The 57,671-nt window shown below is 39.7% G+C and carries 51 protein-coding genes, 1 tRNA gene, 1 riboswitch and 2 other annotated features (1 of these 55 running past the window's edge); of the genes, 46 read left to right on the plus strand and 6 right to left on the minus strand.

All coding sequences use genetic code 11. The annotated features are described in order from the left end of the window. Positions 1 to 1,008 precede the first annotated feature (1,008 nt). The 4 genes from MLE14_RS05740 (at position 1,009) to MLE14_RS05755 (ending at position 3,697) form a co-directional block, all read left to right on the plus strand. Positions 1,009 to 1,287 (plus strand): DUF1294 domain-containing protein, encoded by a 279-nt coding sequence (locus tag MLE14_RS05740; protein WP_243297396.1) that lies wholly within the window; start codon positions 1,009 to 1,011, stop codon positions 1,285 to 1,287. 47 nt (positions 1,288 to 1,334) lie between these two features. Beyond that, a complete protein-coding gene (locus tag MLE14_RS05745; RefSeq protein WP_313897586.1) occupies positions 1,335 to 1,958 on the plus strand; it encodes a TVP38/TMEM64 family protein in 624 nt (207 codons plus the stop codon). Positions 1,959 to 2,040: 82 nt separating this feature from the next. Further along, positions 2,041 to 2,541, plus strand: a complete 501-nt coding sequence (locus tag MLE14_RS05750) for a dUTP diphosphatase (RefSeq protein WP_243297397.1) — start codon at positions 2,041 to 2,043, stop codon at positions 2,539 to 2,541. A 70-nt stretch (positions 2,542 to 2,611) separates the two neighbouring features. Then, the gene (locus tag MLE14_RS05755; protein WP_243297398.1) at positions 2,612 to 3,697 is read left to right on the plus strand and encodes a M42 family metallopeptidase; all 1,086 of its coding nucleotides are present in this window, start codon (positions 2,612 to 2,614) and stop codon (positions 3,695 to 3,697) included. Between the two features lie 226 nt (positions 3,698 to 3,923). Here the strand turns inward: MLE14_RS05755 and sspI are convergent, their stop codons facing one another. After that, a complete protein-coding gene (sspI, locus tag MLE14_RS05760; RefSeq protein WP_243297399.1) occupies positions 3,924 to 4,133 on the minus strand; it encodes a small acid-soluble spore protein SspI in 210 nt (69 codons plus the stop codon). 114 nt (positions 4,134 to 4,247) lie between these two features. Between sspI and MLE14_RS05765 the strand changes: the two genes are divergently transcribed. The 7 genes from MLE14_RS05765 (at position 4,248) to MLE14_RS05795 (ending at position 14,637) form a co-directional block, all read left to right on the plus strand. Next, the gene (locus MLE14_RS05765) at positions 4,248 to 5,012 is read left to right on the plus strand and encodes a TrmH family RNA methyltransferase (protein WP_390628301.1); all 765 of its coding nucleotides are present in this window, start codon (positions 4,248 to 4,250) and stop codon (positions 5,010 to 5,012) included. Positions 5,013 to 5,137: 125 nt separating this feature from the next. Further along, positions 5,138 to 5,375, plus strand: a binding site (T-box leader). Between the two features lie 167 nt (positions 5,376 to 5,542). Then, positions 5,543 to 6,583, plus strand: a complete 1,041-nt coding sequence (gene pheS, locus MLE14_RS05770; RefSeq protein WP_243297400.1) for a phenylalanine--tRNA ligase subunit alpha — start codon at positions 5,543 to 5,545, stop codon at positions 6,581 to 6,583. 15 nt (positions 6,584 to 6,598) lie between these two features. Further along, entirely contained in the window at positions 6,599 to 9,010 is a 2,412-nt protein-coding gene (pheT, locus tag MLE14_RS05775; protein WP_243297401.1) for a phenylalanine--tRNA ligase subunit beta, read from the plus strand. A 310-nt stretch (positions 9,011 to 9,320) separates the two neighbouring features. Then, entirely contained in the window at positions 9,321 to 9,863 is a 543-nt protein-coding gene (locus tag MLE14_RS05780; protein ID WP_243297402.1) for a CvpA family protein, read from the plus strand. Between the two features lie 183 nt (positions 9,864 to 10,046). Next, complete coding sequence (polX, locus tag MLE14_RS05785) at positions 10,047 to 11,819, plus strand: DNA polymerase/3'-5' exonuclease PolX (RefSeq protein ID WP_243297403.1); 1,773 nt, start codon at positions 10,047 to 10,049, stop codon at positions 11,817 to 11,819. 29 nt (positions 11,820 to 11,848) lie between these two features. Continuing rightward, positions 11,849 to 14,206 (plus strand): endonuclease MutS2, encoded by a 2,358-nt coding sequence (locus tag MLE14_RS05790; protein ID WP_243297404.1) that lies wholly within the window; start codon positions 11,849 to 11,851, stop codon positions 14,204 to 14,206. Between the two features lie 26 nt (positions 14,207 to 14,232). Further along, positions 14,233 to 14,637, plus strand: a complete 405-nt coding sequence (locus MLE14_RS05795) for a DUF350 domain-containing protein (protein WP_243297405.1) — start codon at positions 14,233 to 14,235, stop codon at positions 14,635 to 14,637. A gap of 141 nt (positions 14,638 to 14,778) precedes the next feature. On the opposite strand, the gene MLE14_RS05800 is transcribed toward MLE14_RS05795, so the two are convergent. Further along, positions 14,779 to 16,347, minus strand: a complete 1,569-nt coding sequence (locus MLE14_RS05800) for a SpoIID/LytB domain-containing protein (RefSeq protein ID WP_243297406.1) — start codon at positions 16,345 to 16,347, stop codon at positions 14,779 to 14,781. Positions 16,348 to 16,657: 310 nt separating this feature from the next. Between MLE14_RS05800 and MLE14_RS05805 the strand changes: the two genes are divergently transcribed. The 6 genes from MLE14_RS05805 (at position 16,658) to trxA (ending at position 22,360) form a co-directional block, all read left to right on the plus strand. Further along, a complete protein-coding gene (locus MLE14_RS05805) occupies positions 16,658 to 18,355 on the plus strand; it encodes a long-chain-fatty-acid--CoA ligase (RefSeq protein WP_243297407.1) in 1,698 nt (565 codons plus the stop codon). Between the two features lie 182 nt (positions 18,356 to 18,537). Beyond that, the gene (locus MLE14_RS05810) at positions 18,538 to 19,125 is read left to right on the plus strand and encodes a TetR/AcrR family transcriptional regulator (RefSeq protein ID WP_243297408.1); all 588 of its coding nucleotides are present in this window, start codon (positions 18,538 to 18,540) and stop codon (positions 19,123 to 19,125) included. 43 nt (positions 19,126 to 19,168) lie between these two features. Continuing rightward, on the plus strand, positions 19,169 to 19,942 hold the full coding sequence (locus MLE14_RS05815; protein WP_243297409.1) for an enoyl-CoA hydratase: 774 nt from the start codon (positions 19,169 to 19,171) through the stop codon (positions 19,940 to 19,942). Between the two features lie 76 nt (positions 19,943 to 20,018). Beyond that, positions 20,019 to 20,792 (plus strand): electron transfer flavoprotein subunit beta/FixA family protein, encoded by a 774-nt coding sequence (locus tag MLE14_RS05820; protein WP_243297410.1) that lies wholly within the window; start codon positions 20,019 to 20,021, stop codon positions 20,790 to 20,792. 29 nt (positions 20,793 to 20,821) lie between these two features. Then, positions 20,822 to 21,799 (plus strand): electron transfer flavoprotein subunit alpha/FixB family protein, encoded by a 978-nt coding sequence (locus MLE14_RS05825; protein WP_243297411.1) that lies wholly within the window; start codon positions 20,822 to 20,824, stop codon positions 21,797 to 21,799. Positions 21,800 to 22,045: 246 nt separating this feature from the next. Continuing rightward, entirely contained in the window at positions 22,046 to 22,360 is a 315-nt protein-coding gene (gene trxA, locus MLE14_RS05830; RefSeq protein WP_243297412.1) for a thioredoxin, read from the plus strand. 244 nt (positions 22,361 to 22,604) lie between these two features. On the opposite strand, the gene MLE14_RS05835 is transcribed toward trxA, so the two are convergent. Continuing rightward, entirely contained in the window at positions 22,605 to 23,540 is a 936-nt protein-coding gene (locus MLE14_RS05835; RefSeq protein ID WP_243297413.1) for a M15 family metallopeptidase, read from the minus strand. A 161-nt stretch (positions 23,541 to 23,701) separates the two neighbouring features. Between MLE14_RS05835 and uvrC the strand changes: the two genes are divergently transcribed. Together uvrC and MLE14_RS05845 are read left to right on the plus strand one after the other, a co-directional pair. Continuing rightward, a complete protein-coding gene (uvrC, locus tag MLE14_RS05840; protein ID WP_243297414.1) occupies positions 23,702 to 25,477 on the plus strand; it encodes an excinuclease ABC subunit UvrC in 1,776 nt (591 codons plus the stop codon). Positions 25,478 to 25,539: 62 nt separating this feature from the next. Next, positions 25,540 to 25,717: riboswitch (Lysine riboswitch) on the plus strand. A 210-nt stretch (positions 25,718 to 25,927) separates the two neighbouring features. After that, positions 25,928 to 27,163, plus strand: coding sequence for an aspartate kinase (locus tag MLE14_RS05845; RefSeq protein ID WP_243297415.1), 1,236 nt, complete (start codon positions 25,928 to 25,930; stop codon positions 27,161 to 27,163). A 66-nt stretch (positions 27,164 to 27,229) separates the two neighbouring features. Here MLE14_RS05845 and MLE14_RS05850 read toward each other — a convergent pair whose 3' ends face one another. Beyond that, positions 27,230 to 27,673: a YslB family protein gene (locus MLE14_RS05850; RefSeq protein ID WP_243297416.1), complete on the minus strand. Its 444-nt coding sequence runs from the start codon at positions 27,671 to 27,673 to the stop codon at positions 27,230 to 27,232. Positions 27,674 to 27,993: 320 nt separating this feature from the next. Here MLE14_RS05850 and MLE14_RS05855 point away from each other — a divergent pair, with 320 nt between their 5' ends. The 18 genes from MLE14_RS05855 to yihA all read left to right on the plus strand — a co-directional run bounded on the left by MLE14_RS05855 (position 27,994) and on the right by yihA (position 47,049). Further along, positions 27,994 to 28,605, plus strand: coding sequence for a succinate dehydrogenase cytochrome b558 subunit (locus MLE14_RS05855; RefSeq protein ID WP_243297417.1), 612 nt, complete (start codon positions 27,994 to 27,996; stop codon positions 28,603 to 28,605). Positions 28,606 to 28,629: 24 nt separating this feature from the next. Next, entirely contained in the window at positions 28,630 to 30,387 is a 1,758-nt protein-coding gene (sdhA, locus tag MLE14_RS05860; RefSeq protein WP_243297418.1) for a succinate dehydrogenase flavoprotein subunit, read from the plus strand. Positions 30,388 to 30,393: 6 nt separating this feature from the next. After that, positions 30,394 to 31,164 carry a succinate dehydrogenase iron-sulfur subunit gene (gene sdhB, locus MLE14_RS05865; protein ID WP_243297419.1) on the plus strand — a complete coding sequence of 257 codons (771 nt, stop codon included), beginning with the start codon at positions 30,394 to 30,396 and terminating at the stop codon, positions 31,162 to 31,164. Between the two features lie 314 nt (positions 31,165 to 31,478). Further along, positions 31,479 to 31,940 carry an acyl-CoA thioesterase gene (locus MLE14_RS05870; RefSeq protein WP_243297420.1) on the plus strand — a complete coding sequence of 154 codons (462 nt, stop codon included), beginning with the start codon at positions 31,479 to 31,481 and terminating at the stop codon, positions 31,938 to 31,940. 143 nt (positions 31,941 to 32,083) lie between these two features. Beyond that, positions 32,084 to 32,308: a spore germination transcription factor GerE gene (gene gerE, locus MLE14_RS05875; protein WP_097159052.1), complete on the plus strand. Its 225-nt coding sequence runs from the start codon at positions 32,084 to 32,086 to the stop codon at positions 32,306 to 32,308. Between the two features lie 320 nt (positions 32,309 to 32,628). Next, a complete protein-coding gene (locus tag MLE14_RS05880; RefSeq protein ID WP_243297421.1) occupies positions 32,629 to 33,081 on the plus strand; it encodes a MarR family winged helix-turn-helix transcriptional regulator in 453 nt (150 codons plus the stop codon). 10 nt (positions 33,082 to 33,091) lie between these two features. After that, positions 33,092 to 33,895 carry a glutamate racemase gene (gene racE / locus MLE14_RS05885; RefSeq protein WP_279326171.1) on the plus strand — a complete coding sequence of 268 codons (804 nt, stop codon included), beginning with the start codon at positions 33,092 to 33,094 and terminating at the stop codon, positions 33,893 to 33,895. Positions 33,896 to 34,055: 160 nt separating this feature from the next. Continuing rightward, positions 34,056 to 35,111: a GerMN domain-containing protein gene (locus MLE14_RS05890; protein WP_243297422.1), complete on the plus strand. Its 1,056-nt coding sequence runs from the start codon at positions 34,056 to 34,058 to the stop codon at positions 35,109 to 35,111. Between the two features lie 126 nt (positions 35,112 to 35,237). Beyond that, positions 35,238 to 35,984, plus strand: a complete 747-nt coding sequence (gene rph / locus MLE14_RS05895; RefSeq protein WP_243297423.1) for a ribonuclease PH — start codon at positions 35,238 to 35,240, stop codon at positions 35,982 to 35,984. A gap of 3 nt (positions 35,985 to 35,987) precedes the next feature. Then, positions 35,988 to 36,602 (plus strand): XTP/dITP diphosphatase, encoded by a 615-nt coding sequence (locus MLE14_RS05900; RefSeq protein WP_243297424.1) that lies wholly within the window; start codon positions 35,988 to 35,990, stop codon positions 36,600 to 36,602. Next, complete coding sequence (locus MLE14_RS05905; protein WP_243297425.1) at positions 36,599 to 37,120, plus strand: metallophosphoesterase family protein; 522 nt, start codon at positions 36,599 to 36,601, stop codon at positions 37,118 to 37,120. Before MLE14_RS05900 ends, MLE14_RS05905 begins: the two co-directional genes overlap by 4 nt. A 361-nt stretch (positions 37,121 to 37,481) precedes the next feature. Continuing rightward, positions 37,482 to 37,555 (plus strand) — tRNA-Arg (locus MLE14_RS05910). 178 nt (positions 37,556 to 37,733) lie between these two features. Beyond that, positions 37,734 to 38,726: a tetratricopeptide repeat protein gene (locus MLE14_RS05915; RefSeq protein ID WP_243297426.1), complete on the plus strand. Its 993-nt coding sequence runs from the start codon at positions 37,734 to 37,736 to the stop codon at positions 38,724 to 38,726. A gap of 218 nt (positions 38,727 to 38,944) precedes the next feature. Continuing rightward, positions 38,945 to 40,231, plus strand: a complete 1,287-nt coding sequence (gene tig / locus MLE14_RS05920) for a trigger factor (RefSeq protein WP_243297427.1) — start codon at positions 38,945 to 38,947, stop codon at positions 40,229 to 40,231. A 349-nt stretch (positions 40,232 to 40,580) separates the two neighbouring features. Further along, on the plus strand, positions 40,581 to 41,846 hold the full coding sequence (gene clpX, locus MLE14_RS05925) for an ATP-dependent protease ATP-binding subunit ClpX (RefSeq protein WP_243297428.1): 1,266 nt from the start codon (positions 40,581 to 40,583) through the stop codon (positions 41,844 to 41,846). 288 nt (positions 41,847 to 42,134) lie between these two features. Next, positions 42,135 to 43,802: an ATP-dependent protease LonB gene (lonB, locus tag MLE14_RS05930; RefSeq protein WP_243297429.1), complete on the plus strand. Its 1,668-nt coding sequence runs from the start codon at positions 42,135 to 42,137 to the stop codon at positions 43,800 to 43,802. Positions 43,803 to 44,146: 344 nt separating this feature from the next. After that, positions 44,147 to 46,471, plus strand: a complete 2,325-nt coding sequence (lon, locus tag MLE14_RS05935) for an endopeptidase La (protein WP_243297430.1) — start codon at positions 44,147 to 44,149, stop codon at positions 46,469 to 46,471. Next, positions 46,468 to 47,049 carry a ribosome biogenesis GTP-binding protein YihA/YsxC gene (yihA, locus tag MLE14_RS05940; protein WP_243297431.1) on the plus strand — a complete coding sequence of 194 codons (582 nt, stop codon included), beginning with the start codon at positions 46,468 to 46,470 and terminating at the stop codon, positions 47,047 to 47,049. The genes lon and yihA overlap by 4 nt, the downstream gene beginning before the upstream one ends. A gap of 39 nt (positions 47,050 to 47,088) precedes the next feature. Here the strand turns inward: yihA and MLE14_RS05945 are convergent, their stop codons facing one another. Continuing rightward, the gene (locus MLE14_RS05945; RefSeq protein WP_243297432.1) at positions 47,089 to 47,568 is read right to left on the minus strand and encodes a LiaI-LiaF-like domain-containing protein; all 480 of its coding nucleotides are present in this window, start codon (positions 47,566 to 47,568) and stop codon (positions 47,089 to 47,091) included. 227 nt (positions 47,569 to 47,795) lie between these two features. Here MLE14_RS05945 and hemA point away from each other — a divergent pair, with 227 nt between their 5' ends. The 8 genes from hemA (at position 47,796) to ysxE (ending at position 56,452) form a co-directional block, all read left to right on the plus strand. Further along, positions 47,796 to 49,142, plus strand: coding sequence for a glutamyl-tRNA reductase (hemA, locus tag MLE14_RS05950; protein WP_243297433.1), 1,347 nt, complete (start codon positions 47,796 to 47,798; stop codon positions 49,140 to 49,142). An 18-nt stretch (positions 49,143 to 49,160) separates the two neighbouring features. After that, positions 49,161 to 49,994, plus strand: coding sequence for a cytochrome C assembly family protein (locus MLE14_RS05955; RefSeq protein WP_243297434.1), 834 nt, complete (start codon positions 49,161 to 49,163; stop codon positions 49,992 to 49,994). A 15-nt stretch (positions 49,995 to 50,009) separates the two neighbouring features. Beyond that, on the plus strand, positions 50,010 to 50,945 hold the full coding sequence (hemC, locus tag MLE14_RS05960) for a hydroxymethylbilane synthase (protein ID WP_243297435.1): 936 nt from the start codon (positions 50,010 to 50,012) through the stop codon (positions 50,943 to 50,945). Then, positions 50,945 to 51,691: a uroporphyrinogen-III synthase gene (locus MLE14_RS05965; RefSeq protein WP_243297436.1), complete on the plus strand. Its 747-nt coding sequence runs from the start codon at positions 50,945 to 50,947 to the stop codon at positions 51,689 to 51,691. The genes hemC and MLE14_RS05965 overlap by 1 nt, the downstream gene beginning before the upstream one ends. Positions 51,692 to 51,703: 12 nt before the next feature. Next, positions 51,704 to 52,687: a porphobilinogen synthase gene (hemB, locus tag MLE14_RS05970; protein ID WP_243297437.1), complete on the plus strand. Its 984-nt coding sequence runs from the start codon at positions 51,704 to 51,706 to the stop codon at positions 52,685 to 52,687. Positions 52,688 to 52,709: 22 nt separating this feature from the next. Continuing rightward, the gene (gene hemL / locus MLE14_RS05975) at positions 52,710 to 53,996 is read left to right on the plus strand and encodes a glutamate-1-semialdehyde 2,1-aminomutase (protein WP_243297438.1); all 1,287 of its coding nucleotides are present in this window, start codon (positions 52,710 to 52,712) and stop codon (positions 53,994 to 53,996) included. 165 nt (positions 53,997 to 54,161) lie between these two features. Beyond that, positions 54,162 to 55,328, plus strand: coding sequence for a stage VI sporulation protein D (gene spoVID, locus MLE14_RS05980; RefSeq protein ID WP_243297439.1), 1,167 nt, complete (start codon positions 54,162 to 54,164; stop codon positions 55,326 to 55,328). A gap of 86 nt (positions 55,329 to 55,414) precedes the next feature. Continuing rightward, positions 55,415 to 56,452, plus strand: a complete 1,038-nt coding sequence (gene ysxE, locus MLE14_RS05985) for a spore coat protein YsxE (RefSeq protein WP_243297440.1) — start codon at positions 55,415 to 55,417, stop codon at positions 56,450 to 56,452. A gap of 25 nt (positions 56,453 to 56,477) precedes the next feature. Here the strand turns inward: ysxE and MLE14_RS05990 are convergent, their stop codons facing one another. Then, complete coding sequence (locus MLE14_RS05990; RefSeq protein WP_243297441.1) at positions 56,478 to 56,669, minus strand: hypothetical protein; 192 nt, start codon at positions 56,667 to 56,669, stop codon at positions 56,478 to 56,480. A gap of 166 nt (positions 56,670 to 56,835) precedes the next feature. After that, positions 56,836 to 57,068 (plus strand) — a binding site (T-box leader). Between the two features lie 70 nt (positions 57,069 to 57,138). On the opposite strand from MLE14_RS05990, the gene MLE14_RS05995 reads away from it, so the two are divergent. Next, on the plus strand, positions 57,139 to 57,671 hold the beginning of the coding sequence (locus tag MLE14_RS05995) for a valine--tRNA ligase (RefSeq protein ID WP_243297442.1). 2,113 nt of this gene lie beyond the right edge of the window; only the first 533 of its 2,646 coding nucleotides appear in the window; the start codon lies at positions 57,139 to 57,141; its stop codon lies off the right edge, out of view.

Below are 57,671 nucleotides of genomic sequence, written 5' to 3' on the forward strand. Positions count from 1 at the left end.
AAATTTGATTGATTTTGTACGAATAGCGGAATCAGAATCCGCTTGAGCCCCTGAAGTGAAGGTTTTCGTTGTAATAACGGAATGAGGATCCGCCACACTTATTTAATGGATCATCATTCCGTTATTTATTCAAAAATCCTTGTTTAGAGCATGGTTTCGGTTCCTCGTTCCGTTATTTGCTTTTTTATCGACAAATTTGACTGATTTTGTATGAATAGCGGAATCAGAATCCGCTTCAGCTCCTAAAATGAAGGTTTTGTTTCTAATAACGGAATGAGGATCCGCCAAACTTGATTAATGGATCCTCATTCCGCTATTTATTCAAAAATCTTCGTTAGGAGCATGGATCCGGTTCCTGGTTCCGTTATTTGCTTTTTTTTCGTCAAATTTGATTGATTTTGTTCGAATAGCGGAATCAGAATCCACTTGAGCCCCTGAAATGAAGGTTTTGTTTCTAATAACGGAATGAGAATCCGCCACACTTATTTAATGGATCCTCATTCCGTTATTTATTCAAAAATCCTTGTTTAGAGCATGGTTTCGGTTCCTCGTTCCGTTATTGACCTTTCTTTCCGGGAAATTTGATTGATTTTGTACGAATAGCGGAATCAGAATCCGCTTGAGCCCCTGAAGTGAAGGTTTTCGTTGTAATAACGGAATGAGGATCCGCCACACTTATTTAATGGATCATCATTCCGTTATTTATTCAAAAATCCTTGTTTAGAGCATGGTTTCGGTTCCTCGTTCCGTTATTTGCTTTTTTATCGACAAATTTGACTGATTTTGTATGAATAGCGGAATCAGAATCCGCTTCAGCCCCTAAAATGAAGGTTTTGTTTCTAATAACGGAATGAGGATCCGCCACACTTAATTTATTGGATCCTCATTCCACTTAATTGGATTTAAAACGAACCCATGTCCTAAAAAAATTTGGTAAACTAAAAAAGACCTTAACATTCACACAGTTTAAAGACGCGTTTGGAGAAACTCATTGAGGAGGCTATTCTGTTGATTTATAAAATAATTTTTGTTTACCTTCTTTTAGTAAATCTTTTAGGTTATTTTATAATGGGGGTTGATAAAAAACGGGCCATTAAACAAAAATCCCGCGTTTCTGAAACAGCGCTATGGCAAATTGCATGTATAGGCGGGGCTTTTGGGATGTACATAGGAATGAAATATTATCGTCATAAAACCAAACATACCTCTTTTGTCTGGGGGATTCCGGCAGTCATCCTGATCCAGATTTCCGTCCTTTATTGTTTAAGTCAGTTTTTAACTGATTAATCCCCTGTCATAGAGACAAGTCTCGCTGTATAAGATGTAATAACCCCATGTACAATCAGCAAGAACATACAGCGAAAGCGGGTGATAGCTTGGAAAATGCTATGTCTTTAATGTTCACTTTTATTGAAACAGGAGGCATGCTAGCTCCTATAGCATTTGTATTATTTCATGTAGTAAGGCAATTTTTCTTTATTCCGGTTCCTGTTGTCTGTATGGCAGGCGGTATATTGTTTGGAACGACGTTTGGCACTTTATTCTCAATTGTCGGTCTCATGATTTCTTGTTTACTGTTTTATATGGTGATTGAAAAACTGCCCAAAACATACGACAAGCTTATGAATATCAAGAAAAAGTGGTTTGGGCCACACTCAAGATTAACATTGGGGCAAATTACAATTCTGCGTTTAATTCCGTTTGTTCATTATCAGCTTTTAAATGTGATGATGATTGAGAGAGCCCGTACCTTTGGGAACTATGTAATTGGCGCTTTTTGGACTAACTTGCCGCTCGCTTTTTTCTACACTGTATTTGGGGAATTTATCAGCGGATTTACACCGACCATGATCATCGTCATTTTGGCAGCCTTGTCAGTATTGTTCTATATTCTTCGCGAAAAGGTTGTTGTCCTAAAATGGAAAGAATTTTTCCCTAAGGCTTCAGAAGGCCAGTAATGAAGGAATGAGATCTCTTATGGAGTTCTCTTTTTTTTTGTTTGATATAATAGGTTTATGTTACTTGAAGGGAGAACTCGCTGTGGACATAAAAAGACTATTTCAAATGCAGCGTGAGCTGGATCATACGATAGAAATGAAAAATAATCTTCAGGGAGAAGACTTGTTTGAACGAAAAGTATTTGCCTTTTTGGTAGAGGCTGCGGAACTTGCCAATGAAACAAGATGCTTTAAATTTTGGAGCCAAAAAGGGCCCTCACATAAAGATATCTTGTTGGAAGAATACGTGGACGGAATTCATTTTCTGCTCTCGCTCGGCATTGAAAAAAAAATGGATTCAATTGAGATTCAATTGGAAAAAGTAAAGGAAGAGCCGAATCACCTAAATTTGACTTCATATTTTATTAAGGTAAATGAGGAGGCACTTGCTTTTTTCCGTAACCCATCAACAGAACTCTATTTGAAGCTGTTTTATACTTACCTTCAGCTTGGCACTCTCTTAGACTTTACCTTAAAAGAGGTGGAAGAAGCCTACTTTGCTAAAAATAAAGTAAATTATCAGCGTCAAGAGTCAAATTACTAAGTATATTTTTACAATTATGGATATCGTTTTGTATAATGAGAAAGGGACTAATAAATGGGAGGCTGTGTTAATGGCTAAATTAGATGAAACACTTACAATGCTGAAGGATCTAACGGATGCAAAAGGAATCCCGGGGAATGAAAGAGAACCTAGGGAAGTGATGAAAAAATACATAGAGCCGTACGCGGACGAAATTTCAACAGACGGTTTAGGAAGCTTAATTGCTAAAAAGGTTGGAGATGCAAACGGTCCTAAAATTATGGTTGCCGGCCATTTAGATGAAATTGGTTTTATGGTAACCAAAATCGATGATAAAGGGTTCATTCGTTTTCAAACAGTGGGCGGCTGGTGGTCTCAAGTCATGCTTGCGCAAAGAGTAACCATTGTGACAAGTAAAGGTGAAGTTACAGGAGTAATTGGTTCAAAACCGCCGCACATCTTATCGACTGAAGCACGTAAGAAGCCAGTTGAGATCAAGGATATGTTCGTAGATATAGGTGCATCAAGCCGTGAAGAAGCATTGGAATGGGGCGTAAAGCCTGGTGACATGATTGTTCCTTATTTTGAGTTTACAGTCATGAATAATGAAAAGATGCTTCTTGCAAAAGCATGGGATAACCGTATAGGTTGTGCGATTGCAATCGACGTCTTAAAAGGTCTAAAAGGTCAATCTCATCCAAACGTTGTATATGGTGTGGGGACAGTGCAAGAAGAAGTTGGGCTTCGCGGTGCGCGTACCGCTGCTTCGCAAATTCAGCCTGACATTGGCTTTGCAGTAGACGTTGGGATTGCCGGTGATACGCCTGGGGTTACGGAAAAAGAGGCACTCAGTAAAATGGGGGATGGACCGCAAATTATCCTTTATGATGCGTCAATGGTTTCCCATAAAGGGCTGCGCGATTTTGTTACAGGTGTAGCCGACGAATTAAATATTCCTTACCAGTTTGATTATGTTCCAGGTGGAGGAACAGACTCTGGAGCTATTCACTTAACTGCAAATGGTGTACCGAACCTTGCGATTACGATTGCAACTCGATATATTCATTCACATGCAGCCATTCTTCACCGTGATGACTATGAAAACGCTGTGAAATTAATTACTGAGGTTATTAAACGATTAGACCGTGAAACCGTTAATCGAATTACATTTGAATAATAGAAAAGGGCAGGGACAGACATTGGTCTGGCCCTTTTTTCATGGTGATATACGATAAATTTTTGGCATAGAGGTCATCATGGACAAAATGGGCAAGATGCGAGGGAGAAGTGTCCTTCATAGGGGACATAACAGAAAGAACGGTCGATCATAAAAAACATATTATGGAAATGAGAGATGAATGCAAAGTAATCAAAAAAACCGGGCTGCTTTACCCGGTTCTTTCCTAACCTTTTATACCTTTCTCTAACGTCTCAAGCATTTCCTTTTTCTCTGCTTCAGAAGAATTTTTCCAAATTACTTCAAAGAGTACGCCTAGACCAGGGAGCATTTTTTCTTCTCCGCTTTGAATCGCATCTACAATCGTATCTTCTAGTTGACTTTGATCATTGTCGGAAACATTATGCAAAATAGCTGCACGAAGGTTCAAATTCATAGCAATCCTCCTTAAAAATTCATATCGCTACAAATAGAATGCCTCAAGCAAATGTTTTATATGTGTAATAATTGCTGTATAATTCGAAAAAGAAGTGTTGAAAAGGAGAGATCGATGTTGAAATCGATTGAATCAGTACAAAATGAGAAGGTGAAGGAATGGAAGAAGCTCTTGCAGAAAAAAGGGCGGGATACCTTTAATCAATACATAGTAGAAGGCTTTCATTTGGTGGAAGAAGCAAGTAAAAATCCTTCATTGATTACATCTATCATTGTCAGACAAGATGTAACTGTTCCTGAGTGGGTTCCTTCAAGCGCTGATGTATTCGAGGTTTCAAATGAAATAGCAAAGGCAATTTCAGATACCGAAACGAATCAGGGTATTTTTGCAATTTGTAAAAAACAGGAGCACCTCATACCCAAACAAGCAAATTCGTTTTTACTGCTAGATGCCATTCAAGATCCGGGAAATTTAGGAACGATTATCCGTACAGCGGATGCTGCTGGCGCTGATGTAATTATCTTGGGAGAGGGAACAGTAGATCCCTATAACCCGAAAGTGATCAGGAGTGCGCAAGGCAGTCATTTTCATATTCCGCTTATAAAGGGTAACTTGTTTGAGTGGGTTGAGCGGCTAAAGGAAACAGGTGTGACAGTATATGGCACAGCTTTGGAAGGAGCAGAGGCTTATCATACTGTAGAACCTAAATTGCCGTTTGCTTTAATTCTAGGGAATGAAGGAAATGGAGTAAATCCGAATCTTTTGGAGCAAAGCAGTCAAAATCTATACGTTCCAATCTATGGTAAAAGTGAATCATTGAATGTCACGATTGCGGGCGGTATTCTTTTGTATCATTTTATGAATAAGGCCCATTCTTAAGTTTTGAAACAAGTATTTTTGGACAAAATGAGATACAAATTTGAATTTTACACGATTTTTAACTATAATGTGGTAGCAAATAAACAAGTTTTTTATTATACTTTATAAAAGATAAATGTATGAATGCAAAAACGATGACAGAGAAAAGTACTTTGTTCTAGAGCCATAAAGGGAGAAAATGTCAGAGACTGAGAGCATTTTCATGGTAAAGTCAAAGGAAGTTCACCTCTAGAGTTGGCATCGGGACCATGTAAAACATGTAAAGATGCCCCGGTTAAAAGCCGTTATCTGAATGAAGCTGGGCACCTGTGTCTTTGAACAGAGTGTCAATTTGGGTGGTATCGCGAACGTCTCGTCCCTTATTTTGGGAGAGACGTTTTTTTATACTTATAGAGATAAAATTTTTGCGAAGATGTATTTCGACGTTATTAAAATTTTCAGGAAATAAGTATAAGTGCAACTAGGCTGCCACCTGAGCCATACGGCTTGGTAGTAGCCAAGTTTTCTTTATTTAAAAAGGAGGATCTAAAATGGAGCAAAAGTTAAGAGAATTAGAACAAGAGGCGCTGCAAAAAATTCAAAACGCTGAAGATCTGAAAGAATTAAATGATATTCGCATTGCCTATCTTGGAAAAAAAGGTCCTATTACTGAAGTTTTGCGCGGAATGGGCAAGCTTTCAGCCGAAGAAAGACCGAAAATGGGTGCACTTGTCAATGTAGTGCGAGAAAAGATTACCGAGAGAATTGAAGCCAAGCAGGCAGAACTAGAGGAAAAAGCCATTTCTGAGAAATTAGCAAAAGAATCGATTGATGTGACACTTCCAGGGCGTCCAATTGAGCTTGGCAACCACCATCCATTGACTAAAATTGTGGAAGAAATTGAGGACTTGTTTATATCCATGGGATATGAAATCGCAGAAGGTCCAGAAGTTGAAACCGATTATTATAATTTCGAAGCATTGAATCTTCCTAAAGGTCACCCGGCACGTGATATGCAGGATTCCTTCTACATAACAGAGGAAATCCTTTTACGTACACATACATCCCCCGTACAAGCCCGTACGATGGAAAAGCAACAGGGAAAAGGGCCAGTTAAAATTATTTGTCCTGGAAAAGTGTATCGCCGTGATTCTGACGATGCAACACATTCACACCAATTTACGCAAATTGAAGGATTGGTCGTTGACCGTAATATTCGCTTAAGTGATTTAAAAGGAACACTGAATGTTTTTGCTAAGAAAATATTCGGTGAGGAAAGAGAAATTCGTCTCCGTCCTAGCTTTTTCCCGTTCACAGAGCCTTCGGTTGAAATGGATATTTCCTGTAAAATGTGCGGAGGTGCAGGCTGTAACGTTTGTAAAGGCACAGGCTGGATTGAAATTTTAGGAGCAGGTATGGTACATCCAAACGTACTGGAAATGGCGGGATATGACTCTAATGAATATACAGGCTTTGCCTTTGGTATGGGACCGGAAAGAATAGCGATGCTGAAATACGGAATTGAAGATATTCGTCATTTCTATACCAATGATGTCCGTTTGCTGAAACAGTTTGGAGTTCATGAAGAATAAGGAGGAAGTCTTACAATGTTAGTTTCTTATAACTGGTTGAAGGAATATGTAGATTTATCAGGAACAACACCAGAAGAATTAGCTGAAAAAATCACAAGAACCGGGATTGAAGTAGAATCAGTAGAATCTGTCAGCGAAGGAATTGAAGGAGTCGTTGTCGGCTACGTCATGGAATGTGAACAACACCCGAATGCAGATAAATTAAATAAATGCCTTGTTGACATTGGTGAAGGAGAGCCTGTTCAAATAATTTGCGGGGCTAAAAACGTAGCAAAAGGGCAAAAGGTTGCGGTAGCCAAAGTTGGGGCAGTATTACCTGGCAATTTTAAAATTAAGAAGGCAAAGCTTCGCGGTGAGGAATCGAACGGAATGATTTGCTCTCTGCAGGAACTGGGCTATGAATCTAAAATAATTGCGAAGGAATATGCAGAAGGGATCTATGTGTTCCCTGAGGGTGTAGAAGTCGGCCAGGATGCGATTGAACTTTTAAATTTAAATGATCATATTTTAGAACTTGGACTAACGCCAAACCGGTCAGATTGTTTATCGATGTTAGGGGTTGCTTACGAAGTAGCTGCGATATTAGAAAAGGATGTAAAACTGCCCCATGTGCCGGCACCAAGCCAAGAAAAAACAGCATACATTGATGTACGGGTCGATGTACCGGAAGATAACCCGCTCTATGTAGCCAAAATCGTGAAAAATGTAAAAATCGGCCCATCTCCTTTATGGCTGCAAACTCGCTTGATGGCAGCAGGGATCAGACCTCATAACAATATTGTTGATATTACGAACTATATTTTGTTAGAATACGGTACACCTTTACATGCGTTTGACTATGACCGCTTCGGTTCAAAAGAGATTGTTGTAAGAAGAGCGAAACAGGACGAAAAAATAGTTACATTAGATGATGCGGAAAGAACCTTAACTACTGACCATCTTGTTATTACAAATGGCAATGAGCCTGTTGCTGTTGCAGGGGTAATGGGTGGAGCTAACTCAGAAGTACGCAGTGATACAACTACGGTCATACTTGAAGCAGCGCTCTTTAATCCGCAAACAGTTAGAAAAGGTTCAAAGGATTTAGGTCTCCGAAGTGAAGCAAGCAGCCGATTTGAAAAAGGTGTAGACCCTGAACGCGTCCGTTTAGCAGCAGAACGGGCAGCAGCACTAATGGCAGAGCTAGGCGGAGGAGAAGTAGTTGCAGGCTCTGTAGAGGTAAACACATTAAAAGCTGAACCAAAAGTCATTGAAGTGCCATATGAAAAAGTGAATCGTGTATTAGGAACTGACCTTTCAAAGGAAGAAATGAGCCGTCTTTTAGATCGCTTGAAAATACCACATGAATTAGAGTCGGATCGATTAGTGGTGACGGCACCAACGAGAAGAGGGGATTTAGCGATCCAAGAGGACATTATTGAGGAAATCGGACGCCTTTATGGATATGACAATCTTCCATATACGCTTCCAGTAGGAGAATATAATCCAGGCAAGCTTACCTCTTACCAAAGAAAGCGCCGTGTAACCCGGCAAATTCTTGAAAGTGCAGGACTGTATCAAGTCCTCACATATTCTTTAACTTCAAAAGAAAAGGCACAAAAATATGCGCTAGAAGTTAGAGAACCAATTGCCTTATCCATGCCGATGAGTGAAGAGCGCAGTCATTTGCGCTTAAGCCTTTTGCCTGGGTTAATCGAAATTCTGCAGTTTAATCAGGCACGTCAAAATGAGAGTTTAGCTGTGTACGAAATCGGCTCTGTCTTTCTGTCTAACGGAGCAGATGTTTTGCCAAAGGAAAAGGAACATTTAGCAGGTGCTCTAACAGGAGTGTGGGTATCAAATCCTTGGCAAGGAGAGAAGAAGGCTGTTGATTTTTATGTAGCCAAAGGTGTTTTGGATGCATTATTTGAAAAACTCGATTTGACTCAAGCGATTGAATATACACCGGTTCAAATCGAAGGAATGCATCCGGGTCGGACAGCTCAGATTTTACTAAATGGTACGGTTTTGGGATTTGTCGGCCAGCTTCACCCAACTGTGCAAAAAGAGCATGACTTAAAGGATACGTTTGTATTTGAAATGGACTTATCGAAATTGCTCGGTGAGGATACAAAAGGGCTTCAGTATCTGCCGATCCCGCGTTACCCTTCCATAACGCGAGACATTGCGCTGATTGTCGATTCCAGTGTTCTTGCTGGTGATCTTCAAAAGGCCATTGCATCAGCTGGCGGAAAGCTTTTAAAAGAAGTTTCTGTTTTTGACGTTTATCAAGGAGAACATGTGGAAAGCGGCAAGAAATCAATTGCCTTTTCTTTAAAATATGTTGATCCGGAAAAAACATTAACGGATGAGGAAGTAACGGCTGCACACGAAAAAGTGCTTCAAGCAGTCAAACAACAATTTGGTGCAACTCTAAGAGGTGCGTAAAAGGGAGAAGGAAGTCTGTTCTAAAACACGGGCTTCCTTTTTACACTTTAAGAATAAAATTTTAGCAAAGCCGTAAATTCGAAGCAGCTCAAATTTTGAGGAATAAAATATGCTGGGCAGGATGCCCTAGTCAAGCTAGCCATCAGGCCGCGGCGTAGCCTTGATCAGTGCAGCCAGGAAAGCACCGACCCCTAGCCTAAAGCGCTCAAGTTATCTTTCCTCTTCCCAATTAAAAATGATTCATGGTAAGATAAAGTGAACTTTTTAATCATTGTTTCCGGGAATACCCGGAAATAAGAAAGGAGTAACTATGCTCGACCTGATTATTTTACTTCTTTTAGTTGCGGGGTTAATCGTAGGGCTAAAACGAGGTTTTATTTTACAGGCTATCAATATGGTTGGCTTTATTCTGTCCTTTATTTTAGCTTATGTGTACTATGATGATTTAGCTCCTAAGCTTAAACTTTGGATTCCTTACCCGACACTGGGAGACAGTGAATCTTTTACAATGATATTTGAATCAATGCATTTAGACGCGGCCTATTACAATGCGATTTCATTTGCTATTATCTTTTTTATATCAAAAATTCTATTGCAAATTATAGGTTCTATGCTCGATTTTGTTGCCCATTTGCCAGTTGTAAAACAATTAAATGTATGGGCAGGCGGAGCTCTCGGATTTTTAGAAGTGTACTTAATGGTTTTTATAGTGTTATACATTGGGGCTTTACTTCCGATTGAATTTATTCAGGGGCCTCTCGGGTCTTCATTTATGGCGAAAACGATTGTTACTCATACTCCGATTTTTTCAAGTCAAATTCAAGATCTATGGTTTCAATATATGGATGTATAACTTCTCCGCAATAGCGGAGGAGTTTTTTAATACTTTAAGTATAAAATTTTAGCAAAGCAGTAATTCGACGCAGTTAAAATTTTTAGGAATAAAGTATAAGTGCAACTAGGCGATCGCCTACGCCAGAGCTTGGTGCTTGCCAAGTTTTCTATATGGGAACCTTTTGAACAATAAGACGTAAACATGGTAAAGTTTAAACTAGTGCAAGTAGAAAATGTGTTTTTAAAGGTGCTGATATCGATGGTTCACAAAAAAGAAATTATCCGTTTGCTGGAAACGATTGCAACCTATATGGAACTGATGGGAGAAAACTCCTTTAAAGTAGCTGCCTTTCGAAAGGCAGCCAATGCGCTGGAGCGGGATCAAAGAAGTATAAAGGAATTGGGTGATTACACCACAATCCCCGGAATCGGTAAAGGGACAGCAAGTGTGATTGAAGAGTATATTGAACTTGGGGAATCTGCACTTTTGAACGAGTTAAAGGCAAAGGTTCCTGCTGGGCTGATTCCTCTGCTTCAGTTACAGGGATTAGGCGGTAAGAAGATTGCGAGATTGTATCAAGAACTTCATATCACAAATGTGGACGAGCTCAAAGAGGCACTTGAACTAGGCAAAGTGGCCAAGCTTTCCGGATTTGGCCAAAAAACGGAAGAAAACCTGCTTCAATCAATCCGTGAACTCAAGGCAAAGCCTGAACGGTTACCAATGGCAGCTGTATTGCCGATTGTTGATTATATTGAGGCCTATTTAGCAGCTATTCCGGAAATTGATCGATTTTCTAAAGCCGGCAGTTTGCGAAGGGCAGAAGAAATGGTGAAGGATTTAGATTTTGTGATTGCAACGGCTTCACCGGGTATTGTGAAGGAAAAACTGATAGAGATGAAAGGAATTAAAAGAATTGTAGCTAAAGGAGATACAAAGGTATCTATTGTCGTGGATGGCGATTTTGGATTATCGATTGATTTTCGCCTCGTCACTCAGCAAGAATTTGCGACTGCCCTTCATCATTTCACGGGTTCAAAGGAACATAATGTACGGATGAGGCAAATTGCAAAAGAGTGCAATCAAAAAATAAGCGAATATGGTGTGGAGGATTTAGAGAATGGAAAGGTTCTAACGTTTGCAAGCGAACAGGATTTTTATCAGCATTTTAACATACCTTACCTTCCTCCCGAAGTTCGAATAAATGGTGAAGAAATTGAGATTTTTCAAAAAGAATATTCTTTTATTGATATAAAACATATAAAGGGAGACCTTCATATGCATACAACCTGGAGCGATGGCGCTCATACTCTGGAAGAGATGGTCCAGGCATGTATAGCAAGGGGCTACGAATATATGGCGATTACCGACCATTCCCAGTTTTTAAAAGTGGCCAATGGTTTGACAAAAGATCGGCTATTAAAGCAAAAAGAGGAGATTGCCAGGCTCCAAGAGAAATATCCAGATATTCTTATTTTGGCAGGTATTGAAATGGATATTTTACCGGATGGATCGCTGGATTTTGAAAATGATGTGCTGGAGGAGCTTGATTTTGTAATTGCTTCCATCCATTCCGGATTCCAGCAGTCAAAAGCAAAAATAATGGAGCGATTAAAAACGGCATTAAATAATGTGCATGTGAATTTGATCGCACACCCGACAGGGCGAAAAATCGGGACAAGGACAGGCTATGAAATAGATATAGAGCAATTGATTGAGCTGGCGAGCAGCACAAATACCGCCTTAGAGTTAAATGCAAACCCAAACCGGCTGGACTTAAATTTTGAGTATGTCCGAAAGGCACGGCAAGCGGGAGTAAAAATTTGTATAAACACAGATGCTCACTATAAAGAATCCTTATCGTTTATGGAAATTGGCGTCGCAACCGCAAGAAAAGGCTGGCTTCAGCCGAACGATTGTCTCAATGCCATGAATAAAGAAGATTTACTGGCTTTTTTAAACATAAAAAGATAAAGAAACACAATTGGACAGGAGGTAAAGACTTGAATCCTAAAGTACTGAAAACATTAGAGTTTTTAAAAATAAAGGAAAAACTGATTACTTATGCTTCCTCAGGATTAGGGAGAAATAAATTAAATGAATTGGTTCCATCCTCGGATTTTTCGATTGTAAAGCGTGGGCTTGAGGAAACGGATGAAGCATTTACAGTATTGCGATTAAAAGGCCATGTTCCATTAGACGGGGTGTTTGATATTCGTGGCTCTGTAAAACGTGCTGAAATTGGTTCCATGCTTTCTGCCTCAGAATTAGTAGAGATTGCAAGTACGATAAAAGCTGGAAGAATCATAAAAAAATTTATTCAAGAGATTATCGAAGAAGAAGATGTGACTCTGCCAATCTTGGCAGCGGAAATTGAACGAATACCTGATTTAATCCGTCTTGAAAAGGAAATAACCAGTTCAATTGATGAACAAGGATATGTTTTAGACCATGCAAGTGATACATTACGATCTATTCGTAATCAAATACGGTCAAAGGAAACCAGAATTCGGGAAAGACTCGATTCTATAATAAGATCATCTAATGCACAGAAAATGTTATCGGATGCGATCGTCACGATACGAAATGACCGTTATGTAATACCGGTTAAACAGGAGTATCGCGGTCATTATGGCGGAATCGTTCATGATCAATCCTCATCAGGGCAAACATTGTTTATAGAACCCCAAGTAGTAGTGGAACTGAACAATGACCTTCAGGGATTAAAGGTAAAAGAACACCAGGAAATTGAAAGGATTTTAATTGCATTATCCAATCTGGTTGGAGAGGAAGCGGAAGGATTAAGACTAGCGACTCAAGCCCTGACTGAATTAGATTTTTATTTTGCCAAAGCGCGTTTTAGCAAAACATACCGCGGAACCAAACCGGCTTTAAATAATCAAGGTAAAATATCTCTGAAGCGTGCGAGACATCCTCTTATTTCAGAGGATGTAATCGTAGAAAATGATATCTGGCTTGGGGATGACTTTACAACTATTGTCATTACAGGACCAAACACAGGCGGAAAAACCGTCACTCTTAAAACAATAGGTCTAACCGTTCTGATGGCACAATCCGGTCTTTATGTTCCAGCACAGGAAGGGTCTGAAGTTGCCGTTTTTGATGCGGTGTATGCCGATATCGGTGATGAACAGTCGATTGAACAAAACTTAAGTACATTTTCATCCCATATGGTGAATATCGTGGATATTTTGAAAAAAGCAGATGGAAATAGTCTCGTTCTATTCGATGAGCTCGGGGCTGGAACGGACCCGCAGGAGGGGGCTGCATTAGCCATAGCCATATTAGATGAAGTATACAATCGCGGAGCAAGAGTCGTTGCCACCACTCATTACCCGGAATTAAAGGCATATGGCTATAATCGTGAAGGAGTAGCGAATGCTTCCGTTGAGTTTGATGTGGAATCATTACGTCCAACTTATAAGCTGCTAATCGGGATTCCAGGGAGAAGTAATGCCTTTGAAATCTCAAAACGACTGGGATTGCAGGAGGATATCATTAATAGGGCCAGGTCTTTAATGAGTGAGGATCGACAAGAAGTAGATTCGATGATTGCCTCATTAGAAGCTAATCGAAGGCAGGCTGAGAGCGCATGGGAAGAAGCTCGCAAGTTTTTACAGGATGCCGAAAACATTCATAAGGACCTGCAAAAACAAATGGCAGAATACTATCAGAAGAAAGACGAACTAACAGAAAAAGCAAAGGAAAAGGCTAACCAAATTATTGAAGAAGCGAAAAAAGAGGCAGAAACCATTATCCAAGAGCTTCGCCAGCTGCGGCTAGAGAAAAATGGTGAAGTTAAAGAGCATGAATTAATTGAAGCAAGAAAGAGACTGGAAGATGCTGCGCCTGAGGTCAATAAGACAACAAAGAAAAAAGCCAAAAATCAAAAGTATAATTTCTTGCCGGGCGATGAAGTGAAAGTAGTAAGTCTTGGACAAAAAGGAACATTAGTCGAAAAATTAAATGACCATGAGTGGCAGGTCCAAATTGGAATCTTGAAAATGAAGGTTGAAGAAAGCGATCTCGAATGGCTTCATACACCTAAACCAGTCGAAACAAAACCAATTGCTACGATAAAAGGGAAAGATTATCATGTTAATCTTGAACTGGATTTACGCGGAGAAAGATTTGAGGATGCGTTGCTTAGGGTAGAAAAATATATTGATGATGCCATTTTGGCTGGATATCCGCGCGTTTCAATTATTCATGGTAAAGGAACAGGTGCGTTAAGGCAAGGCGTACAGAATTATTTAAAAAATCATCGTTCCGTTAAGTCATATCGGTATGGTGAGGCTGGTGAAGGAGGTTCAGGTGTCACAGTAGTTCAGTTAAAATAACCGAAAGAGCGGGGGAACTTTTGAAAATGAATGATTTTTGGGAAAATAGCCTGGTTCAAACAGCAGCGTATTTTAGTGTTGTAGTACTCTGTATGATCGTCTTTTTGACTATTTTTGAATTGGTAACCAAATATAATAATTGGGAGCAAATTAAAAAAGGGAATATGGCTGTTGCTTTTGCAACCGGGGGGAAAATATTTGGGATTGCCAATGTGTTTCGCCATTCCATCCAACAGCATGATACACTGTTTAATATGATTGGCTGGGGAGTTTATGGATTCCTGCTATTATTAATCGCTTATTTTATCTTTGAATTTTTAACACCAAAATTTAAAATTGATGAAGAGATTGAAAATAATAATAAAGCGGTCGGCTTTATTTCGATGGTGATCTCCGTTGGCTTGTCATACGTAATAGGGGCAGGAATATAAGGGAGGCTATAGCTTGTTAGAGAAATTAGCAAAAATATTGTTTGCCGTATGTGCAGTATTTTTAATCGTCGGTATTATTTATTTAGTTATAAACGGATAACATGGAAGGGAGCCAGAAAGGCTCCCTTTTTATAGTTTCTCTTAGTATCGGGTTTCAAGATCAATTCCCTGATAATAATGTTTCAAAATTTCTTCATATAAATGTCCTTTTTCAGCCATTCCTACAGCACCAGTTTGGGATAGGCCAACACCGTGTCCCCATCCGCCGCCATATGCTTTAAATCCAATCAATTGTTTTGTGCTATTATCCATCAATGGCTCAATAAAGAAAAGTGTACTTCTTAACGAAGTTTGTGCACCGCTATCTAAGAAATATTTTAGAGCCGTACGGATTCTGTCCTTATACTCATAGAATGTTCCATTCTCTGTAACGAATTCAATTTCTAATACCCGGCCAGAATTAGAACGCTCTGTTACATTGATTTCATAAACTTCTCCAACATCTCTGTTGTAGTAAGTACTTAATACCGTACTGATTTCTTCTGGAGTCCATTCAACAGTCCAGCGATGGTAGCGGGACCAATCAGATTCATACGCGCCATTTCCTGCGTTTTTAAGTGAAGTCGGATTACTATGATTCTTAAATACTTCTAAAGTTGGCACGTGTTCGAAGGCTTCACCGCGATTGGCATCTGGTACACCGCGAAGATATGGGACAGGGTCTGTGTTCCAGACATCTTCATTATTAGCTGTATATCCGCCTGTTGTAGAGCTATAAACAGCTGTAATTAATTCTCCTTCATAGGTAGCTACAACACCTCTTGTTTCTTGAACCGCCTGTGTAGAAATTGGGTGTTCACTGTCATACCCGCCATATACTTGGTCAGAAGTAGTTGGAAGCAAATCATATCCGTCACTGCTGCGTTTTCCCATGTTGGAAAGAGCATATGTACGGGCTGCAACTGCTTGTGATTTTTGGGCTTCCAATTCACCATATGGAACCGGAGGAAGCTCTAATGGCACAACTCCATATAGGTATTGCTCAATTGGAAGTTCATTAATACCCGCTAGAGTTCCGCTACTATTAAATCCTACTTCACCGATACCGCGGTATTGCTTACCGTTGATTTTAACAAGACTGTCAGAAGATGTGATGACAACTGGATTGGATGTTGTCACTTCCTGTTCACCTTTCGATAGTTTAAGGGACGATTCTCCTTCAATAATTGTGATGATTCTCCAGAAGGCATCACTAGCGGCAAGTCCCTTCGCTATTACTTCATTTTTAAAAGCATTTCGTACAGTGAATGATGCATCGGCAGGGAATTCCCCGATTAAAAGACGCCACCCATTATTATAAGGCTCAACATACGTTGGGTAGCCAAATGATTCTGCCCGGCTTAGCCAATCCTGCACATAGGCATTGCTTGTTGAAAATGCAACCTGCAGACGATAATTTGTCCTAATATTAGATGTTGAAGTTAAATCAACTCTCACTTGTTCGCTGCTGCCAGTTAAAAGCACATCACCAGTATCCTTATCTTTTATCTCAAAGCTTCCGTTACTTCCGATTTGAAGTGTTTCAGCAGCGGGAACGACTCCAATGCGGATAATCGGCTCTTCCGGTTCATTTGCAAAGATGCTTCCCTGCGTGAATAAAACGCTTACAAGTGACACGGCAAGAAAAACCTTAAAAATCTTTTTAATCATTTTTTACCACCTTCCTTTTAAAGAAATAAAAGAAATGGAATGAATCCATTATTCAAAGAAATTCAAGGAGTTAAGTAAAAACCCTTTTCTCCTCTAGCAAGAAACTACAAAATTCGAAAAAATTGGTAAAATATACATAGATAAAAATTGTCGATTTTAATAAAATCAGGACCATTTACCCAGGTGAATATGATCAGGAAATTAAGAGTTGGCTACACATGAAATTCGTTGTATGGTGTAGGTATGTATACTATAATGAATAAAGAACAGTTAGAATGTTCTTACAATTATTAAAGGAGGGTTGTTTTACATGACGCATAGACCTTGGTTAAATGAATACCCAAGCGAAATTCCACAGAGTTTAGAGTATGGTACAAAACCACTGCAAACTTACCTCAAAGATACCGCAACATCTATGCCTGATCAGGTCGCCATTCGTTTTATGGGAAAAACAATGACTTATCAGGAGCTTTATGTATCCTCTTTGAAGCTAGCAAACTATTTGCGTGACTTAGGCATTAAAAAAGGAGACCGGGTTGCAATTATGCTGCCAAATTGTCCTCAAAATGTGATTGCCTTTTATGGAATTTTAATGGCAGGAGGTATCGTTGTCCAAACCAATCCTTTATATACGGAACGCGAACTAGCGTATCAACTAAAGGATTCTGGTGCAAAAGCTATTATAACGATGGACATTTTATTTCCGCGCGTAAAAAAGGTTCAAAATGAAACAGAAGTTGAACATATATTTGTAACCGCTATCAAGGATTATTTGCCATTTCCCAAAAATTTGATTTATCCATTCATTCAAAAGAAACAGTACGGCATTGTTGTAAAAGTAGAACACGAACACAATCATCATCTTCTTACATTTATTTTAGACAATGGGAAAACAACGGAAATTGATGAAGAGATTAATATTGAAGAAGATTTAGCTCTGCTCCAATACACTGGCGGAACGACAGGGTTTCCAAAAGGTGTCATGCTGACGCACAAAAACTTGATTGCCAATACAATTATGTCCAGTGCCTGGATGTATAAGTGTAAAAAAGGAAAAGAAACTGTTCTGGCCATCCTTCCGCTTTTCCATGTATATGGGTTAACAGCAGTGATGCTTTTATCCGTTATGGACGGGCAAACAATGGTTCTTCTCCCTAAGTTTGATGCAACCACAACTTTAAAAGCCATTGAAAAAGAAAGACCGACTCTTTTCCCTGGTGCACCAACCATTTATATCGGTTTACTCAATCATTCTGATATAAAGAAATATGATATGTCTTCAATTGATGCATGTATTAGCGGATCCGCTCCTCTGCCTGTAGAAGTTCAAACGAAATTTGAAGAAGTGACTGGCGGAAGATTAGTTGAAGGGTACGGCTTAACAGAGGCCTCTCCAGTTACACACGCTAATTTTTTATGGGACAAAGAAAGGAAAAAAGGAAGTATAGGCGTACCATGGCCAGATACGGATGCCGCCATTCTCTCACTTGAAACAGGAGAACCCTTACCTCCAAATGAAATTGGCGAAATTGCTGTAAAAGGTCCTCAGGTCATGAAGGGATATTGGAACCGTCCTGAAGAGACGGAACATGTATTTAAGGATGGCTGGCTGTTGACGGGTGATATGGGTTATATGGACGAAAATGGTTATTTCTATGTCGTGGATCGCAAAAAGGATATGATTATTGCCGGAGGATTCAATATATACCCTCGTGAAATTGAAGAGGTCCTCTATGAGCATGAGGCCATTCAGGAAGTGGTTGTAGCAGGAGTGCCTGACCCCTACCGCGGTGAAACCGTAAAGGCTTATGTTGTATTAAAAGAAGGGAAGTATGTAACCGAGCAGGATTTAGACCAATTTGCCCGTAAAGCACTGGCCGCTTATAAGGTCCCTAGAATCTATGAATTTAGGTCTGAATTGCCGAAAACAGCAGTAGGAAAAATATTAAGAAGGGCACTAATTGACGAGGAAAAGAGTAAGGCAGCAGATGAGAAAAAGAATGCGTAGAATTTTGTTTTTCTCTTTTTTTGTCCTGATTTTGGACAAGATTAGAATCAGCCGATTCTTCTTGACACTCATATGAATAGTGTATACTATAAAATTATGAATGATTGTTCATTCATTATACAGCAATTAAAGAATATTAAGTTTTACCTGCTTAGTATTTCTAACAAGGTAGTGGTCTATACATGAAGAAAAACAAGCCAAAATTTAAACAAATTATTGATGCTGCGGTGGTGGTGATCGCAGAAAACGGCTATCACCAGGCACAAGTCTCTAAAATCGCGAAACAGGCAGGTGTCGCGGATGGGACTATTTATCTTTATTTTAAGAATAAGGAAGATATTTTAATCTCCCTTTTTCAAGAAAAAATGGGCTCTTTTGTTGAAAGGCTGGATGAATTAATCAGTGATGAAGCATCAGCAGCCGGAAAGTTAAAGGTTTTAATTGAAAACCATTTTTTAATGCTTTCAGAAGATCCGCAATTAGCAATTGTAACTCAGCTAGAGCTTAGGCAATCAAATAAAGAGCTCCGCAAAAAAATTAATGAAGTGCTAAAAGGATATTTACAGCTTGTTGATCGTATTTTATCACAAGGGGTAGAGACGGGTGAATTTAAAAAGGATTTGGATATCCGATTAGCCCGGCAAATGATATTTGGAACCCTCGATGAAACGGTAACAAACTGGGTAATGAAGGATCAGAAGTACAATTTGCCTGAGCTTGCACCAAGGGTACATGAACTTTTATATTTAGGATGTAAAGGAGAAAAATAGGTCACTATTTTTCTCCCTTTGAACTAAGAAAGGGGGAACAGATATGAGCTTGATACATCGGGAAAGGGACGGCCATATTGTAACCGCTGCCATTCAGCGTCCGCCAGCTAACGCTCTTTCATCAGATTTAATTGGTGAGGTTTCCAGTTTGTTAGATGAAATGGAGCAGGATGACTCCGTTCGGGTGATTGTATTAAAAGGGGAAGGCAGATTCTTTTCCGCAGGTGCAGATATTAAGGAATTTACTTCAATCCCTAACGGTGAGGAATTTAGCAAATTAGCCAAACGTGGCCAAGATGTGTTTGACAGAATTGAGAATTTTCCTAAGCCCGTAATTGCAGCCATTCATGGCGCAGCTTTAGGCGGGGGACTTGAACTGGCAATGGCATGTCATATTCGATTTGTTGCCGAAAATGCCAAACTCGGTTTACCTGAGCTGCAATTAGGTCTGATTCCTGGGTTTAGCGGCACACAACGTTTACCTAAACTTGTCGGAGAAGCAAAAGCGCTTGAGATGCTTTTGACAAGTGAGTCGATTTCAGGAATTGAGGCTGTTAAATGCGGACTGGCGAATCGGGCATTCTCTGAAGAAGAACTTTTTTTAGAAACTATGAAACTTGCAAAAAAAGTCGCAGAAAAAAGTCCTATTACAGTAAAAGCCGTTTTATCATTAATGGCCTATACCCGTAATAGTCAGCTTGCTGAAGGGTCCAACCGTGAAGCAGGCTATTTTGGAACAGTCTTTGAATCAGAAGATGCTAAGGAAGGCATTCAAGCCTTTTTAGAAAAAAGGAAACCAGAATTTAAAGGAAAATAACAAATGGTATCGAATTGTATAAGTTAATGCATGTTTTTAACAATGACTATCTTTTTTGGATTGGGAGGGTTCAGGCTTGAACATATACGTACTATTAAAACGAACGTTTGATACAGAAGAGAAAATCACCTTATCCAATGGAAAAATTCAAGAGGATGGTGCTGAATTTATCATTAATCCTTATGATGAATACGCAGTAGAAGAAGCGATTCAGGTGAGAGATCAGCACGGTGGTGAAGTAACTGTTATTACAGTTGGAAGTGAAGATGCTGCGGAACAGCTTCGCAAGGCATTAGCCATGGGGGCAGACAAAGCGGTATTGATAAATACAGAAGACGAATTAGAAGCATCTGATCAATTTACAACAGCTAAAATTCTCGCCGAATATCTCCAGGATAAAAATCCTGATCTTATTCTCGCAGGGAATGTGGCTATCGATGGAGGAAGCGGACAAGTCGGACCAAGAGTTGCAGAAATACTTGGAATCCCTTCCGTAACAACGATTACGAATTTAGAAATTGAAAGTAATGTTGCGAAAATTACACGGGATGTGGAAGGGGATTCAGAGGTTATTGAAGTGAACCTGCCGCTGCTTGTGACTGCACAGCAGGGATTAAATGAACCTCGATATCCTTCATTGCCAGGAATTATGAAGGCGAAGAAAAAACCTTTAGAAGAGCTAGAATTGGATGATCTGGATTTAGAAGAAGATGATGTAGCCCCGAAAACAAAAACGATTGAAATTTTCTTACCTCCTAAAAAGGAAGCAGGAAAAATTTTGGAGGGTGAGCTTGAGGATCAAGTTAGAGAACTAGTTCAGCTTCTTAGAACAGAAGCGAAAGTCATTTAGTTAAAAGAACAACAAGGGAGGGTCAAATCATGGCAAAAAAAGTATTGGTACTTGGGGAAGTAAAAGATGGTACTCTGAGAAATGTTTCGTTTGAAGCGATTGCTGCTGCTAAAACGATTGCAGGAGGAGGAGAAGTTGTCGGAGTTTTACTTGGTTCCGCTGTAAGCGCTTTAGGAAATGAGTTGATTCAATATGGGGCTGACCGGGTAGTTGCAGTGGAACACGAAAAGCTTGCATCGTATACTTCAGACGGCTTTAGTCAGGCATTTATGGCTGTTTATGAGCAAGAAAAGCCAGAGGGGATTGTATTTGGCCACACGGCTTTAGGAAAAGACCTTTCACCGCGAATCGCCGGCAAACTCCAAAATGGGCTAATCTCTGACGTAACTGCAATCGAAGAAGCTGGGGGCAATCTGTTATTTACGCGGCCAATTTATTCAGGAAAAGCATTTGAGAAAAAGATTATCACAGAAGGAATCATATTTGTTACGATTCGTCCAAACAATATCAATGCACTGGCCATAGATGAATCCAGATCAGGGGAAGTTAGCACCTTAGCAGTGGATATCAAGGATTTAAGAACGATTGTAAAAGAAGTAGTGCGAAAAGCAACTGAGGGTGTAGATCTTTCCGAAGCAAAAGTGATTATTGCCGGAGGACGCGGCGTTAAGAGTAAAGAGGGATTTGAGCCATTAAAAGAATTGGCTAAAGTTTTAGGCGGAGCAGTCGGTGCTTCTCGCGGAGCCTGCGATGCAGATTATTGTGATTATTCGCTGCAAATCGGGCAAACCGGTAAAGTGGTCACCCCAGATTTGTATATCGCCTGCGGAATTTCTGGAGCGATTCAGCACTTAGCCGGAATGTCTAACTCAAAAGTAATCGTCGCTATTAATAAAGACCCTGAGGCAAATATTTTTAAAGTTGCTGACTATGGAATAGTCGGTGATCTCTTTGAAGTAGTTCCGTTATTGACTGAAGAATTCAAGAAGCTAAAAATTCATGCATAAATGAAATAGAAGGCTCTTACGGGAGCTTTCTTTTTATTTGATAATACAATTCACTCGACTAAATTGGAAACATCTACTATCATGTTAGGTAGAACAGCTTTTAATCAAACTGTTCAGCGTTTGTATATCAGCATATCGTTAGGGGAATCTATGAGTGATGTCCAAAAGCAGATTGTTCGCTTTCCCATTACTAACATGATATACTTCCTTTACAAATACGCTTCTTTACAATAGGAGGAATGGAAGATGGCAATTTCACATGTAACTGATCAAGACTTCAAGCAACAAACAGCTGAAGGTGTTGTTTTAGCTGATTTCTGGGCACCATGGTGCGGACCATGTAAAATGATCGCTCCTGTATTAGAAGAACTAGATTCTGAAATGGGCGATAAAGTAAAAATTGTCAAGCTTGATGTGGATGAGAATCAAGAAACAGCTGGCGCTTTCGGTGTCATGAGTATCCCAACTTTAATTGTCTTCAAAGATGGTGAAGTTGTAGATAAAGTTGTCGGTTACCAGCCAAAAGAAGCTTTGCAAGAATTATTAAGCAAACACGTATAAAGCACTCATTAGCTGGCTGCCGGGTAATCCGGCAGCTTTTTGCTATTTTGAAAAAGATTTACGTGAGTGAGGACAAAGAGAGGGGAAAAACAAGAGAACAGTTCTTGACAATGACGAATATACAATAATGGCTAATAGATATCGGATAGTAAGTAACGAAAAAGACCGGTACCCCTATCATAGGCCCGGCCTCAATCACAAATATCCATAATCAATATCAATTTTTCAAAAAACCAATTCTTTCCTATACCCCTTGTTTCTGCTTAAAATATTCTTCTAAAGTAAGCTTATTTTCAAAGATTTCTGCTGCCATTTCGGTTCCGACATAGCGGAAATGCCAAGGTTCATATTGATAGCCGGTAATGCTTTCTTTTCCAAGCGGGTAACGAAGAATAAATCCGAATTTGTGTGCGTTATTCGCAAGCCATTTTCCCTCAGGCTTATTCCCAAATTCTTCAGTAAGAATATAGTTTACACTTGCGGCTGTAATATCCATGGCCAGCCCAGTTTGATGTTCACTTGTGCCAGGATAGGCAACAGCCATGCTAGCTTTCTCATACCCGACTTGCTTTACTTCATTTTCAAATAATACATTTTGAGTTTCATAGGATCTATAGCCAGATGCGGCTAAAAGAGTGATTCCTTCCTTTTTAGCTTGAGCAAACAGACTTTCAAGAGCACGTGCCGCTTCTTCCCGTAACAGTGCTTTTTCTAACTGTTGATTTCCAAAGACAAAAGCGACGTTCGGTCTCACTAAATCGGCTGGCCTGTAACTATCTGGCAGTTTAAAAGACTTATTAACCATAACGGTAATAGCGGTTGGATTAGCCACTGTCGGAATTGAAGGCTCCTGATTTTCTGGTTCCGGATTATTTTTTTCCGGTTCAGCTGGAGGTGTTACAGTCTCTGGTTTTTCCTCCGTTACCTCTTCGCCTTTTGGATTCCCATTTTCATTGGCTGGATTTTTATCTGCATTTTCTTCAGTCGGTGGCTGATTCTCTTGATCCTGATTATTATTTTCCGGATTCTCTTCCACTTCGGGCTCTTTTGTGCCTTCGGTGTTTTCAGTCGGCGGTTCAACCTCCTGATCAGCTGGTGATTTTTCAGATGCTTCTTGCCCTAATATTCCGCATCCGCTGATAATAAAACAGATACATAGGATGGTCCACTTGTTTTTCATTGCTGTTCCCCTTTTTACTATTTTCCTAGTTCAGTTATAAGACGATTTTTATATGAAAAAGTTACAAACCGAATGTACTGCTACAAAAAAAACTCTATTATCGTAAATCCGTTAAAGTTGATGTAAAATAAAGGGCAGTAAGTTGAAAAAGGGTGAAGACTATGACTTCATTACAAATCCAGCATAAATTATCACTTTTACCTGCACAGCCAGGCTGCTATTTAATGAAAGACCGTCAAGGGACGGTTATTTATGTTGGAAAAGCTAAACTTTTAAAAAATAGAGTTCGATCTTATTTTACCGGATCTCACGACGGAAAAACACAACGACTTGTAAGTGAGATTGAGGATTTTGAATATATCGTTACATCATCTAATATCGAAGCACTTCTTTTAGAGCTGAACTTAATTAAAAAATATAATCCCAAATATAATGTAATGCTTAGGGATGACAAAAGCTATCCTTTTATCAAGCTAACCGCAGAACGTCATCCGCGCCTTATTACAACACGTAAAGTCAAAAAAGATAAAGGCAAGTACTTTGGCCCGTATCCTAATGTATCGGCAGCCAATGAGACGAAACGATTGCTCGACAGACTGTATCCGCTCCGCAAGTGCTCCACTCTTCCCGACCGGGTTTGCCTTTACTATCATTTAGGCCAATGCCTCGCACCATGTGTCAATGAGGTTAGTCAGCAAACCTATAAAGAAATGACAGAGGAGATTACAAAATTCCTTAATGGCGGTTATAAGGACATTAAAAAGGAGCTAGAGGCAAAAATGCTTGAGGCTTCTGAAAATCTGGATTTTGAGAGAGCCAAGGAATTCAGAGATCAAATTGTTCACATTGAAACTACGATGGAAAAGCAAAAAATCACATCGACTGACTTTACTGACCGGGATGTATTTGGTTATGCCGTAGACAAAGGCTGGATGTGTGTGCAGGTCTTTTTCGTCCGTCAGGGAAAATTAATCGAAAGAGATGTTTCCATGTTTCCGATTTATGATGAACCTGAAGAAGAAATTCTAACCTTTCTTGGACAATTTTATGAAAAAGAAAACCATTTTAAGCCTAAAGAGGTTTTGCTTCCTCCTGAATTAGACGCGGATTTAGCAAGGCAGCTGCTTGAAGTCAAAGTGGTTCAGCCTCAAAAAGGCCAGAAAAAAGAATTGGTTCAGCTTGCAGTCAAAAATGCATCCATCGCTTTAAAAGAAAAGTTTGCACTCATCGAAAAAAACGAAGAAAGAACCGTTAAGGCAGTTGAAAATTTAGGAAAAGTCATGAACATATATACGCCACATCGAATTGAGGCCTTCGATAACTCCAATATTCAAGGTGCGAATCCTGTATCGGCAATGGTTGTTTTTATTGACGGTCGCCCGGAGAAAAGAGAATATCGCAAATACAAGATTAAAACAGTTGAAGGACCGGATGATTATAATACAATGCGGGAAGTCGTAAGGCGACGTTATACTCGCGTATTAAAAGAGGAACTGCCTTTACCTGACCTGATCATTATAGATGGCGGAAAGGGGCAAATTGAGGCAGCAAAGGATGTCCTTGAAAACGAATTAAATCTTTCTATACCTGTGGCTGGACTCTCGAAGGACGAGAAGCATAAAACATCTCAGCTATTATTTGGAAATCCGTTGCAAAGAGTAGAGCTCCCCCATAATTCACAGGAATTTTATTTGCTTCAGCGGATTCAGGATGAGGTTCACCGGTTTGCCATTACGTTCCACCGAGAGCAAAGGGGAAAACACGCCTTTCACTCTGCATTGGATGATATTCCGGGTATAGGCGAAAAACGAAAAAAAATGCTGCTAAAACATTTTGGTTCAATTAAAAAAATTGGGGAAGCTACAATAGAGGAGCTACATCAAATTGGAATCCCGATCCAAGTGGCAGAGGCTGTTTTAGAAAAATTAAAACAATAGGTTGTTGCTCGCATTCTTCTGTGGTAGAATGAGATGCAAAGATTAATACTTTTATCCATTAAAGTGATGATAGAGGTGCGAATTTCAAAAGTAAAAACGCCGGAGAGGGATGAGCCTCTGTGATGGGTTTTGAAAGGGACGTTCGCCGAAGTGGGAAATGGCTCATATCGTTTCTCGCTGGTTCTGTGTTGAATAAATACAGGACTGTCAAGATCAGGATCTTGGAGTGCTATCTCACATTGTGTGTGGTTTTACATGGCTTAAATCCCGGACAATGAGAGAATCCTCATTGTCTTTTTTTATTTTTAAAGATGGGAGACTTAAGCTGTTATTATGAATTGTAAAGTCATCTCATGTGTTATGTGATAGTTGGACCTAAAGCTTTCAAAATGGACCGCCTCTACCGTCAGCTTTAAGTAATGAACACCTAAAAGAAAGGGAGATCAGTCAGTGGGACTAATTGTTCAAAAATTTGGTGGAACATCGGTTGCAACAACAGAAAGGATTCGCAATGTAGGACAACGTGTATTGGAAGAGGTGAACGAGGGTCATCAGGTAGTAGTAGTCGTTTCAGCTATGGGGAAAACCACTGACCAACTCGTGAGCTTAGCAAACGAATTATCCGCCTATCCTTCTAAGAGGGAAATGGATATGCTACTTTCGACAGGAGAACAGGTAACCATTTCCTTGCTGTCGATTGCACTGCAGGAAATGGGACATCACGCTGTCTCTTTAACAGGCTGGCAGGCTGGGATTCAAACTGAAAAAGTTTTTTCGAATGCACGCATTACGGATATTGATCCTTCGAAAATACAAAATCTCCTAAATCAAAATAATATCGTCATTGTTGCTGGTTTCCAAGGAGTTTCGAGTGAAGGTGAAATTACAACTCTTGGCAGGGGTGGCTCCGATACAACCGCAGTCGCATTGGCTGCTGCATTAGGGGCAGACCGCTGTGATATTTATACAGACGTTAAGGGAGTATATACTTCCGATCCAAGATATGTGAAAGATGCTCGTAAATTGGATTGTATTTCCTATGAAGAAATGCTCGAGCTGGCCCATTTGGGTGCAGGTGTATTACATCCGAGAGCAGTAGAGTTTGCTAAAAACTACCAAATTCGGTTAGAGGTCCGATCAAGCATGGACCCTGAAAGAGGCACAATCATAGAGGAGGAAGCTCAAATGGAGAATGGTCTAGTCGTACGGGGAGTTGCATTTGAAAAGAATGTAACAAGAATGACACTCTTTGGTTTGGATAATTCTTATGCTACTTTATCCAAGGTATTTAGAAGCTTAGCGGAAAATCATATTAACGTTGATATTATTATTCAGGCTAATACGGGGGAAAAGAAAAGCAGTTTGTCCTTTACGATTCATGATGAGGATGTTCAGGATACTTTGTCAGTATTAGATAGATATAGAAGTGAAATAGGATTTGATAAAGTGGAATCAGAAACAGGATTGGCGAAAGTATCGATTGTAGGGGCTGGTATGATCTCTAATCCGGGAGTAGCTGCCCAAATGTTTGAAGTAATTGAGGGCATTGATGCAACAATCAAGATGGTCAGTACTTCAGAAATAAAGGTGTCAGCTGTTATTGAACAAGAAAAAATGCTAGAAGCAGCAAATGCTCTGCATACTGCATTTAAATTAAGTGAAATCGAAGCGGCCCCTGTCAAATAATAAATGAGGAGAGGCCTGATCCCAGCACTTATAGTATTAGCACTGGGGCAGGCCCCTTTTTCGTTCCTAAAAAATCGAATCCTTTTGGTCCCATTGAACCGTGAAAGTTACGATTCTTGAGCGTTTTTTTGTTTGGTACACAGATTCACAAATCATTTTTTTTTGAGTCTGAATTTGTTCAGCCAAGAATCCAGCTTCCAAAAAGAAGGATGGCTCTGAATTAAGCTCAAACCGCAGTGCAACAATTTCACCGCTAAGCTGGAATTCAAGCTTATCACTTTTTTCTGCCAGAACAGTTAAGGTGCCGAATCCTACTTTTTCAAAGAATAGCTTGATTTCATCTATCGTTTGACAGGGGAAGCTGCGGGCTAACTTTTTTCCTGACCAATATAGAACAGAGTCTGAATGATTTCGCAACAGCTCTGGAATAACCCATTCTCTCATCAGCATTATACTAGATGCGGGAACATTTTGTTCTGTTGTTTTTTCTAAAAATTGTAATTGTTCCATGAAACGGATCCCTTCTTTCTATAAAACTATTATATGGACTGGATCATCATTTGAGAAGCAATGACTCGAATCCAAATAATAAAATGTTATCCCTTTTTATAAATGCTATTTTAGTATACTTTAGTCTTTGGAATAAAAGGTTATTTTTTTAAAAATTAACGTCTATTGCATCTTTTTATTTCAAGAAAAAGCGGGATTAGTATGAATCCGGTTTCTTGACGCTATATCCCAATGGGAGTAAAATGAACATGTCACATTTCACCAATATGTAGAAGTGACTATTCTGCATAATTTATAGACTTGAGGGGGGTATTAGCTGCATGGCAAATAATCGCGAGTTTCTAAATCGCAGATTACACTCGTTATTGGGTGTCATTCCAATAGGAATCTTTTTAATCCAACATTTGGTTGTCAATCAATTTGCAACACGTGGGGAAGAATCGTTTAATCAGGCTGCTCATTTTATGGAAAGCCTTCCTTTCCGTATTGCACTGGAAATCTTTGTGATTTATCTTCCACTCTTATTCCATGCTGTATATGGAATCTATATTGCATTTACAGCCAAAAACAACGTTAGCCGATTAGGATTTTTTAGAAACTGGATGTTTTTACTGCAACGTGTCACTGGTATTATTACGCTTATTTTTATTGTATGGCACGTTTGGGAAACACGTGTACAGGCTGCTTTTGGGGCCGAAGTAAACTTTGACATGATGGAAAACATTTTATCTAATCCATTTATGTTCTGGTTCTATGTTGTCGGTGTTATTTCTGCTATTTTCCACTTTGCGAACGGCCTATGGTCTTTCTGTGTAAGCTGGGGACTTACAGTTACACCACGTTCACAACAAATTACTACATATGTGACTTTGATTATCTTTGTCGCTCTTTCATATGTAGCAGTTAACACACTAACAGCATTTATTTCTTAATTATAGAAGGAGTGAGTCAGACAAATGAGTAACGGCAAAATAATTGTTGTCGGCGGTGGTCTCGCGGGACTGATGGCAACAATTAAAATCGCAGAAACTGGTACACCTGTTGATCTTTTCTCCCTTGTTCCTGTAAAACGCTCTCACTCTGTATGTGCACAAGGTGGAATAAACGGAGCGGTTAATACAAAAGGGGAAGGAGATTCTCCTTGGATCCACTTTGATGATACGATTTACGGCGGAGACTTTTTAGCTAATCAGCCGCCTGTAAAAGCCATGTGTGAAGCGGCACCTGGAATTATTCACTTATTTGACCGGATGGGTGTTATGTTTAACCGTACACCTGAGGGATTGTTAGATTTCCGACGCTTCGGTGGAACACAGCATCACCGAACTGCATACGCAGGTGCTACAACAGGACAACAATTGCTATATGCATTGGATGAGCAAGTACGCCGTCATGAAGTTGCCGGATTAGTGACAAAATATGAAGGCTGGGAATTTTTAGGTGCTGTCCTTGATGATGAAGGACGTGCCCGCGGTATCGTTGGTCAAGATTTGAGATCAATGGAAATCAAATCTTTCCCTGCTGATGCAGTTATCATGGCAACTGGCGGACCTGGTATCATTTTTGGCAAGTCAACGAACTCTATAATCAATACCGGTTCTGCTGCTTCTATTGTATATCAGCAAGGGGCATATTATGCGAATGGTGAGTTCATCCAAATTCACCCTACAGCAATTCCTGGAGATGACAAACTTCGTCTTATGAGTGAATCTGCCCGTGGTGAAGGCGGACGTGTTTGGACATATAAAGATGGTAAACCATGGTATTTCCTTGAAGAGAAATACCCAGCCTATGGAAACCTTGTTCCGCGTGACATTGCAACACGTGAAATTTTCCATGTGTGTGTAGACATGAAGCTTGGAATTAATGGGGAAAACATGGTATACCTCGATCTTTCTCATAAGGATCCAAAAGAATTGGATATAAAGCTTGGTGGAATTATTGAAATCTATGAAAAATTCATGGGTGAGGATCCGCGTAAAGTTCCAATGAAAATTTTCCCAGCTGTCCATTATTCAATGGGCGGATTATGGGTTGATTATGATCAGCAAACTAACATTCCTGGTCTTTTTGCAGCCGGAGAATGTGATTATTCTCAGCACGGTGCTAACCGTTTAGGAGCTAACTCCCTGCTCTCTGCTATATATGGCGGAATGGTTGCAGGACCTAAAGCGGTTGAATATATAAAAGGTCTAGAAACATCCACCGATGGGCTATCATCCTCTATTTTTGATCAAGCTGTGAAAAAAGAAGAGGAAAAATGGGATAATATTCTTTCTATGGACGGTTCTGAAAATGCATACGTTCTTCATAAAGAGCTTGGAGAATGGATGACAGATAACGTAACCGTTGTTCGTTTTAACGATAAACTCTTAAAAACAGATGAAAAGATTCAAGAGTTGTTAGAACGTTATCAAAATATCAATGTAAATGATACATCTCGCTGGAGCAACCAAGGGGCATCCTTTACCCGTCAGCTTTATAACATGCTGCAGCTTGCTCGTGTTATCACAATTGGAGCGTATAATAGAAATGAAAGCCGTGGTGCTCACTACAAACCTGATTTCCCAGACCGTAACGATGATGAATGGTTGAAAACAACGATGGCGAAGTTTGTTGGGGAAAAAGAAGCGCCTCAATTCCACTATGAAGAAGTGGATGTATCATTAATTAAGCCGCGTGTTCGTGACTACTCTAAGAAGAAAGGGGAATAATGAAGGATGGCTACAGAGACACAAACAAAAACCGTACGCTTTATCATAACTCGACAAGACAATCCAAATGCCACCCCTTATCAAGAAGAATTTGAGTTAGAATATAGACCTAATATGAACGTGATTTCCGCTCTGATGGAAATTAGACGGAACCCTGTCAACGTAAAAGGGGAAAGAGTATCCCCTGTTACCTGGGAAATGAACTGTTTGGAAGAGGTTTGCGGCGCCTGTTCTATGGTGATTAATGGAAAACCTAGACAATCTTGTACCGCACTAGTCGATCAGCTGGAACAGCCAATTCGCCTAGAGCCTATGAGAACATTTCCTGTTGTGCGTGACCTAATGGTAGATCGAAGCCGCATGTTCGATTCATTGAAAAAGGTAAAAGCTTGGATTCCAATCGATGGTACCTATGATTTAGGACCTGGACCACGTATGCCTGAAAGAAAACGCCAATGGGCTTACGAACTTTCAAAATGTATGACTTGTGGAGTTTGTTTAGAAGCATGTCCTAATGTGAACAGTAATTCTAATTTCATCGGACCTGCTCCGCTATCCCAAGTTCGTCTCTTTAATGCCCACCCAACAGGTGCCATGAATAAAGCAGAAAGATTAGAAGCGATTATGGGAGATGGCGGACTAGCCAATTGCGGCAACTCACAAAACTGTGTGCAATCCTGTCCAAAAGGAATTCCGTTAACAACTTCAATCGCTGCATTAAACCGTGATACAACGGTACAAATGTTCCGTAATTTCTTCGGAAGCGACCAAGTTTAATAAAACCAAAGCCGTCCTTATCTCTGAGGACGGCTTTTTTGTTTTTTTCTGGAATCGAGTTAAAGATTGGCAACTCCAATGCTAATTAATCATCGTCATGATATTTTTTTCGCAGCTACTCTAATTTCGGTCCTTGATCCCACATGTCAGAGTCTATTTGATTTGTAAAGCCTTCACCTAATAAAATCTGGCTCCCAAATCATCCCCGATCCCAACCTCTTATTCCCCCTCACCTCTACAATAAAAATCGTTCCGAATTTTCACATTTTACGCTACAATAAAATGAATACTAATTCATTTTTGGGGTGATGATTTTGAAAAGGATTTCATATATAGAGAACTTTCCTCAATGGCGAGAGGGTTTTTCTTTTTTTGTGGAGATAAAAGTCCGTTTTTCTGAAACAGATATGTATGGACATTTGAACAATACGATACCTTTTACATATTATGAAGTAGCTAGAATTGAATTTTTTAAGCATTTAGGATTCATGCATAGTTGGCTGAATCCGAACGGTGAGAAAATCCCAGTTGTAGCAGATTTGCAATGCGATTTTTGGAAACAGGTTTATTTTGGAGAAATGCTGCGGATCTTTGTAAAAGTTCATCATGTTGGGACATCATCTCTTGATTTACACTACCTGGCAGTTAATGAAAAGGATGAGCCTGTTTTCACTGGGAGAGGAGCCATCGTGCAAATTTCAAAATTAACAGGAAAAAGCGTCCCTTGGACAGACGAGGAAAAAGAGGAATGGAGCCGTTGTATGTATTTAGAATAGGAAAATCACACATTTTTATAAATATATGATTCTTGCCCCCGAATCCAGTCACTCCGAAGTAGAAAATAACATATGATACTATGACTAAATATACACCCATCCCCGCGGTTCTCAGCTGGCGAAGGCAAGGAGGGTAAAAGTAGTTGAAGGAGAAGGAATACAATCATAAGCCGTTACTCACAAAGAGAGAGAGAGAAGTATTCGAGCTGTTAGTTCAGGATAAAACAACAAAAGAAATAGCCAGTGAGCTTTTTATCAGTGAAAAAACGGTTCGGAACCATATTTCCAATGCCATGCAGAAGCTTGGTGTCAAGGGGCGGTCACAAGCAGTCGTTGAGCTTTTACGCATGGGAGAATTGAAATTATAAAAACGCGGCAGTCGTCTAGAGAGCTTACTGGCAGTTTGCCCCGTTGAATTTACACTTTATACCTATTGTGGGCAGCAGATTCATCACCAGCTGGCTGACCAGAACAACTTTTGTTAAAGTGTAACATAAACCGGCCATCCTTTGGAGGCCGGTTGTTATTATTATGGAAACCTTTTCTAAGGAGCTATTTCAACAATTGGTGCTTGATATTCTTGCGAGAACATAAGAAAATAATAGAATAGGTATATTTTCAAGATATTTTACAATAATTTTGCTTATATATGGAGGACTAGTCGAAATATGTAAAAGGAGCTGGGGATATGGAAAAACAAGCACGAGTAATTGACAAATCGATTGTAGCTTCAATCGAGAAAGAGTTACGTTTTATATCTGGAATTACCAAACAAAAAGGCCGGGAAATTTTAAGCAACTATACAATCACTCCCCCGCAATTTGTTGCGCTTCAATGGTTAAGAGAATTGGGTGATATGACAATCGGGGATCTTTCCAATAAAATGTACTTGGCATTTAGTACGACAACAGATCTTGTTGACCGGATGGAAAAAAATCAACTGGTCGTACGTGTGAAAGATCCTAATGATCGGCGTGTAGTCCGAATTCACTTATTAGAAGAAGGCGAACGAATTATTGACGAAGTGATAAAAAAACGACAAGAATATCTTGAAGGAATCATGTATAATTTTAGCGATGAGGAAATTGACCAGCTAAATACAATGTTAATGAAACTGCTTCGAGAAATGCGAAAAGATTGAGGGGAGTTAGTTGAACCAACCAATTGGCATCATGGATTCGGGAGTAGGCGGCTTGACGGTAGTCAAAGAAGTGATGCGCCAGCTTCCAAACGAACAGGTTATTTACATAGGGGATACGGCTAGATGTCCTTATGGTCCAAGAACTAAGGATGAGGTTCGTGCCTTTACATGGCAGATGACAAGATTTCTTTTGGAACAAAATGTAAAAATGCTTGTTATTGCCTGTAATACGGCCACAGCAGTGACCCTATCAGAAATTCGGTCTGCATTAAGAATTCCGGTTCTTGGTGTTATTCATCCAGGCGCAAGAGCTGCGATTAAAACCACCCAAAATAATCAAATAGGCGTGATTGGGACTGAGGGGACCATTCGAAGTGAAGCTTACGTAAAAGCCCTTAAGTCAATAAATTCACACGTACATGTAAAAGGTTTAGCTTGTCCAAAATTTGTTCCGCTTGTGGAAAGTGGAGAATTTAAAGGGCCGTTCGCCGAAAAAATTGTAGAGGAATCGCTTTCCCGATTTAAAGGTAATGGAATTGACACATTGATATTAGGGTGCACCCATTATCCATTATTAGAGGAAACCATTTCCCGTTTTCTCGGCCAAGATGTGCAAATCATCAGTTCAGGTGAGGAAACGGCAAGAGAAATGAGTACTATTTTATATTTTCAGGACTTATTGAATTCATCTTCAGAGAGACCGGCTCATCAATTTTATACAACGGGGTCATCAGCTCTCTTTTCTCAAATTGCTTGTGACTGGTTAGGGTTAAATGAGATTATGGTAGAAAGCATTTCTTTGAGAAATTATTAACAGTTCTTTCTTACAAGGACTGTTAATTTTTTTTGCTTTTCTATGTGGATCCTCCTATAAAAAATTGCCGCGCTTGTACAAATTTCTTTGTACAAGGCGGTCTAAAATTTTTTTTAGGCTCGTATACATGGTAGTACAAACTGTGTTAGGAGGTTTTCATATGTCTAAGATCGGAAAAAAATCAGTAACAGCCTTATTATTAACTTCTGCTGTCACACTTGCCGGCTGTGGTTGGCTTTCGGGAGAGGAAAAAGAAAATATAGATCCGCCCGTTGATGTAACTATGGTTGAGGAGGGAGAAAATCTAGACGATTTAGAACAGGATCAGACCGCGGCTGAATCAACACAACCGCAAGTCCTTTATTTAATTGATGAAAATGGATATGTCGTACCTCAAACATTGGCGTTGCCTCTGCCTGATGATATGGCTGTCGCAAAGCAAGCACTTCAATATTTAGTACAAGACGGTCCTGTTTCACAATTCCTGCCTGATGGATTTAGAGCTGTTCTGCCTGCTGGAACCGAAGTCGATTTAGATATTCAAGATGGAACAGCCGTAGTCGACTTTTCAGAAGAATTCAAAACGTATAATTCGGAAGATGAAGCAAGAATTTTACAGGCTGTTACATGGACACTCACTGAGTTCGATACAATTGATCGGGTTCAATTTCGGATAAACGGTCATGAACAAACTGTCATGCCCGTAAATGGAACGCCGATTGGGGAGACTGCTTCCAGAAGTGACGGCATTAACTTCGATAATTCCGGGATTATGGATATTACAAATACTCGTCCTGTAACGGTGTACTTCATACACCAGGATGATAACACCAAATACTATGTTCCAGTCACAAAGCGGGTAAGCAATCAGGTTGATAATGACATTGAAGCTGTTGTTCAGGCCCTTGTAGATGGTCCTTCCTTAACAAGCGGCTTGCTGCCTGGTCTCAACTCGAATGTAGAGCTATTAGAAGACCCTACAGTAGAAAAAGGTCGAGTAACTCTTAATTTTAATGACGGGATTCTTGGCAGCTTTACAAGTATGATCATTACGGAAGACACGCTAAACTCACTTGTTTTGTCATTAACAGAACAGCCAGAGGTTGAGAGCGTTTCGATTCTTGTAAACGGTGAAACTGAAGCGGTTACTGAGGATGGGGATTCATTAGCAGAGCCAGTCACAAGACCAGAAAATGTGAATACAGGTAGTTTTTAAAAATGATTTTTTGATATACTATATAAAGAGCTAAGAGGTGGACACATGTACCACCTCTTCTTTTCTTCGCAATACCCAAAAAAATTTTATGCTTAGTAATGACCGGAAACAGAAAGGAGTATCAATGTGCGAAACGATGGTCGGGATCCATTAGATTTGAGACCCATACATATTGAAACAAATTTTATAAAACACCCGGAAGGATCTGTCCTTATTGCGATTGGTGATACAAAGGTTATTTGTACAGCAAGCCTTGAGGATCGAGTTCCTCCTTTTCTGCGCGGAGAAGGCAAAGGGTGGGTTACCGCTGAATATTCAATGCTTCCAAGAGCAACAGAACAACGAAATATTCGTGAATCCTCTAAAGGAAAAGTTTCCGGCAGAACCATGGAAATTCAACGTTTAATCGGAAGGGCATTACGGGCTGTAGTAGACCTTGAGGTAATGGGTGAGAAAACCTTATGGATCGACTGTGATGTCATTCAGGCAGATGGCGGCACCAGAACAGCATCCATTACAGGAGCATTCGTAGCAATGGTGTTAGCCTTTGAGAAAGTGAATCAGCAAACAAAATTTTCAAGGTTTCCGGTAAAAAATTATTTAGCTGCAACCAGTGTCGGGATGAGTAAAGATCATGGAATCATATTGGATTTAAATTACCAGGAAGATTCCGGTGCATTAGTTGACTTAAATGTTGTAATGACCGGTAATGGTGAATTCGTGGAAATACAAGGAACAGGCGAAGAGGCAACCTTTACTCATAACCAGCTGATAGAGATGCTGGATGTAGCTAAAAGCGGAATTCATACATTAATTGATGCGCAAAAGAAAGCATTAGGAGACCTTTCAAATCGAATCAATTCGGGTGAATAAAATATGACAAATAAAGTGGTTATCGCAACTCAAAATAAAGGGAAAGCCAAGGAATTTATAGACTTATTTGCTCCTTTTCAAATGGAAGTCATCACATTATTAGATCTCGATGAGGAGATTGACATTATTGAAGATGGATTAACCTTTGAAGAAAATGCAATCAAAAAAGCAGAGACGATTTCAAACAAATTGAACTGTTATGCGATTGGGGATGACTCAGGGCTTATCGTTGATTTTTTAAATGGCAGACCGGGCATCTATTCAGCCCGTTATGCGGGCGAAGAAAAAAATGATGAGGCAAATATTCTAAAAGTATTGCAGGAATTAGAGGGTGTTCCCGATAAAGACCGAACTGCCAGATTTTATTGTGCTCTGGCTTTTAGCGGGCCAGGGATTCAGACTAAAACCGTTTCGGGAACTTGTGAAGGAAAAATTTTAACTGAAAAAAGAGGCAGTAACGGATTTGGCTACGATCCAATTTTTTATGTAGAGGAATATGGAAAAACGTTAGCTGAGCTTTCTAAGGAAGAAAAGAATAGGATCAGTCATAGAGGAAACGCGATCAAAAAACTGTCGCAGGTTTTGGACGAATGGCTTGCAGGAAGTGACAAGAAATGAAATTTATAATTGTAAGCGATAGTCATGGGCTGACAAAAGAATTAGAAAAGGTTGTTAATGCCTTTCCAGATGCGGATGGGTATATTCATTGTGGTGACTCAGAATTAAACTCAGATCATCCTGCGATTCTCCCCTATACGACGGTTAATGGGAACTGTGACTGGAATGGAACATTTCCGGATGAACAAACGGTTTATAAGGACTCCCACCGATTGTTTATTACTCATGGTCATCTCTATAATGTAAAAACGACACTTTTGAATCTTCATTATAAAGCTCAAGAAAAGGGAGCCAACATCGTTTGTTTTGGACACTCCCATCTTGTAGGAGCGGAAATGATTGACGGGATTCTTTTTTTGAATCCGGGAAGTCTCCGGCTCCCAAGAGGAAGGAAAGAGCGAACCTTTATGATGCTGGAAATCGAAGGAAATCAATTGGTTGTATCCATCATCAATGTGGAACAGATGGAGCAGCCTATTGAAAAAATCAGCTTTACAGTATCCACTGTGAACAGATAAAATAAATGTGTAAATATTTTTTTGAAGTTATAATCATCAGAACGTTAGGTGAATGATTAGAGGAAAAGAAGTAATATCGGTTTACTTCTTTTCTATTCTAATATAGAAAAAAATGATTAAAATGGGTTGACAATCAACGCTATTCTCACTATAATAATTCTTGTCCGCTAAAAACGGACAGTGTTTTGTAAATATAATGTCCCAGTAGCTCAGCAAAGCGTAAACATCTTGAATTACTCCCTTGTAGCTTTGTTCCGACGCATTAGCTTCTACGTATAGGCTAGTAGAGGAAGGAACAGGATGGAACATGATGGTTATTTAATTTCTAACTACTATGTAAATGTTTTAATGTTGATTAAATGTCCCAGTAGCTCAGCAGGATAGAGCAACAGCCTTCTAAGCTGTCGGTCGGGAGTTCGAATCTCTCCTGGGACGCTAACTAGAGCCTACCGATATAATCGGTAGGCTCTTTATAATAGAAAAGAAGTATAAAATCCGAGATGCAAGTCTCATAATGAGGTAGGACTTTCTTTCCGCTATACATAATTTTTTTGATTGAATAGCATGTGTTTGTTACACTGAGTGTACACCTTTACGGAAATGAGAGATTGTCATGAGTAAACAGGAAGATCGAAATAACAGCAATGTTATTCCCTTTCCCAATTTAAAAGAGCGCCTGATTCAATTAGGGGCTGAAGCTCTCCAAAATCACGAACCTGAAGAAGCGATAGATTATCTGGAACAAGCGTTACAGTATGACGCGGAAGACGAAAGAATTCTATGGGCTCTCATTGCCTCCTATATGGAAATCAAAGAATGGAATAAGGCAAAAGGTATATGTCAGGAAATGCTCCATAAAGGGATCGGGTCTTATTATATGGTCTTTGAGACATACATAAAAACGTTAATAGAGCTTCGTCAGTTTGAAGAAGCCAATCGACATATTTCGGTTTTGTTAGAGGAACAAGGAGATGAACTGAATCCGAACGTGCGAGATCGGTTAGAAAAGCTTCTTTCTTTTATAGAAAAACGAAAGAACCGGCCAGAACCTTCTCATGATTCACTCGGAGTGAAAATGGACGATGCATATTGGTTTCAGCATTTGCAGCTTTTTCAGCAAGACATCCGTCCCTTTATAAAAGAGATTGAAATAATGTTAAATGAACCAGACCGACATCCATTTATTAAATCTGTTATTTTACATGCACTCATTGAACAAAAATATGATCATCCGATTTCGGTTTCAAAGTTTGGCAAAAAACAAACACTTGTGCCTAAGGAAGAGGAAGGATTTAATGGCCAGATTTTCTATCAAAAATTAATCTCTCTTTTAAAAGAAAGACTTGAGCACGAGAATCCGTCACTGCTCACCAATTTAAAACAATTAATTGAACGGCATTTTTTTATTCTCTTTCCCTTTCAAATGGAGCCAATCAGCAAAGAGGAAGCATGGGCATGCGCATATCACATTAAGGGAATGGAACTGTATGGTCTTGAAGTCAATCAAGAGACGATGATTGACGAATATGTGACAAGTATGGAAAGCGTTACAACATCAATGAATCAAATTCAAATGTTAGAGTCTATTCCTTTTCCTGAACTGTAATAATCGCGATTTTGAAAATGGTTGAAAGCTATGCAGTGTATGATATAATGTAATGGTTGCATGTTGATGAGAATACATCTAAATCCTTAGCGACGAGGATTTAGCATGCTTGACATCTATTTTTTAAACCGACGTGTTTTAAAAAATTGATTGGCATGATAGACGTATTTTTAAAGAAAAAATAAACTACAATTATATATTTTCTTGGAGGGAACTGTATGTCTGCAAAATGGGAAAAGCTTGAAGGGAACACTGGCGTTCTTACTGTCGAAGTGGACGCTGAAACGGTTAACGCAGCGTTAGATCAAGCATTTAAAAAAGTGGTAAAACAAATTAATGTACCTGGTTTCAGAAAAGGGAAAATGCCTCGTGCGCTTTTTGAAAAACGTTTCGGTGTGGAATCCCTTTACCAAGATGCTCTAGACATCATTTTGCCAGAAGCTTATTCAAAAGCTGTAGAAGAAACGAATATTGAACCAGTAGACCGTCCTGAAATCGACATCGAGCAAATCGAAAAAGGCAGTCCGCTTATTTTTAAAGCAACTGTAACAGTAAAACCAGAGGTAAAACTTGGTGAATATAAAGGTCTAGAAGTTACTCCATTAGATCGTGAAGTGTCAGATGAAGACGTTCAAAACGAATTGAAGAAAATTCAAGAACAGCATGCTGAGCTTACTGTTAGAGAAGAGGGAGCAGCTGAAGCTGGCGATACGGTTGTGATTGATTTTGAAGGATTCGTTGATGGAGAAGCCTTTGAAGGCGGAAAAGCTGAAAACTATTCGCTAGAACTCGGATCAAATTCCTTTATTCCTGGTTTTGAGGACCAATTAATTGGTGTGAAAGCAGGGGAAGAAAAAGATGTTGAAGTTACCTTCCCAGAAGAATATCACGCATCAGAGCTAGCTGGTAAGCCTGCCGTATTTAAAGTGAAAGTTCATGAAATCAAAACAAAAGTTCTCCCTGAACTAGATGATGAGTTTGCAGTAGATGTAGACGAAGAGGTAGAAACATTAGACGCATTAAAGGAAAAAATTAAAAATCGTCTAAAAGAGCAAAAAGAACAAGAAGCTGACCAGCATCTTCGTGACACAGTAGTTGAAAAAGCTGCTGAAAACGCAGAAATTGATATTCCAGAAGCGATGATTACAACTGAAACTGACCGCATGATTCAAGAGTTTGGCCAACGTCTGCAAATGCAAGGCTTAAACTTAGAGCTTTACTACCAATTCTCTGGCCAGGATGAGTCTGCTTTAAGAGAGCAAATGAAAGAAGAAGCAGAAAATCGTGTTCGCATTAATTTAGTACTTGAAGCGATCGCAAATGCTGAAAATCTTGAAGCTACAGAAGAAGATGTAGAAAAGGAACTAGAATCCATGTCTTCTCAATTTAATTTGTCTGCCGATCAAATTAAAAAAGCTCTTGGTAATCTTGATGGTCTTAAAACAGATATTAAAATTAAAAAGGCAATTGAATTTCTTGTAGAAAACAGTAAATCTGTTGCATAATAATAAGTAATAAAACAAAGGCGCGATACTTCATCGTGCCTTTGTTTCCACTTAAGGATGTTTTTTTGTGATTTTTTTACAGTTGCGAAAATGAACGTCTGGAAGTATTCTAGATAAAAGGATCCGAATCTTGGCAAGAAATGAAATGGAATTCATACATAATCACGGTTGAAGCAATGAAGAAATGGAAACCATTAAGAATAAGCCTATTTTTTGCAGGAATGAATCTGATCATTTCCCGTACATACTTATTTGTGTTACAATGCAATACATATTCGAGGTTAAAGTTTAGTTTGAATTTTTATTGTTTTCTTTTCTCCAGTTCGGATCAAATCAAAGGGGTGAAAAGATGTTTAAGTTTAACGATGAGAAAGGACAAGTTAAATGCTCATTTTGTGGTAAAACACAGGACCAAGTAAGAAAGATTGTTGCAGGTCCTGGCGTATATATATGTGATGAGTGTATAGAACTTTGTACGGAAATCGTAGAGGAAGAGCTCGGAACCGAAGAAGAAGTGGAATTTAAAGATGTTCCAAAACCTAGAGAGATCCGAGAAATTTTGGACGATTATGTAATTGGTCAGGAGCAGGCAAAGAAATCCTTAGCAGTTGCCGTTTATAACCATTACAAGCGGATTAATTCAAATAGTAAGATTGACGAAGTAGAATTGGCTAAAAGTAACATATGTTTAATCGGTCCTACTGGAAGCGGTAAAACGTTATTAGCTCAAACTTTAGCACGAATTTTAAACGTTCCATTTGCAATTGCAGATGCAACTTCATTAACAGAAGCCGGGTACGTCGGTGAAGATGTTGAAAATATCCTTCTTAAACTGATACAGGCGGCTGACTATGATGTAGAAAAAGCCGAAAAAGGGATTATTTATATTGATGAGATCGATAAAATTGCCCGTAAATCTGAAAATCCTTCCATTACACGTGATGTGTCGGGTGAAGGTGTTCAGCAGGCTTTATTAAAGATACTGGAAGGTACAGTTGCAAGTGTACCTCCGCAAGGCGGCAGAAAGCACCCGCATCAGGAGTTTATTCAAATTGACACGTCTAACATCCTATTTATTTGCGGCGGTGCCTTTGACGGAATCGAACAAATTATTAAACGCCGTTTAGGACAAAAGGTAATCGGTTTTGGTGCTGACACGAAACAGAATGAGGTTGACCAGAAGCATCTATTATCAAAAGCATTGCCTGAAGATTTGCTCCGTTTTGGATTAATTCCTGAATTTATTGGCCGTTTGCCAGTATTGGCAAGCCTGGAGCCATTGGATGAAGGTGCTTTAATCGAAATTTTAACAAAACCAAAAAATGCTTTAGTAAAGCAATATCAAAAAATGTTAGAGCTAGACGATGTAGAGCTAGAGTTCGAAGAAGAAGCACTTGTTGAAATTGCCAAAAAAGCAATTGAGCGAAAAACAGGTGCACGAGGACTGCGTTCCATCATTGAATCCATTATGCTCGATGTAATGTTTGATCTTCCTTCGCGTGATGATATCCAAAAATGTATCATTACAAAGGAAACGGTAACCGATCAGAAGCCGCCAAAATTGCTCCTGGCAGATGGCACTGAAGTTCCATTCGAAACAAAAAATACGGCTTAATTATGGATAAAAGCTGACTCCTGAAGGGGTCAGCTTTTTGTTGTTATTTACCCAATCATTTTGGCGCTCCCAATCCTGCAGAAATCAATGCAAAGTCCGGAATTTCTATTTTATGCATCCCATTTATTTACTGATTTCTCTTGTTTATTCCTTTCTGACAACGGAGATACTAGTTTTTAAAGATAAGCTTGGCAGATGCCTTCAAGATGGTTTGGAAACAATCCAATTGAACATTCTACATAAGCCCAAGTTGATAGTAAATTCTAATAAGATTCAGGAGGGAAAGGGATGAGTTGGACAAGTATTGCATTAGTGGTCCAATTGTTTTTCGGGATCATTATCGGTCTTTACTTTTGGAACTTACTAAAGAGCCAACGTACACAGAAGGTAACAATAGACAAAGAATCACGTAAAGAGATGGAACAGCTGCGCCGGCTCCGTTCTATTAAGCTGACAGAGCCCCTTGCTGAGAAAGTAAGGCCAACCAGTTTTGCTGATATAATTGGACAGGAAGATGGTATAAAAGCATTAAAGGCAGCACTTTGCGGACCAAATCCGCAGCACGTTATTATTTATGGACCTCCTGGCGTAGGGAAAACGGCCGCAGCTCGTCTAGTTCTGGAAGAAGCTAAGAAAAATATGAAATCGCCTTTCCGTCGTTCTGCTGTATTTGTAGAACTGGATGCAACAACTGCCAGATTCGATGAACGGGGTATTGCCGATCCCTTAATTGGCTCTGTTCACGATCCGATTTATCAGGGAGCTGGAGCTATGGGGCAGGCTGGTATTCCGCAGCCAAAACAAGGCGCCGTGACAAATGCTCATGGCGGGGTATTATTTATTGATGAAATTGGGGAACTTCACCCGATTCAAATGAATAAACTACTTAAAGTATTAGAGGATCGCAAAGTATTTTTAGAGAGTGCCTATTATAGTGAAGAAAATAATCAAATTCCGAATCATATCCACGACATTTTTAAAAATGGCTTACCTGCCGACTTCCGTCTAGTCGGAGCAACCACAAGGACACCAAACGAAATACCGCCAGCTATTCGTTCAAGATGTATGGAAGTATTCTTTAGAGAGCTAGACCCCGATGAAATTGCAAAAGTTGCACAACGGGCTGCTGAAAAAGTAAATCTTTCGATCAGTGATCACGGCTTAGAACTGTTGTCATCCTACGCTCGGAATGGACGGGAAGCTGTTAATTTAGTGCAAATAGCTGCAGGCTTAGCCATTACGGAAGATCGAAACTATATCAAAGATGAAGACATTGAATGGGTTATTCATTCTAGTCAGCTATCTCCAAGAATGGAAAGAAAGATAAATGATCAGGCATCGATTGGGTACGTGAATGGGCTAGCGGTGTATGGACCTAATAGCGGTGCTTTATTAGAAATAGAAGTTACGGCTTTGCATGCTAAAGAAAAAGGCAGTATCAACATTACGGGTATTGTTGAGGAAGAAAGTATTGGAAATTCAAGCAAGTCAGTGCGTCGAAAAAGTATGGCCCGAGGCTCGATAGAAAATGTCATTACCGTCCTTCGCTCAATGGGAGTTCCGGCAAGTGAATATGACTTACATATTAACTTCCCAGGTGGTATTCCGGTTGACGGTCCGTCTGCAGGAATTGCGATTGCAACTGGAATTTACTCAGCTATTTTTAAGCAGCCAGTCAAACATGATGTAGCGATGACGGGTGAAATCAGTATTCATGGAAATGTGAAGCCAGTCGGCGGAATACTGGCAAAAGTAAAGGCTGCAAAGCAAGCTGGCGCTAAAATGGTGATTATTCCTGAGGAAAATATGCAATCGATGTTAAAAGAAATAGAAGGAATCAAAATCGTTCCCGTATCCCATCTAAGAGAAGTATTTGATTTAGCATTTGTTGACCAGCACCTCGATGAACATATTGTACCTAAGGCGGTAGAGCTTTCGAAAAAGGAAAGTGTTTAGGGGCCAATGAAAGAAAGCTTCGGCGCTTATGCGTTCCGAAGCTTTTATTTTGTACTTTAAGAAAGAAAAAATTTTGGCAAAGAGGTAAATTCGACGTAAATTAAAATTTTTAGGAATAAATTATAAGTGCAACTAGGCAAGTGCCTAAAGGCTTGGCGCTAGCCAGGTTTTCTTTTATGATTAAAATCTTGCTTGTTTAGTTCGTAATTGATAAAGTTTTTGTGGCATGATATTAATGCAGGGGGCAATCATACATAAAATTTTATAGATAAGGTTTATTTTTGTACAAAGTGAATGACCTAGTATAAAATGATGAATACATGAAAGCAACTGGAGGTGTTACCATGGCCCATAAAAAGAAGATAACGGTACCCTTATTGCCATTAAGAGGACTTCTGGTCTTTCCAACAATGGTGTTACATTTGGATGTGGGGCGGGATAAGTCAGTTCAATCGCTTGAAGAAGCGATGATTGATGATCATCTCATTTTTTTAACAACACAAAAAAATACAGGGACTGAAAATCCATCGAAAGACGATGTGTATCAATATGGAACCATTACGAAAATAAAGCAAATGTTAAAACTGCCAAACGGTACGATCCGAGTTTTAGTCGAAGGACTAAAGCGTGCAAAGTTAATTGACTTTGATGATAGAGGTTCTTATTTAGCAGCAACCGTTGAACCTATTGATATTGAAGATGAAAAGGATATTGAAAAAGAAGCCTTGATGAGGACTTTATTGGATTATTTCGAGCAGTATATCAAAATCTCCAAAAAGGTATCTGCCGAAACCTTTGCGTCCGTTACTGATATAGAGGAGCCAGGACGATTGGCAGATATTATTACTTCCCATCTGCCAATTAAATTAAAGGATAAGCAGATTGTTTTAGAAACGTTAGATGTGTCTAGAAGACTGAATACGGTCATTCAATTTTTGCATAATGAAAAGGAAGTTCTTCAATTAGAAAAGAAAATCGGCCAGCGTGTCAAACGTTCAATGGAAAGGACGCAAAAAGAATATTATTTGCGTGAACAAATGAAGGCCATTCAAAAAGAGCTGGGTGAAAAAGAAGGTAAAACTGGCGAGATTGCTGAACTGACTGAAAAAATTGAAAAGTCAGGGATGCCTGAGCATGTCCTTCAGGCAGCCAAAAAAGAATTAGACCGTTATGAAAAGGTCCCGTCTAGCTCCGCAGAAAGTGCCGTGATTCGCAATTATATCGACTGGCTCCTCGCTCTTCCTTGGAATAAAGAGACGAAAGACGATATTAATTTGAAAAAAGCTGAAAAGGTTTTGAATGAAGAGCATTATGGCCTGGATAAAGTTAAAGAGCGTGTTTTAGAATATTTAGCTGTACAAAAACTTACGAATTCCTTAAAAGGACCGATTCTTTGCTTGGCAGGCCCGCCAGGAGTAGGGAAAACCAGTTTAGCGAAATCCATTGCAACTTCTTTAGGCAGAAATTTTGTCAGGGTTTCCCTTGGCGGTGTTCGGGATGAATCTGAAATCAGAGGTCACAGACGAACCTATGTAGGTGCCATGCCAGGTCGTATTATCCAGGGAATGAAAAAAGCCGGAACGATAAATCCTGTCTTTTTGCTGGATGAAATCGATAAAATGTCGAGTGATTTCAAAGGAGATCCTTCCGCCGCTATGCTTGAAGTGTTGGACCCAGAGCAAAATAGCAACTTTAGTGATCATTACATTGAAGAAACATACGACTTATCGAAAGTTATGTTCATAGCTACGGCTAATAATCTGGCTACGATACCAGAGCCATTGCGGGACCGCATGGAGATTATTACGATTGCAGGATATACGGAGATTGAAAAGCTTCATATTGCTAAAAATCACTTGATTCCAAAGCAAATCAAAGAGCATGGATTGCAAAAATCCCATGTCCAATTCCGAGATGAGGCCATTACGAAAATTATTCGTTACTATACCCGTGAAGCTGGCGTGAGAAGCCTTGAAAGACAAATTGCATCGATTTGCCGAAAAGCAGCCAGAGTCATCGTTGCCGAAGAAAGGAAAAAGGTAGTTGTAACGGAAAAAGTAGTAGAGGAATATTTAGGCCGCCCAAGATTCCGTTACGGTCAGGCTGAGATGGAGAATCAAGTCGGAGTGGCTACAGGTCTCGCCTATACAACGGTTGGCGGAGATACGCTGCAAATAGAAGTCTCCCTGTCACCTGGTAAAGGAAAGCTTGTCCTAACCGGTAAACTGGGAGATGTCATGAAGGAATCTGCTCAAACAGCGTTCAGTTATGTACGTTCAAAAGCTGCAGAATTGGGTATCCCTGAAGACTTTCATGAGAAGCATGATATTCATATCCATGTTCCTGAAGGGGCTGTTCCAAAGGATGGACCATCCGCTGGAATAACGATTGCTACCGCTCTTGTTTCTGCTCTAACTGGCGAACCTATACGCAAGGAAGTGGGGATGACGGGAGAAATTACATTGCGCGGTAGGGTATTGCCGATTGGCGGTGTAAAGGAAAAATCTCTCGGCGCACATCGTGCTGGATTAACAACCATTTTGCTGCCAAAGGATAACGAGAAGGACCTTGAAGAAGTTCCAGAGGAAATCCGAAATGATTTAGATTTTATCCTTGTTTCACATGTGGATGAAGTCCTAAAACAGGCGTTACTAGGTGGCACTCAATGATTATTCATCAGGCAGAAATATATATAAGCGCAGTAAAACCGGAGCAGTATCCCCCTGGCCAGGAGCCAGAATTTGCTCTTGCGGGACGTTCTAATGTAGGAAAGTCTTCATTTATCAATAAAATGTTAAATCGGAAAAATTTAGCCCGTACCTCATCGAAACCGGGTAAAACGCAAACGTTAAACTTCTACCATATTAATGATTCCTTCTACTTTGTAGACGTGCCCGGATATGGTTATGCAAAGGTTTCTAAAAAAGAGCGGGAAGCATGGGGAAGGATGATGGAGAAGTACTTTTCCACAAGAGAACAGTTAAAGGCAGTCTTCTTAATCGTAGATTTGCGCCATCCCCCTTCTAAAGATGATGTAATGATGTATGATTTTCTTAAGCACTACGGCTTGAAATGTATCATTGTCGCGACGAAAGCCGATAAGGTGCCACGCGGAAAGTGGCAGAAGCATTTAAAAATTGTAAAGGAAACTCTCGGGTTTGACCCAGAAGATCATATTCTCCTCTTTTCTTCTGAGACAGGAGAAGGAAAAGATCAGGCATGGAGAATAATTCAATCTTATCTATAAAAAATACCGGCCTTTGCGCCGGTATTTTTTTTGCATAAATTATTTCCTTTTAAAGAACAATAGAATAAGACCGAGTACGATAAAGACAAATGGCCAAAATCGTTGAATAAAGGCGATGCTAGTTTCCAAGAAGCCAATACCAGTCGCTACTTTATCGGAAAATAAGAGGAAGACCGCTAATATTAGAAAGGAAAGGCCAACACCTAAGCCATCGCCTTTTTTCTGATAATATAAAAGAAATGCTAAAGCAATTACCAAGACAAACACACCAAAATGGCCGGCCCAAAGTGATAATTGTGCAACTACATGAAAATGAATCCCAATCCCGATAAAAATGACACCTGGTATAATACTTTCATAGTCTTTTCCTATGTATGCCTGGCCGAGAAAAGCAACACCAATAATCGCTAAAAGAGTTGGCCACGACTGAAGAAAGCCCCATTCTGGGATCCAATCATCAATAAAAAAGTAACAGCCAAAGCCTAAAAGTAAAATTCCTGGAAAAATTCGATGCTTCATTTTTCTCTCTCCTATGTGTATAACTTGAATCTTGAGTCTTTTTTTGATACTGTACGTATGAGAGTTGTCGAAGGTTGGAAAAACATAATTAAATTTGTCTGACCTTTTTTAGATTAGCATAGTTTTCGAAATCTGTTCACAATTAATTTTAGGCTAAGCGACCTAGAGTTGTATAATACATATGTGGATATTTGAGTGGAAAGGACCGAAATGGGGGTGTCCGAATCATGCATATCTTATCAGTAGGGATAAATTTTAAAACGGCTCCTGTCGAAATTCGCGAGCGCTTGTCTTTTCAAGAGCAAGACCTTTCACTTGCGATGAAGCAGTTAAGCCAACAGAAAAGTATACTGGAAAACGTGATTGTTTCAACTTGTAACCGTACTGAAGTATACGCGGTTGTCGATCAGCTGCATACAGGACGTTATTATATAAAGGATTTTCTTTCCAAATGGTTTAACATCGATAAGGATGAATTCTCCCCATACCTATTCTTTTATGAAAATGAACATGCCGTTGAGCATTTATTTAGAGTAAGCTGTGGTTTGAATTCTATGGTGCTTGGTGAAACACAAATTCTCGGACAAGTCCGTTCCAGCTTTTTAATCGGACAAGAAGAAAAAACTACGGGCACTATCTTTAATCATTTATTTAAAGAAGCCATTACAGTAGCTAAAAAGGGTCACTCCGAAACGGAGATTGGTTCTAATGCAGTATCTGTCAGTTACGCGGCTGTGGAACTTGCCAAAAAGATCTTTGGTTCTCTAAAAGATCAGCACGTCCTAATTATCGGTGCAGGGAAAATGGGTGAGCTGGCCGCTGAAAATCTTTATGGCAATGGTGTTGAAAAAGTAACAGTCGTGAACCGGACATTTGAAAAGGCGAAAGATCTAGCTGATAAATTTAAAGGACAGCCAAAGTCTTTACAAGAATTGCAATGTGCCCTTTTAGAGGCAGATATTGTGATCAGTTCAACTGGCGCACAAGGATATATCATTACAAAAGAAATGATGGCTGATGTTGAAAGAATCCGTAAGGGCCGTCCAATTTTTATGGTTGATATTGCGGTTCCGCGAGATCTCGATCCTGCCATTGAAGAGCTGGATAGTGTCTTTTTATATGATATTGATGATTTAGAAGGTATTGTTGAAGCGAATCTTGCTGAAAGAAAGAAGGCAGCAGAGGAAATTGAGTTGATGATTGAGGAAGCAATTGTAGCTTTTAGCCAATGGGTCAATACATTAGGGGTTGTCCCTGTCATCAATGCATTGCGTGAAAAAGCTTTGGCGATTCAGGCAGAAACCATGAAAAGCATTGAAAGAAAGCTGCCTCATTTAACAGAACGGGAACAAAAGGTTTTAAATAAGCATACAAAGAGTATCATTAATCAGCTGTTAAAGGAACCTATTCTTCAAATTAAGGAACTTGCTGCTGAACCGAATGCAGAAGAATCGATAGCATTATTTACGAAGATTTTTGGTATTGAACAATCCTTGGAAGAAGAAAAACTAAGACTGCAGCAGCCTTCGTTCCAAACGAATAAAAAGAAAACCGCTGTGGAGTCATTATCATAAACAAGCGGGGTTACGCCTATGTTAGACTTATTTTTGACAAGGCTACATGAGCTGATGGTTATTTTATATGCCATCAGCATCTTGTTTTATTTCATAGATTTTATTGATACAAATCGGAAGGCGAACCGAATCGCATTTTGGTTACTGGCAATTGTTTGGTCTATGCAAACAATTTTTTTGTGTTTTTATGTAATCGAAATTGGTCGGTTCCCCGTACTCACCATTTTTGAGGGTCTCTATTTTTATGCGTGGGTACTCGTCACCCTTTCGTTAACGATTAATAAGTTTTTAAAAATGGATTTTATCGTGTTTTTTACGAATATACTTGGATTTATTATAATCGCGATTCATACATTTGCACCAGACGATACAGATTCAACAGTGATGGCTGAGAGGCTAATATCCGAGTTATTATTTACCCATATTACGATGGCCATCTTGTCCTATGCTGCTTTTTCTTTATCCTTTGTATTTTCAATTGTTTATTTAATCCAGTATGATTTATTAAAGAGGAAAAAATGGGGAAAACGCCTGCGTCGGCTTAGTGATTTATCAAAGCTTGAAACGATGTCCTATATCTTAAATATTATCGGGGTACCTATTCTTCTATTAAGCTTGATTCTTGGAATTCAATGGGCATTCTTAAAACTGCCCGGATTGAATTGGTTTGACCCGAAGATTATCGGATCATTCATCGTTCTCATTGTGTATAGTGTGTTCCTCTACATGAAGGTTAGACGGCATAAAACGGGGAAATCCCTGGCACTTTGGAACATCGCATCTTTTTTAATCGTGTTAATTAACTTTTTCTTGTTTGGAAGCCTGTCTTCCTTTCATTTTTGGAACACCTAATAGGAGGGATTTTTCATGCGAAACTTAACGGTTGGTTCACGTAGAAGTCAGCTGGCTCTAACACAAACAAAATGGGTTTTATCACAACTGAAGCAATTGAACGAAGAGACTCTTACTTTTCATCTCCATGAAATTGTTACGAAAGGTGACAAAATTTTAGATGTAACACTTTCGAAGGTAGGCGGTAAAGGTCTTTTCGTTAAAGAGATTGAGCAGGCATTACTGGATGAGAGAATTGACTTTGCGGTACATAGTATGAAGGATATGCCTGCAGAATTGCCAAAGGGGCTCATCATTGGCTGTATACCAGAACGGGAGGATCATCGGGATGTCCTTATATCAAAAGGACATGTTCCGTTAGATGAACTGCCGGCAGGTGCTGTTATCGGGACGAGCAGTTTAAGAAGATCTGCGCAAATATTAGCAAGAAGACCAGATCTAACGATTAAATGGATTCGTGGTAATATTGATACCCGCCTTCAGAAGCTCGAAACAGAGGATTATGATGCGATTATTTTGGCTGCGGCCGGGTTAGCGCGGATGGGCTGGTCAAAAGAAGTCGTTACTCAATATTTAGATCCGGATATTTGTATTCCCGCTGTAGGTCAAGGTGCACTTGCGATTGAGTGCAGAGAGGACGATGAGGAGCTATTACACATTTTAAAGCCCCTTCATTCTGAAGAGACAGCTAAAGCGGTCTTGGCAGAAAGAGAATTTCTGCAAAAAATGGAAGGCGGATGCCAGGTGCCAATTGGCGGATATGCATCCATTAAAGACAATGGCATTATATCGATGATGGCACTTGTCGCAGCACCGGATGGTGAGATTATCTATAAAGAGATTGTTGAGGGAACAGACCCAATCCAAGTTGGAAAAGAAGCTGCAGAATTGCTTTCAAGCCATGGTGCAAAAGAGCTGATTGACAGAGTCAAGCAGGAGTTGGACCATTAATGAACGCTGAACAGCCTTTAAAAGGGTATCACGTCCTATTTCCAAGAGGTGGAGAGGCTGCTAAGAAATTTGCACATTCAGTTTCAGAAGCTGGAGGGGTTCCGCATATTGTTCCACTGATCGATTTTCGGCCCATTGAATTTTCTGTATCAAAAGAAAGATATGATTGGATTATCTTCACCAGTCAAAATGCGGTCACCTATTTTTTTGAGAAAGTTAAAAGTGAGAATATTACAGCTAGAATTGCTGCAGTTGGGAAAAAAACGGCCAACGCGATTGAAAGAAAAGGGCTGATGGTTCAATTTACACCCAGTGTTTATGCTGCAGATGTCTTTGTAAAGGAATTTGCCGAAGTGATTAAAGGCGGTGACAAAATCCTTTTACCTAGAGGTAATCTGGCTCAGCCTGTCATTAAAAATGAATTAACAGCAAAAGGAGCCTTGGTAGAAGACCCGATTGTATATGAAACCTTTTTTCCTAGACAAAGCCGGGAACAGTTAAATGAGCTCTTACAAAATTACAAGCACAACATGATTATTGCTTTTACAAGTCCATCAACCGTTCATCATTTTATGGAGGTCTGTTTAGCCATTAAAGATAGGATGGAACAACAAGAATTTATCTGCGCTGTGATTGGTTCTTCCACACAGAAAGCGCTAAACGCTTTTGGAATAGAGGCCGATATTATACCAGAGCAATATACGTTCGACGATTTGTTTAAAGCGATTGTAAAATATACAAATTAGGAGGCTGTAAAAATGCACGATTTAGATTTTAGACGCCATCGCCGCTTACGGCAGTCAGCAGGGATCCGTACGATGGTTAGAGAAACCCGGCTATCTCCAAGTGACCTCATGTACCCTCTCTTCGTTGTTCAGGGGGAAGGCATCAAAAATGAAATTTCATCGATGCCAGGAGTATTTCAAATTTCATTGGACTACTTAAAAGAGGAAATTGAAGAAGTCGTTTCTTTAGGCATTCCATCTGTTATTTTGTTCGGTGTACCGTCTCATAAAGATGCTGTTGGTTCTGAAGCTTATAACGATGAAGGAATTGTTCAAAAAGCAACGAGATTCATTAAGGAATATTTCCCAGAACTTGTTGTTGTAGTAGACAATTGTCTATGCCAATATACGGATCATGGTCATTGCGGAGTTATCAGAGACGGTCAAGTGGACAATGATCCATCCTTAGAACTATTAACCAAAACCGCTGTCAGTCAAGCGAAAGCAGGCGCTGATATTATTGCGCCATCCAATATGATGGATGGATTTGTTGCTGCGATTCGCCAAGGTTTAGATGAAGCAGGTTATACTCATGTACCGATTATGTCATACGGGGTGAAATATGCTTCAGCTTTTTATGGTCCATTCCGTGATGCTGCTCACAGTACACCTCAGTTTGGAGACCGCAAGACGTATCAAATGGATCCTGCTAATCGGTTAGAGGCAATGAAAGAAGCATTAACTGACATAGAGGAAGGCGCCGATTTCCTTATCATTAAACCAGCACTGTCCTATTTAGATATTATCCGGGAAGTGCGAAATGAAGTTTTTGTCCCAATTGTGGCCTACAATGTCAGCGGTGAATATGCAATGATTAAAGCAGCCTCCAAAAACGGCTGGATCGATGAGAAGAAAACAGTCCTTGAAATGTTTACTAGCATGAAGCGTGCAGGTGCTAATATTATTATGACCTATCATGCAAAAGAAGCAGCCAGATGGATGACGGAAGAACTTTAATCCGATTTAGGAGGTTTCATTGATGAGATCCTACGAGCGTTCAAAGGAAGCGTTTAAAAAAGCACTTGAATTAATGCCGGGCGGAGTGAATAGTCCAGTCCGGGCCTTTAAATCTGTTGACATGGATCCGATTTTCATGGAAAGAGGGAAAGGCTCGAAGATTTATGACATTGATGGCAATGAATATATTGATTACGTTCTTTCTTGGGGACCCCTTATTCTCGGCCATGCCAATGACACAGTAGTTGAAGCAATCAAAAAAGTAGCGGAATCTGGTACCAGTTTCGGAGCGCCAACACTTGCTGAAAACCAGTTAGCTGAACTTGTGAAAGAAAGAGTTCCTTCTATTGAAATCATACGTATGGTTTCTTCAGGAACAGAGGCAACAATGAGTGCCCTCCGTTTAGCCCGCGGTTACACAGGCAGAAATAAGATTTTAAAATTTGAAGGAAGTTATCATGGACACGGAGATTCTCTTTTGATTAAAGCAGGTTCTGGTGTTGCAACTCTTGGCCTCCCAGATAGTCCAGGTGTACCTGAAAGTATAGCGAAAAATACAATTACGGTGCCTTATAATGATATTGAAAACACCAAACTCGTATTTGAAAAGTATGGCGATGATATTGCTTGTGTAATTGTAGAACCTGTCGCTGGAAATATGGGAGTTGTTCCGCCAGTTGCCGGGTTTCTTGAAACACTGCGCGAATTGACTGAACAGTATGGAGCACTATTAATTTTTGATGAAGTCATGACAGGCTTTAGAGTTGGCTATAATTGTGCTCAAGGCTATTTTGGCATTACTCCGGACCTCACCTGTCTTGGAAAAGTAATCGGGGGCGGGCTGCCGGTTGGAGCATTTGGCGGAAAAGCTGAAATCATGAGTAAAATTGCTCCGTCTGGTCCGATTTATCAGGCAGGCACGCTCTCAGGAAATCCATTAGCGATGACAGCGGGATATGAGACACTAAGGCAGCTGACTCCAGCTGACTATGAGGACTTTGTGAAAAAAGGTGACCGTCTGGAGGCTGGAATTAAAGAGGCAGCAGAAAAATATAATATTCCACACTGTGTGAATCGCGCCGGTTCTATGATTGGCTTTTTCTTTACCAATGAAAAAGTTATTAATTATGAAACTGCGAAAACGTCAAATCTTCAATTTTTTGCTGCTTACTATCGGGAGATGGCGAATGAAGGTGTCTTCTTGCCGCCATCCCAATTTGAAGGTTTATTCCTTTCAACAGCGCATACAGATGAAGATATCGATAAAACAATCGCTGCGATTGAAAGAGCTTTTTCAAAGCTTGCCTGATAGAAAGATAAAATCCCTTGCATAATTCATTGTGCAGGGGATTTTATCTTCTTCAGAAGTTTTTCCCAATCCTTTCATACTTCTGTTCATAAATTGTCTAAGCGTTTCATAAAGTGTTAATGACATACTGAACTTTTAAATGAAGTCATGAAAGGAGGAGTCCCTTTGACTCAAGGAAACACTTCATATTTACGATTTTCCTTAGAGGAGTCTGTCTGGTTTCGAAAGGGACAGGAAGTAGCAGAGCTTCTATCTATTTCGCTTGAACCAAATGTGACGATTCAGGAGAAGGAATTATATGTAGCGATTCGTGGCTCCTTAGAATTAACGGGTGAATATAGACAAGTGGAAAAGAATGAGGAGAACGAAGAGGATGAATTGACGTCTGGAAGATATGTACGGGTGAGCGAGTCTGATGAAGAAGAGTGTTTCGTATTTCAGCATTATTTCCCTGTTGACATTACCATTCCAACAAACAGGGTGAACAGTTTAGACGAATTAGATGTCAATGTAGACAGTTTTGATTATGTGCTTCCAGAGAATAACTGCCTGAAGCTTTCTGCCGACCTAACGGTTACGGGTGTACGGGGCCACGAAGAAACATCAGTGATTGATGAAGCCGAAGACCTGGCTGAGGAAGAAGCAACAGAAGAAGTTCAAGAAGAAGAAAAAGTATTGCTTTTCCGCTCAACTGAAGCAGATGATCAACTCGAAGATGTAGATGACGAGGACGACTATGAGTATGAGGATGAGTCGGAAGATCTAGAAGAAGACTATTCTTTTTCAGCGGAAGCAAGGAAACCATTTGAACAGACAGAGGAAGAAGAAGCCGTCCCGATTCATATTGCCTACCAGGCCAACAATAAGTTCCCGTCTTTTCAAGCTACTGAGGAAGTAGACCAGTTAGCTGTTAGAGGGGAAAAACAACAGCCTTCCGTATCCGAAGAAGAAGCTGGATTTGTTGAGAATCTCCCTGAATCTTCTTCATCTGCACCAGCAGCAGAGTATCCTGAAACGGAAGATCAGCAAGAACAAGAAGAAGCTGAAGACAATAAAAAAGTGAAGACACAAACCTTGAAGCAAAAAACGGCGAAAGGGAAAGGGATTTCGCTAGCTGAGTTTTTTGCCAGAAAAACAGAAGAAGAGGAATCTGCCAGAATGAAGATATACTTTGTCCAGCAGGGAGAGAGTGTAGAACAGATCGCTGAGCGCTATGAAATCAGTGTACAGCAGCTTTTAAAGGTGAATCAGTTAGAGGCGCATGAAGAAATTCATGACGGGCAAGTCTTATATATTCCTGAGGCAAAGAAACCAGTCATTCATAAAAAATAGAGACCACGAGCAGGAGGATTATTTCTTTCCTGCTCTTTCTCCTATTTTGCACCAGGTTAAGAGAAGGATGGAAAGGGGAAAGGGAAATGTCCCAAACCGATGCCCTTACAGCGATTCAGCCAATTCTGAGTCAATACGGAATCAGGTCGCATTATGTCGAACAGATTGGCTCTGCCTATAAAATATACTCAAACCAGGGGACTTTTGCCTTAAAAGAGGCTAGTCCTTATAAAGGCATTAATTTTGTCCGAAACATTCATTTGCTTTTTCAAAAAGGGTATAACCGAATTGTTCCCATTTATCCAACACCAGATGGACGATATGCTGTGCTTTATCAAAACCGGCTTTTTTATTTAATGCCCTGGGTTGCCAATGAATATAAAAATACCGAAGATCGAAATAGCAAACAAAAGCAATTGTTTCGTGAGCTGGCTCGGCTCCATACCCTGTCTTCTAAAGAAGTAGAACTCACAGATGAGAATACAGAAAATCATTATGAAGAGACGAAAACCCAGTGGGAAAAAGAATCCCTGATGCTAGATGAAATGATAGAAGCCTGTGAACAAAAGTGGTATATGTCCCCATTTGAACTCATGATTTGCACGTACTATCATAATGTAAAACAAGCCCTCCAATTTGCGATTCGAAAACTGGATGATTGGTATGAAAAAGCAAAGGATTCCAAAAAGATGAGAATGGTCATCGTTCATGGAAAAGTCGCTCCTGATCATTTCTTATTTGATGAAAGAGGCTATGGATATTTTATTAATTTTGAAGAATCCCGGTATGCCGCACCTCATCATGATATTTTGCCCTTTGTCGCAAGGGCGTGTGAGGGACTGCCGAATCAGAATGAAGATGTTGTGGAGTGGATTTATACGTACACGAGTCATTTTGCTTTAAAAGAGCTGGAAATGGATCTCTTGATCAGTTATTTAGCGTATCCGCTTCCTATTATACAGACACTTGAAAAATACTATAAAAGCACTACAAAATTTAACCAGTTTAAAGCCGCCAGGGAACTACAGGTAAAATTTTGGATTCTGAAAAATACGGAGTATATTGTGATGAGATTGGATGAAATTGAAAGACAGAAAAAGCAAGCAAAAGAAGGAGCCCAATAGGAGGGTTCATCCAATAAGGGCTCCTTTAAATCCAATCAAAATAAAAAGCTAATGCAGTCACAACAAATATGCACAGTAATAAAACATCAAAAGTAGTAGGGAAAAATAAAGTTCGAATTCCTTGGAAAATAGAAAAAGGCACAATGAGCTGCTGGCAAATGCTGCGGAAGTTTCGCAGCCATGGCGGCAAAGTGTAAGGATTGTATTTTCTTCTCATAAAAGGCTCTCTCCCCCTTTACGTCCCTCTTTATAATCTATGTATAAACACTATAGAATGTGTTATTTCTTTCACCTTTCGACCGTTCATGTATAAGATAAACTAAAATCGTCAATACCATTGACTAATACTATTCATTTCGCTAATATTAAAAAAAGAAAAATAAAGATTTGCGAGGAAAGGGAAGAGTACAGCGAATCATTGCTTGAAGAGAGAGGAACCAATAGCTGGGAGGTTCCTTAAGTAAAGTCGTTGGAAGGTCGCCCTGGAGCAGCTTTTATGAACATACAGTAGTAAAAGCCGGTGATGAGCCGTTATCAAATCAGAGTGCTAAGCTAAGGCTTTCAGCCTGCTTAGAATAAAGGTGGTACCGCGAAATAAGCTCTTTTCGTCCTTTTGGATGGAAAGGGCTTTTTATATTGTTTGCTTTTGAATTACCGAAAGGATTATAAGAACAGGAGGATAAGTAATGGAAACGAAACAAAAAGAACTGCCAACGAAATATGACCCGAAATCAATTGAAAAAGGGCGTTATGAATGGTGGTTGAATGGGAAGTTTTTCGAGGCTAAAAACGATCCGAAAAAAAAACCATATACGATTGTCATTCCCCCGCCTAATGTAACGGGAAAACTTCACTTAGGACATGCTTGGGACACAACATTACAAGACATATTAACCAGAATGAAACGTATGCAGGGCTATGATGTACTTTGGCTCCCTGGAATGGACCATGCCGGGATTGCGACGCAGGCAAAAGTGGAACAAAAGCTCCGGAGCGAAGGAAAAACCAGATATGATTTAGGCAGAGAAAAATTCGTTGAAGAGACATGGAAATGGAAAAAAGAATATGCCAGCCATATCCGGGAGCAGTGGGCAAAACTTGGATTAGGCCTTGATTATAGCCGTGAGCGTTTTACACTCGATGAAGGTCTTTCTCAAGCGGTAAAAGAAGTATTTGTTACCCTTTATAAAAAGGGTCTGATTTATCGCGGAGAATACAT

It is taken from the genome of Bacillus litorisediminis (assembly GCF_022808645.1).
GTDB classification, from domain to species: Bacteria; Bacillota; Bacilli; order Bacillales; family JC228; genus Bacillus_BF; species Bacillus_BF litorisediminis.

Coding starts and splice junctions, on each gene's coding strand:
- MLE14_RS05745 (WP_313897586.1), top strand. CDS start 1,335: ATGTACAATCAGCAAGAACATACAGCGAAAGCGGGTGATAGCTTGGAA.
- MLE14_RS05755 (WP_243297398.1), top strand. CDS start 2,612: ATGGCTAAATTAGATGAAACACTTACAATGCTGAAGGATCTAACGGAT.
- sspI (WP_243297399.1), bottom strand. CDS start 4,133: ATGAATTTGAACCTTCGTGCAGCTATTTTGCATAATGTTTCCGACAAT.
- MLE14_RS05765 (WP_390628301.1), top strand. CDS start 4,248: ATGTTGAAATCGATTGAATCAGTACAAAATGAGAAGGTGAAGGAATGG.
- pheS (WP_243297400.1), top strand. CDS start 5,543: ATGGAGCAAAAGTTAAGAGAATTAGAACAAGAGGCGCTGCAAAAAATT.
- pheT (WP_243297401.1), top strand. CDS start 6,599: ATGTTAGTTTCTTATAACTGGTTGAAGGAATATGTAGATTTATCAGGA.
- MLE14_RS05780 (WP_243297402.1), top strand. CDS start 9,321: ATGCTCGACCTGATTATTTTACTTCTTTTAGTTGCGGGGTTAATCGTA.
- polX (WP_243297403.1), top strand. CDS start 10,047: ATGGTAAAGTTTAAACTAGTGCAAGTAGAAAATGTGTTTTTAAAGGTG.
- MLE14_RS05795 (WP_243297405.1), top strand. CDS start 14,233: ATGAATGATTTTTGGGAAAATAGCCTGGTTCAAACAGCAGCGTATTTT.
- MLE14_RS05800 (WP_243297406.1), bottom strand. CDS start 16,347: ATGATTAAAAAGATTTTTAAGGTTTTTCTTGCCGTGTCACTTGTAAGC.
- MLE14_RS05805 (WP_243297407.1), top strand. CDS start 16,658: ATGACGCATAGACCTTGGTTAAATGAATACCCAAGCGAAATTCCACAG.
- MLE14_RS05810 (WP_243297408.1), top strand. CDS start 18,538: ATGAAGAAAAACAAGCCAAAATTTAAACAAATTATTGATGCTGCGGTG.
- MLE14_RS05815 (WP_243297409.1), top strand. CDS start 19,169: ATGAGCTTGATACATCGGGAAAGGGACGGCCATATTGTAACCGCTGCC.
- MLE14_RS05825 (WP_243297411.1), top strand. CDS start 20,822: ATGGCAAAAAAAGTATTGGTACTTGGGGAAGTAAAAGATGGTACTCTG.
- trxA (WP_243297412.1), top strand. CDS start 22,046: ATGGCAATTTCACATGTAACTGATCAAGACTTCAAGCAACAAACAGCT.
- MLE14_RS05835 (WP_243297413.1), bottom strand. CDS start 23,540: ATGAAAAACAAGTGGACCATCCTATGTATCTGTTTTATTATCAGCGGA.
- uvrC (WP_243297414.1), top strand. CDS start 23,702: ATGACTTCATTACAAATCCAGCATAAATTATCACTTTTACCTGCACAG.
- MLE14_RS05850 (WP_243297416.1), bottom strand. CDS start 27,673: ATGGAACAATTACAATTTTTAGAAAAAACAACAGAACAAAATGTTCCC.
- MLE14_RS05855 (WP_243297417.1), top strand. CDS start 27,994: ATGGCAAATAATCGCGAGTTTCTAAATCGCAGATTACACTCGTTATTG.
- sdhA (WP_243297418.1), top strand. CDS start 28,630: ATGAGTAACGGCAAAATAATTGTTGTCGGCGGTGGTCTCGCGGGACTG.
- sdhB (WP_243297419.1), top strand. CDS start 30,394: ATGGCTACAGAGACACAAACAAAAACCGTACGCTTTATCATAACTCGA.
- MLE14_RS05880 (WP_243297421.1), top strand. CDS start 32,629: ATGGAAAAACAAGCACGAGTAATTGACAAATCGATTGTAGCTTCAATC.
- MLE14_RS05890 (WP_243297422.1), top strand. CDS start 34,056: ATGTCTAAGATCGGAAAAAAATCAGTAACAGCCTTATTATTAACTTCT.
- MLE14_RS05900 (WP_243297424.1), top strand. CDS start 35,988: ATGACAAATAAAGTGGTTATCGCAACTCAAAATAAAGGGAAAGCCAAG.
- MLE14_RS05905 (WP_243297425.1), top strand. CDS start 36,599: ATGAAATTTATAATTGTAAGCGATAGTCATGGGCTGACAAAAGAATTA.
- MLE14_RS05915 (WP_243297426.1), top strand. CDS start 37,734: ATGAGTAAACAGGAAGATCGAAATAACAGCAATGTTATTCCCTTTCCC.
- tig (WP_243297427.1), top strand. CDS start 38,945: ATGTCTGCAAAATGGGAAAAGCTTGAAGGGAACACTGGCGTTCTTACT.
- clpX (WP_243297428.1), top strand. CDS start 40,581: ATGTTTAAGTTTAACGATGAGAAAGGACAAGTTAAATGCTCATTTTGT.
- lonB (WP_243297429.1), top strand. CDS start 42,135: ATGAGTTGGACAAGTATTGCATTAGTGGTCCAATTGTTTTTCGGGATC.
- lon (WP_243297430.1), top strand. CDS start 44,147: ATGGCCCATAAAAAGAAGATAACGGTACCCTTATTGCCATTAAGAGGA.
- yihA (WP_243297431.1), top strand. CDS start 46,468: ATGATTATTCATCAGGCAGAAATATATATAAGCGCAGTAAAACCGGAG.
- MLE14_RS05945 (WP_243297432.1), bottom strand. CDS start 47,568: ATGAAGCATCGAATTTTTCCAGGAATTTTACTTTTAGGCTTTGGCTGT.
- hemA (WP_243297433.1), top strand. CDS start 47,796: ATGCATATCTTATCAGTAGGGATAAATTTTAAAACGGCTCCTGTCGAA.
- MLE14_RS05955 (WP_243297434.1), top strand. CDS start 49,161: ATGTTAGACTTATTTTTGACAAGGCTACATGAGCTGATGGTTATTTTA.
- hemC (WP_243297435.1), top strand. CDS start 50,010: ATGCGAAACTTAACGGTTGGTTCACGTAGAAGTCAGCTGGCTCTAACA.
- MLE14_RS05965 (WP_243297436.1), top strand. CDS start 50,945: ATGAACGCTGAACAGCCTTTAAAAGGGTATCACGTCCTATTTCCAAGA.
- hemB (WP_243297437.1), top strand. CDS start 51,704: ATGCACGATTTAGATTTTAGACGCCATCGCCGCTTACGGCAGTCAGCA.
- hemL (WP_243297438.1), top strand. CDS start 52,710: ATGAGATCCTACGAGCGTTCAAAGGAAGCGTTTAAAAAAGCACTTGAA.
- ysxE (WP_243297440.1), top strand. CDS start 55,415: ATGTCCCAAACCGATGCCCTTACAGCGATTCAGCCAATTCTGAGTCAA.
- MLE14_RS05990 (WP_243297441.1), bottom strand. CDS start 56,669: ATGAGAAGAAAATACAATCCTTACACTTTGCCGCCATGGCTGCGAAAC.